The following is a 57,671-nucleotide window of genomic DNA, read 5'->3' on the forward strand; positions in this document are numbered from 1 at the left end:
TGCTGGCCTGTAAGTCATTTGTTTTGTGTGTCGCTCGCGGCGACTTGATTATAATATCACCTGAGGTTATATATGTCAACACCTTTTTTTGATTTTTTTTAACTTTTTTTGATTTTTTTTAAAATTGATGGGTTAAAATACAATATCTAGTGTTTTTGCAGCTGCAAAAACACTAGATATTTTTATGCTTTCTCAATATTAAACTGTCTTCGTAATCGTTTTTATTATAAAATTATGATTATAAATAAGCGAAAGTAAATCATTTTTGCCAATTTCAATAAGAGCTTTAGCTGCCCATTGCATATTACTGCATGCTGTAATGACAGCAAAAAGAAGCCATACTATAACAAGTCCCTCAATAATTCCAAATGCAAGACCAAGAAGTTTGTTTGCCTGATATATTAACGGCAGTCTTCCAACCACCCCCGTAACAGCAAACACAATCTTTAATATTGCAAACACAACCAGATACACCGCTATGTAAATTATTGCATTCAATGCAAGTCCAGCCAGTTTTGCAGCAATCACCGCAGCCATTATATTTTTCATTGTCACTTGTGCATTTCCTGTAACATGAAATACATCCTGCATATAGCTGCCATTTCCGTTACCACTGCCAATAACACTTTCAGGCAGATTAAGTTTCTTCATTATATCATTTACATTTTTTTGTATCTGACCAGCATACTCTTCAAGCTGCGAAATACTTATGATAACTGCCTCTTCATCAGAAAGGCTTTCCCCTGCAGCTTTATTAAAATTTTCATCTTCTATTATAAAATTATAAATAGACTTCTGAAGGTTATCATATACCTGTGTATTTTCTTTTACATTTTTACACAATGATGGTGTCACCCACACACAGACTATAAATGTAACTACCATTGCCGCAAGAGATACGGCTGTTCTTATTATTCCTTTTCTCCATCCTGATACGCCAAACAAAATAAATATGGCAAATACAGCTATTGTTATCCAGCTCATAATTTTCTCCTGTTTTTTATTTTAATCTTATATTCTGGACATATTTAGAATTGACGCAAATATAATTTCCACGGTGTCCAAGCACTATCACATTCTGTATTGGAAGTGTCATTGTTATATCAGCAAGCTTTTTGCCTTTTAAATTTATCAGTGAAATAACTGATGAGTTGCTCATAACAACACTATTTCCATCAAAAGACATTTTGTCATACTGTGTACTGAATGGATATTCACACACTCTATTCAAATCGCTATTGTATACACAAAGCTTATAAATATCACCCGACTCAGAATTTTTTAAAACAAGACCTATATATTTATCACCAAATAAAACTCTGTCAATTTCATTATCTATATTGATTTCTTTTACAAGCTTCGGATATTCTTTTATTGAATATATGCTGACTACATCTTCTCCTACTGCAGCAACTGTATTTTCATCAATAAAATTAACATCTGCAACTATTGTACTGTCATAATGATTAAATCCACCAACCACACGCTCTGTCTCATTTTGTCCAACTTCTGAAAAATTATAAAATACAACATTGGTTTTCATCGTTTCTCCGCTCACATAAAGATACGATGCGACAAGTTTTGCAGCATCAGGCGAAATGCTTATATCAAGAGGATATCCATCTCCTGCCAGGGATGTTTTTACTGTATAGATTTTTGTGCCGTCAGTTTTATAGAGATTGATATAATTTGCATCATTATCCTCAAGAACAGCTGCAACCACGCCCTGTTTTGCCACCTCTATCTGCGATATTGCAAGTGATGTATCTACAGTTCCAATATTCCCGTTCTTATCAAATATATAAATTTTACTTCCGTTAATATCGCCAACTGCAATTATGCTGCCACATATCTTCACCTGAGGTTTCTGCATTGTATATGTCTGATTCCATATTGCTGTACCTTTTTTGTTATAATATGCAATACCATCATTACTATATCTTACATATCCATCTGCATATCCCATATACATTGTTGTATCTGTATCATCCCTGTTTACGGATTTCATAACTGAATAATCTTTATATGTAATTCCATCGATAAATGCACTTATCGCAAAAACGGCCGCAATTATGGCTGCAACAATGATTACCGATATAATAATTATACGTTTTCTGCGGTTTATAACTTTGTGTTTTATTTCATTCTCATCCAGATTTTCTTCCTGCTTTTGTTCTTCCGGAACAAGATGAATCACTTTTTTATTTTTTGAATTATTTCCATCTCCAAATCTGGAATTACCTGATATGATATCAGCCATTCGTTTTACCTCTTTTATAATTTTTAAACGTACTGACATCATTATACATTATCCCTCAAAATATTCAAGGCAGTTTTATTTCCTGGCCTATATAGAGCTTGTCTGCATCTTCTATATTATTAACCGCAATTATTTCATTTAATTTTTCAGTGTTTCCATAATATTTTTTGCATATGCTCATTATTGTATCGCCCTTTTTTACTATATAAGTTGTCTGTGCAGCATCTGCTTCTTTAACCATCTCGGCTGATTCTGCCTGCTTTTCTGTCTGTGACTGCTCTGTCTGTGACCGTGTTGTCCGGCTTTCAGTGCTTTCTGTCTCCGCCTCTGTCGGATATACGTCTCCCGAAATTTTATTTACCGAAACCGAATTATCAGATGTCTGAATACTTTTTTCTTTTTCACTTATATTTGATATTTCGAGTGCTATATTACTAAGCGATGTATCAAATTTTTTCATTTTTTCATAACTGTTTAAAAGATTTATTCCAATCACAAGAACGACCACTGCCATAAAACTGCTTATTCCATACAGAAAAACTGAATTTTTTCTACGTTGTCTCATTTCTTCTTTTTCCTGTATTATACTTCTTATTGATTTCATCACCTTATCTTTTTCAGGACTCTCAATCGGCTTTCGTTCCCTTCTTTCAAGCATGTACTCCTGCATTTCATAATTTCTTTCATAAAAGCAGACATATCCTTTTTGTTTTTTTAATTCTCCATTTTCATACAAATAAAAATTTTCTTCTTTATCACATGTGTTTACAAGATACATTGTTTTCATGCCACCGGAAAAATTATCCATGTGCAGCTTTTTCAAATAAAGAAAACGCTCCTGCGTAATGCCAGGCATTGCGGCAAACCAGCCAACCACCTCAAGATCCGGGAAGAACTTTTCTATCTCTGCATATATTTTTTCCCATATCTTTTCATTAAATACGATTCCCTGTTTTGTTTCGTTTTCCGGAGTCTTTGCTCTTATAACGCCCTTGATAAACAGACATTTTTCTTCATCCGACTTCTGTACCTCACCCAGCAGCACTCCTGCCTGCTCGTCCTCCGGTGTCTGATATGCAACAGAATTAATATATGTAAAAGCGTAATCTTCTATATATATTTTTCTGTTTGAACTAACATCGCCTATCTGTTTGATATTCTTTGGTCTTCTTATATCCGCATTTCCTCTCATGTTCCCCTTATTGCTGTCATCTTCGCCGTTACAAATAATTTCTATCATGGCTATCCCTCTTTTCACAACAAATAATTGCAATATTTTATTCCATTTTCTTATGGAATTTCTGTTTTTATCAGCTTAGCACTTTTTAAATAAAAAACTTATCATATTTTGTCAGATAAATAAAAAAGTTACTCTTTTATTTTATTATGTTAATTCTTCTAAAATACCTCTCATATTTTACAGATTTCTGCATAAAATATTATAGTGCCATTTTATATGCGGGGAGGGATTTTCATGGTTTATTATTTTAGTTCAGAAAAACATGATGCTCACATAGATTTCAGCAAAAAACTTTCTTCTTTTCTCAATTCAACAGATGCATTTTCACACCCAATCGCTGTTATGTGTATTGGCAGTGACCGCTCAACAGGCGACAGCCTTGGACCACTAATTGGTTATAAACTTTCAAAATTTGCTTTTAATAACGTATTTATCTATGGTTCTTTAAATAATCCAATAAATGCTGTTAATCTTGAGTTTGCTATTACGTTCATCAAAAATTTTCACAGCAATCCATATATTATTGCCATCGATGCATCTCTCGGACGCAATGACCATGTTGGATGTATCACGCTTGCTGAAGGTCCGCTGCGTCCCGGTCTTGGTGTAAAAAAAGAGCTGCCCAAAGTAGGAAGTCTCCATATCACCGGCATTGTAAATGCTGCCGGTTCAAAAGAGAATCTCCTTCTTCAGACAACTCGTCTTTCAACTGTTATGACACTGGCGGATGTTATAACCGCCGGATTTGTTGAAACCTTCCGTGACAATAAACTTAACGTTTATCCTTACTCACAGCCATCGCACGCCCAATTGTATCAGCAGCTTGCGACTTCATAATAGCTCTGAGTTCTTCAAGTTTTTCTGTGTTCATAAATTCTTTGCCAAGATAAGTTTCATAGTTAGATGAAATATAAATCCTCTGCTCTTTGACAAGTGCTTCAAGTTTGCTGCATTCGTCCTGTTTTGTAAGCAATTCCGCTTTCATCTCATCTATATGGCCTTTGCTTCTGCTTTCAATTTCAGCAATTATGTCCGGCTTTGCAGTGTTTTCAAACTCCTGCAAAGCACAGGCTTTCTCACCTTCAATCTTTTCCATGCTATCATGTATTTCATTGATCTTAAAATCATAATCCTCAAGACCATACATTTCTTCATTCTTGTCAGAATGTATTCTTTTTTCAATTTTCTTAATCTTTTTTCTGTTTGCAATAATTTTGTCTTTTGTTTCGCGTGCCGCATTAATAGTAGCTCCGTGCCTACCTACAGTCTTATCTGTCACAATTTTCGTTGGTAAAATAATTATCATTGAAACTACAAAGTAATAAACTATAAGCATCCACATCTGAATACTAGGTACAAAACTTATTAATGCCGGAATCCCAAGAAATAATACCAGCAAAATCAATGTGTAAACTGCACTGTCAGCAAATCCTCTTGTCTGAATCATTATTCTGTAAAACCGTCTGCTGCAATACATTGGAACTTTTTCCATCTTAAAAGCATCTTTTATCTGCTTCTCGAATTCTTCATTCTGATTTCTAAGTTCCTTTGTTTCGTTGGCTATTCTCTCTTTTACTCCAGCCATCTTTGCTTTATCACGCTGAGACTGGATATCTTTCAGTTTAGACTTTTCGCTGTCAATAGCTTTATCATATCCCTCACATATGGATGCGGTGCTTTCTTTGATTCTTCCATCAATTTCTTCTTTTAGCTCCCGCTCATCATTTTCTATATTTTTAGTGAGGTCTTTGGCTATTTCATTCAATTTTTCCAGCTGTTCTTTATTTTTTCTGTGTTCTTTCAAATCGCCTATAATCTGATCAAGCACAGCAAGGTCGCCGGTTAATATATTCTGTTCTGCCATATCAAGCCTCCCTCACAGCATATTATCTGCTGTTTCTGTAGAAATTAATAAGACATCCGTCAAGAATAATCTGTCTTTCGTCATCTGTAAGTTCATCCATTTTAAGTTCAAATGGTTTCATATCTTTATTTACAACAAATGCCTGAATTGTTGAAGCTTTTTCTTTTACAGCCTTTGTAATTTCAGGAATAAATATGTAATCACCATTAGCAAATGGAAGTTCTCCCTTATCTACTATAAATGGAAGCATGCCCCAGTTGATAAGGTTTGAACGATATCTCTTTGTAGCATATTCATTGGCAATATTAGCCCATCCACCGAGAACTTTCTGACATGATGCAGCCTGTTCACGAGCTGAACCATCACCCGGCTTAACTGCAAATATTGTACTTCCGACACCTACATTTTCCTTATGCACATCGTAAGTTTCTTTAATCTTATGCATAATATCCCTAAGTTCCGGAAGTGCTTCTCCCATGCACTGACCAGCTTCTCTTGCTTTCTCCGCTTTCTGTACTTCCTTAGCTCTTCCAACATATGCAGGATCTTTTCTTGAAAGTGCAAATTCTGCAAGTCCAAGAGGATTTGATCTGAATGATGATGTTTCACCTGAAGGAATAAGTTCATCAGTTGTTGTTACAGGATCATGTATCTCTGATACAACCTTAATAATAAGATTTTCTGGAAGGGCTACCATCTCCGGCCAGTCCTTAATATTAGGGCCAAACTGGATTTCCTGATCAGGATCTGCTACACCCTTGCTGTCAAATACTCTGTTTGCATAAATATTCTGGTCAAAATGATATGTAGGACCTGTAAATTCAACATCAACATCTGTAGCCGCTGTAAGATATCCTTTATTTGCCGCTGTTGCTGCAATAGAACGAGCATCCATAAGTGCAACAGATGCAATCTGACCTTTCTGAAGCTTTGAACCTTCTCTGTTAGGGAAGTTTCTTGTTGAATGTCTGATTGAAAATGCATTATTAGCAGGTGTATCTCCGGCACCAAAACAAGGACCACAGAATGCAGTCTTAACTATAGCACCTGTCTCCATAAGATCAGCAAGTCTTCCATTTCTTGCAAGTTCCATATAAATTGGCGTACTTGCAGGATATACACTTAATGTAAACTCGTCTGCACCTATTGAATGACCTTTTAAAATATCTGCTGCCGCACAAATATTTTCAAATCCGCCGCCTGCACATCCGGCAATAATTCCCTGATCAACATAAAGCTTGCCATTCTTAATCTTATTTGTAAGCTTGAAATCAACCTGTCCGTCAAGGCTGACAAGTGCTTTCTTCTCACAATCGTGAAGGATGTCTTCAAGATTTGCATTAAGTTCTTCAATTGTATATGTATTACTTGGGTGGAACGGCATTGCTATCATTGGCTTGATTGTACTAAGGTCAACATATACAACACCATCATAATATGCAACTTTGCCAGGTTTAAGTTCTTTATAGCTTTCGCTTCTGCCATGAATATCATAAAACTCTTTAACTTTCTCATCTGTCTGCCAGATTGAAGAAAGACATGTAGTCTCTGTTGTCATAACATCAACACCAATTCTGAAATCAGCACTGAGATTCTTTACACCAGGTCCTACAAACTCCATAACTTTATTCTTTACATATCCGTTACCAAATACTTCTCCAATAATTGCAAGTGCCACATCCTGAGGTCCTACGCCCTTTGCCGGCTCACCTGTCATGTATACGGCAACCACGCCCGGCATATTTATATCATATGTCTTTCCAAGAAGCTGCTTAACAAGCTCCGGTCCACCTTCACCAACTGCCATTGTACCAAGTGCACCATATCTTGTATGACTGTCTGAACCAAGAATCATCTTACCACTCTCAGCCAGCATTTCTCTTGCAAACTGATGGATTACAGCCTGATGAGGTGGTACATATATTCCACCATATTTCTTGGCACATGTAAGACCAAACATATGATCATCTTCATTAATTGTTCCGCCAACCGCACACAAACTGTTATGACAATTTGTAAGTACATAAGGAATTGGAAACTTCTCAAGTCCTGAAGCTCTTGCAGTCTGTATGATTCCTACAAAAGTAATATCGTGTGATGTCATCTTATCAAACTTGACTTTTAACTTGTCCATATTGCCCGATGTATTATGACTTTCAAGAATACTATAAGCAATAGTGTTTTTTGCTGCTTCTTCCTTAGAAGGAGCATCTGTGCCTAATCTTGCTGCCAAAGCTCCCTGTTGTGCTGCAGACTCTTCTATGACATCAACGCCATCTACAAGATATGCTCCGCCTTTACTTAATTCAATCATTACATGCCTCCATTAATTTTATTTTTTATTTCTTTTATTCTCTCATCCGTTATACTGCCCGGCTTCCAGCCAATATTGACCGTATCATTTTCATATCTTGGAATAATATGCATATGAAAATGGAATACTGTCTGGCCAGCTGCCTCACCGTTGTTCTGCACAACATTCAGTCCAACAGGATGTAATGAATCATTAATAGCATTGGCTACCTTAACAGCAACCTGAAATACATGTGCCGCTGTCTTATCATCCAAAGAATAAATATTATCAAAATGTTCTTTTGGCAATATAAGAACATGTCCTTCCGATGCCGGATTTGCATCGAAAATAACATTGACAATATCATCTTCATAAAGCGAATTAGTTGGAATTATACCATTCGCAAGCTTACAAAAAATACAATCGTCTTTTTTCATAATAAGCACCACCCTACTAACATTTTTGTAATATTTTGTCGAAATTCTTTTATTTACACAGAAAACCAACAAGTATATACTTTCAATATAATAACTTAAAAATGCTTTTATATCAATAAATTTTCATAACTTTATACATTTTAAAAGCATAAATTTTCACAAGTACTATCATATTTATTAAAGGACACAACTATGGATAAAAAAGATTATACAATAATAAATAATGCTAAAAATACTATACCTGAATTCGGGGATACTTTTGAGAAATGCAAAAAAGAACACTATAAAACATTAAGCATTGCCAGCCACGAATTATTAAACCATATTTCATTCCTCAATTCATCTTATGATTTAATTTCCAAAACATATCCTGAAACAAAAAATATGCGTTTCTGGAACAGTATGGGTACATCAATATATGAAATCACAAACATGATGAAACGCTTAAATCTCTGCCGGTATTGCACTTTTCCCAACAAAGAAAATGTAACGCTTAACGATTTAATCTATCAGCTTCCTGACGAAGCAGATAATGCATATCCAGACTCTGAACGCAGATTCAGATTTGATATACCCACTGAAAAAATCAATATTAACGCAGATAAAGAACAATTACTAATTGCATTTAATGAAATTGTCTCAAATTGTTATGAGGCAGGCAATGATAATGATATCATTGACATCAGTGCCTCTTTATCCGATGATAAAACACACTGTACCATTACATTTACAAACACAGGCACTCTGCCTGATATAAAAATTCCAAAAGAATTCCGGCAGATATGTAATAAAGAATTCTATTACCCGGATGATATAAATATCCTGTCAATGGCATTCTATACAACAAAACCCGGTCACTTTGGCTTAGGTCTTTTTATTGCCAATACAGTCTGCTTAAATCACGATGGCTGTCTGGATGTAACGCATGATGACACACATACAAGTTTCCACCTGTCATTTGCAATCTGAATATAAATAATACAGTTGTCATCCTCAAATTCGGCGAGGATAAAGGAGTTTACTTTACTGATGAAATATAAATAATACAGTTGTCATCCTCAAATTAATATAGCAGCTAATATAAATTATATTTTATATTTATTCAGCGAATTCAAATAATGAATCTAACATTCTAAGGCTTCTGAAATTACCTTTTGCAGTCATATCACCTGTCATAAATGCTCTGTGGAAGGTAATTTTACCAGCAACTATATCATCAAACACTGCCTTATTAAGTTTCGCAATAACATCCGCATTATTATTTTCGCCAAACTCAACATCAAGAATATCATTATTTACATTGATAAGTATTGTTTTATTCTTGTCACTGACGATAATCATATAAGTGCATGAAAATGCTGTTCCCGGTCTGAAACTATTCTTAAAAACATTAATATAATAATCATCGCCGCCGTGTTCTTCATCACTAAGAAGTTCTTTATATATAGAGGCAAGTGATTCAATATCTTTTTTCTGTGTTTTTACAAATGTATCATCTGAAACATATTTTGAAAGCTGTTCGCTCTCCTGCGGTGTGAATCTTACAACATCTTTCATAACATTGTTTTTTATTGTCTGACTGCTTGATGGCAGTGAAATTCTTTTCTGTGAAATAGTACGATATATATTCTCAGTCTGTTTCTCTATATACTCCACGCACTTACTGTTAAACTCAAACTCAGTTGTATCATCAACATAGCCTGTGATACCATTTCCTGTACGTCCACCAATCATCTCCCACGAATTGACCAGTGAAAGACATACCTCTCTTTCTCCATATGTCTTAGACATTACAACAGGGAACATATATACGTCTCCGATTCTTCCTTTATCTGCATAAAGCCAGCAGGCATCAAGAAGAGTCTGCATATATCCACCCATTCCAATCCATTCAACAGTAGTTGCTAACACAACTGCATCTGCTTCTGTTACTGTCTGAGATAAAGTTGTAATCTGGTTCTTCATCTCATAGAGATTATATCTTTCCACATTAACATTAAGTTCATCTAAAACTTCCTGTATCTTATTAACCACAAATATTGTAGGGTCGTCAACAACCCCTCTTCCGCCATAGTATATATTAACCTTCATATACAATATTCCTTTCACTTTTACGATAGTGTGAATATAGCACAAAACCTATGTTATTTCAACCTTATATGGCAATGCGGCAATATAAATATCATCTCCGTTCTTTATAACACACCGCTGATTAGTTGCGATTCTTCTACCATTTACACTCGTACCATTAGTAGAATTCATATCCTCTATATAAAAATCGTCATTTATTTTTACAATACACATATGTATATGGCTTACAAGCCTGTTATGTATTACTTTATTACACCTGCCCTCCATACTTCCAACCACACACGGCAGCTTATCAACCGATATATTTTCCATATCCTCATCACCTGTATAAATAAGATTTATCTCCGGTTCTTTTTTCTTTATACTTTCCATATAATCCGATAACAGCATTGTATGCTCATATTCCTGTGTATGACTGTTTTCTTTTTCGATAACGTCATTATTAATATTACTATCATTTTCCGGCTGATAATTTATTTGCGTCTCATATTTTTGTATATATTCTTTTTTTACAAAATGCGTCAATAACTTATCCGGAACTTTATCAGAGAATATATACACAACGATTCCGGCAACTGCTGCCACAAATGCAATATTAGTATTTATTTTTAACGGCATAAGTGACGGAAACATAACCCTTACTATAAAATATCCAACAAGAACTACACATATCAGCTTTATTACTTTAATCATTTTTATGATATTGGTATTTTTTACCTCTTCCTCTTCCTCAATAACCTCAGGAACCACATCATCAATAACTACTCTTTGGGGTTCACTTCCACTGACATCTGTGTCTCCGTATTCTTCAAAATCCATAATTGTCCCAGTATTTTTAAAATTTTCTGATGCGGATAAAGAATCTATAAGTGCTGTCATTTCACATATTTTATAATTATTCTGCACAATCTTCTGATAAATCTCGTAGACATCCATCAAATGGTCTTTATCATTATGGTCGAACTTTTCAAGCATATAATCAAAAAGATTCTTAATCTGTTTTTCTGCCTTTCCGCCAATAAACTCTTTATTTGTTCCCGGAAAATATATAAATTCAATATTTGTTCCGGCCGCATCATAAAAAATAGTTTCCGGACTTATAATAACAGAATCTATACCAAGCATATAATCATCTACCGACCTTGCCATATTTTCTATTCCATTAATCACATTCACAAAATCATGCCATCCCAGATTTTTATATGAAAATATTTTATCAAGTGTCTGTCTTGAAGTAACATCATAGAAAAACATAATTTTATTATTAATTCTTCTTGTCTGCATTTTAAGCAATCCTGCTATTGTATTTTTTTGCAGCATTTTTTGCTCATATTCACAGTCCTGTGTTTCATATTCATTTTCAATCACTGCATATGTTCTGTTATTCTCCTGTTCATATTTCATACACTACTCCTTTAGTTTTAACAAAGCATTGGTTTTTCTTATAAAATCACTTTGCGAATTCGGCTTTATATAATCATTAATACCTGATGTTATCTCATTCATGTCTGTTTCTTTTATTAATAATCTGCTTCTGGCGTTATCCGCCGCATTTTTTAATATTTCATTATATTTTTCGTTTTTATCAGAAATATTTTCCTGTTCTAATTTTAATGCCACCTGTAACTTTATTGAATCCACAACAAGTTCATCATGCCATCTCATCCCAAACAAAATTAACGTAACAATAATTCCTGTAAACAACGGAATTAAAACAGAATTTTCAATTACAAATGAAGCTCTCACATACATAATGCAGTCACCATTGCACAAATTCCAAGATACGGCACAAATGGAATTTCGCTTTTTACTGAGATTTCCTTTTTAACTAATCTTATAAAATTAACAATGCCCAACAGCAGTGTTGCCATCGTAAAAGAAAATACTGCAAAAACTGTTCCTTTAATAAGAATTACTATAAACGTAACAATAACGTCACCTATACCAATACACTTAAACGTAATACTTACGCCAAACAACGCTCCGACAAAACATATTCCGGCAATTATTTCCGGCAATGAAAAATTAAAATTAAATGCTGTATATATAACAGCTGTAATTGTTAATATTACAAGAATTATTACATTTAATGATTTGTACATTATATCCTGAACCGACAAAACCATCATATTTATACATAGCAATATATTTTCCATCAATTTTTTCTTCTCCTTAATTATCACCTGCTGCACATAGTCTGCACGCTCTCATACCTGTCACTTTATTACGCGAAATTTCAATTATTGTCCTGTTTATCTCACTGCAGTTTTCATCCCGGTGATATCTGACCCCATAATCAGTTACATATACATATTCATAACTTGATTCATTTTTATCATTATATTTTTTACATTTACTACACGGATAATAAATTGAACCATTTTTATTTCTATAATTATTTATCTGCGAAAAATCCACCATTTTTACATCAATATTTAATGCCGGACAATTTCTTGTCTTGTGATAAACTGTTCCGGTTCTGGTTATAAAAACGCTATCTGTATTATCTTTATCCTTGCCATAATCACCGGCATATTTTTCTCCAAGCCATACTTCATAAGTAAATTCCTGCACAACTTTGATATATCCTATTCCAAATATATCAAATGGATTTTTAACTGAATATTCTGCTGCCGCCTGAATTGTACTGCTGTCATAACTATAGCAAATAATTTTTATTCCGGAATTTCCGCCCTTTATATTATGTTCTTTTGCATATTCACTTCCCAGATTTTTTATTAAAACCGAATGTAATGACAAACTTCCAACAATTGTATCGTTTATGTTTATATCTTTCTCATTTATAATTTCATCATTTTGTTTTTCTTTTTGTACATAGTTAAGATAATTATATTTATTCTGTTCACGTAAAGCATTATATAAAGCTGCATCTACTTCCAATCTTATTTGATAAATCTGCATCATATAGGTTACTGCCATAACTGCGTATATATACAGCGGCATTACAAGTGCTGCCTCTACTGTTGCTGATGCTTTTATATACACCCCGTTTTTCAGATTAGTAATAATAATATTGAAATTATTGGCGTTATTACTCATATTTTCTGCCTTTCATTTGCATCCGCCTGTCCTTAAAATTAAAAAATGTAATGGCTTATATAATAAAAAACGGGGGCATATTCTACATACAGATTCAGCTTATATAACTGTATTTTACCTGACGTATATATTCTTTTGCATTTATTCTCCTGTCCGCTTTCAGTAATACATTTACCTGTATCCGGGCTTCATAAATATAATCTTTCATTCTGAAACCGGTTTTGCCCATATCTATTATTCTAAGTTCCATGGCTGTCATTGTTCTGTAATTTTTAATATTTTCACTTACACTATGTAATAATAATTCGAGATAATCATTATAATCTGCCCGGCCTTTTAAAATACGCTCTGCCCTGCTGTTTTTTTCACTATCAGCTTTGTCATATTTTAAATTTCCGGCAAGCATGTTTTTAAGCGACAATTTCCAGTCATTATCATTTTTAATAACGGCTATCTCATCTCCTTCAAAAAGTCTTCTGACATCTACAATACTTTCCGCATAAGACCATATTCCCATAATTATATATTGCACAGCCTTTACCACTAAAAGATTTCCCGTAAATCCGGCAATTGATGATGCAAGTGCAAAAGCTTCACTTCTCTTTTCACCATTAGTTACAAGATATGCCATGTTGACCGCTTCTCTTACAGCTGAAAGTTTCAATATAATACTGTTAATATTATCTCTGTCAGAGTTTTGTCCACAAATAATATATTCAACAGGATATTTTAATCCACCATATCTGTTTTTCCCCGGAAATGTATCAAATGTGTCCATAATATATAAATCATACATTAATGTCTGTGTGTTAATTTTTCTACTTCCATTCCCGCTTATATATTCCTGTGCCAGACCTTCATAATTAAATGAAGCATCTGAAACTGTAATTCCATCAAGTACAAGTCCGGATATTCCATTTGAAAATTTCTTTCCGAGGCTTTTTATTTCTTTTAGCCGTTGTTTATTTTGCTGACTATTTTCTGATTCAACAGCAGTAAAATTTATTATTTTTATATTCTCTGCATATTCCGAAACCTGTTCAAATTTTTCTTTATATTCCCACGTATTTGAATATAAATCTATTTCCTCAGGTTTTAAAACCAGCTCATTTATTAAATTAATGTCTCTTAAATTTGTTAACAAATCCTGTCTGACAGTATTTAATCTGTTTGCTGTATCTTCATCTGATGTGGATTTTTTTAAATCTTCCTCCATCACTGTACTTACTTCTTCTCCGAGAATATCTTTTTTACTTTTTATCTTTTCCAGACATGCATTTATTTTTTTCTGAAAATCCTGATTTTCATCATTATATGAATCAATCTGCTCAATTATCTTATCCGATATCTGCTGTACATTATCCGTTTCTTTACGTAAAATTGCATAATTATATTTATATACCTCAAGATACTTTTCGTCCTTATATTCCTCAAGCAGCAATAAATCTTCTTTTAAATCGGTTATACATACTGAAATATTTTGGTACTTGTAATTAATCTCAGAAATATATGCAGATATGATATTTTGTTTTCCTATAAATGAATTATCTATATCGCACTCCTGTATGCTTTTATTAATATCTTTTATACACTCTCCACGCTCTGTTTCTGTTTCACCATCAGAAGAAAATGCACTAATGATTTCACCTGCAGATGCATACTTCATATAATTTAAAATCTGTTCTTTTACTGCATTGCCATTATTGTCTGTCATATACTTTAAATCAGTTATGCATGCTTTATTAAAAACTACGCTGTTTTTCTGACATATGTTTTCAATATTCTTTCTCGCATAATATTCTAATTTATTATCATTACATTGTTCGTTGCTTATAACAAATATATTAAATTCTGACAGACATTCATTGTGATAACCCCCAAATACTGATTCTGCTGACATTCTTGATGCCATATCTGTCTCATAATATATAACTGACATTCTTACCGAATTAATCATAGTGCAGATAAATGAAATTACAATTGCAAATGTCAACGATGCATATACTGTTATCTGAGCTTTTATCATATCTGCTTAGCCTGACTGCTCATTTTAGACAGCAGCATATTAACTAGGCTGGTTATCTGCTTCTTAAACAACATAACAAGACCCACAAGGACTATAATTATAAGCACCACCTCTACTACCCCCATTCCACTCTCATCATCCCAGAAATTTTTTATCTTTTTTAATATCTTCATAATACCATTCTCCTATCTCGACAAATTTTTTTAATATCCTGAAAAAGACATAAGTGCCGGAACCATAATAATTGCCATTACAACAATGAGCATAATAATCATTGGTAAAAGTAGTTTTGTACCTGCCTCTTCACCATATTTTTTAGCCATGTTTTTGCGTTCTTCAAATGCATCCTTTGCTTCTAATGTAAGCAGCAGAGCAAGTTCTTTCGTTCCCTTTTTTATATTTTGAACTATAAGCGAACTAAACTTCATATATTCTTTTATTCCACACTTCATACCAAATTCTTCATAAACATAAATCTGCGGTTTGCCTGATTTAAGCATATTAAGTCCTTCTGACATAAACTCATATGCATAACGTTTTTTTGAACCTGACTTTTGCCTCACCCTATAATCAACAACTATTTTTTCCCATGCCATTCTGACTGTCATTCCCGCCCCGACAAGTAATGAAAGTTTTGCTACTATCTCCGGATAATCACATTTCATCTGTTTTATTTTTTCTTTTTCATAACTGTTTTTCTTTTCTTTATCATGGTAATGGGCAAATATTGCCAGCGATATTCCACAAAAAAGGACTGCCGCTGCATAATTACCAGACTCTCTTTTTTTATATATAACCTCCTCTCCATCAACTTCTTTTGGAAGTTCTACATAATCGCTATTGTAATCTGACTGTGCACATTTAATTTCATAAAATATATCTTTTTTCAATTGTTCCTCATGTGTCAGTTCCCTGCCACAAACAATCACTTTTATTTCATATGATGAAGAATACTCCATGTATTGAAGATTAGCTGTAAGAGTAACTTCTTCCTTCTGGTCCTTTTTCAAATCATCATTATAAACTTTCCCGTCATACCCGATTAGATTATAATTACTTGAAAACCACTCAATACTTACCGGATTATCTTCTAATTTTTCTATAAGATTCAAATCTGTTTTTATTTCATCCAACGAAGCATTGTCATTTAATATCTCTTTTTTTAAATGCTCATAAACATTAAAAAAAAGTTCTTCTGTCTCCTGTGCTGTGTATTTTTCCGGCTCAATTGTAATAGTTGTATCTATTCTGTTTTTTCCTGCATATATGCTTACATCCAGATTTTTTTCAGCCCCACTGTACCCGGGTTTTTTAAGGTCCGACTTTTCTATATCACGCTCTCCATCTGATATCTCCAGAAATAATGCCGCAACAATTGAAACCAGAATTATAATTATTATTTTTTTATCAAATTTCAATATTTACTATCCTCTTAGCAATATAATCTGCAACAATAACAACAATAAGACATACACTCATAAAAATACGACCGGCAATATTTCCATATAACATTGCAATAAAATCGTAAGATGTAAATCTTAAATATCCGACCATTGCAAATGGCATGATACTCATAATCCCCTGCTCCTGTTTTTTCCCGCTTATTATTGTTTTTATTTCACTGTCAAGCTCAATTTTTTCCCTGATAAGCGATGTTGTATCCTTAATTATTGTTATCATGTCGCCGCCGCTTCTTTTTGCATATCCAAAAATTTCCGAAAAATATTGTATTTCTTCGACATCTGACTTCCTCGCAAAATCTTTCAATACATTTTCAATATTTTCATTGTTATGTATTCTCGTAGCTATTTCTGAAAATGATTTTACAATCACTGCATTTCTTCCATACAACATTTTTAATTCTTCCAACGCTTCTTTAAACGAATTTTCAATAGAATAACCTGCATTTAATGCAAATGATACTGCTGTCATTGCATCCTTAAACTGTAATGCAAGCTGTTGTCTTTCTTTTCGTTTGTTATTTTTTGAATTTTCTCTTATATACAGATACAACCATGGACTCATTAGTATTGAAAAATAAATATTTCCGTAAAAAAGCCATGATGCAGCAACTATTATCAATATCCCCTTAGCCAGCCATAGTATTATCTTCTTGTCCATATCCGGCAAAATACATTTTCTGCGTATTGACAAGTTTATTACCTGTGGCTTTAAGTTCTCCCAAAACCCGTCCGTTACTCTCTGCATTTTCAGCGAATTCAAACAACTTGTTAAACTTAACTTCTCCTCTAGAAACTCCCACAACTTCCGCAATCTGTAAAACTCTCCTTGTCTTATCCCTGAGTCTGCCCAGATGAATTATTATATCAATAGCTGATGTAAGCTGCTGCCTTATTGCCGCAACAGGCATATCTATCCCCATAAGTATCATCGTCTCAAGACGTGTCATCATATCTTTGGGGCTGTTGCCATGTCCTGTAGAAAGACTTCCATCATGTCCTGTAGACATTGCCTGAACCATATCAAGAGTTTCTTTCCCCCTTACTTCTCCAACTATAATTCTGTCGGGTCTCATTCTCAGACTTGCTCTTATAAGATCCCTTATTGTCACTTCATTTTTACCTTCTATATTGGCATCTCTTGCCTCAAGCCTTACAAGATTTTTTACATGATTTATCTGTAATTCAGCAGCATCTTCAATTGTTATCACTCTCTCATCATTATCAATAAATTCAGAAAGAGCATTCAAAAATGTTGTTTTACCGCTTCCCGTTCCTCCAGATATAAAAATGTTATATTTTGACTTTACAGCCATCTTTAAAAAATCTGCCGCCTCCTGCGTGAGCGAACCTGTTTCAATAAGTTTTTCCATAGTAAGTGCATCTTTATAGAACTTTCTTATAGTAATTATCGGTCCATTCAATGCAACCGGAGGCAGAACAATGCTTACTCTGGAGCCATCCTCAAGCCTTGTATCTGCAATCGGTGATGATATATTAACTATCTTATTAGATAGTGACGCTATTTTTTGTGCAATATCTTCAAGTCTTTCCTCATTCTCAAAACTCTTATCCCACTTTGTTATATGACCGTTCCTCTCAAGGAAGATATCATCTTTTCCATTAATCATTATCTCTGTTATAGTATCATCCTCTAACAGTTCCTGAAGTACATCAAGTCTTCTTATCGCATTAAAAACAGACTCCTCAAGTTCTTCCTTCTGCCTTATGGAAATCATATAAAGTCCGCTTTCCTCCTGAACACATTCGCCTATTACCTGCTTTAATGCAACATCTGTTATATCTCCCGACATGTCTATTCTGTCATATACCCTTTTTTTAATTCTCCCGGCAAAATTCTCCTCATTACACCCGTTTTCTATATCTTTTCACTCCTTTCAAGTATTTTTTTTACAAACCGGTACATACCTCCGGATTTGATTTTTTCCCAAAATTCCCTGTCCACACCACTTTCACATTCAGGCAGGCGCACTTTCTCTATTCTGTCTAACATTTTTGACATTCCTATTCCGTAAAAATATGTCTCGAATTCAAGAATCTTACGTTCCGAAAGATAATCATTTCTTACCGGCATATATATAGTGCTGCAACATTCCATAAGTCTCCACGGCTGTTTTACTGCTGATGACAAATCAAGAATAATAACTTCATACCCCTTATTCTTTCCCACACATTCAACAAATGACACCAGCTGTTCCGACTCAACATACGAAATATCTTCTGCACACATAACAGGTGCTATATAGTCAATCCCGTCCACACTCCGTATTGTTCCCATTATCTTTTCTGCCGCATTATCCCTTTGCTGCCTGTAATAATAAAGTGCATCGGAAAGTGTAATATCATCCGTGCTTACAAGTATCTCATCAAGACCAGAAAACTCCTCAAAATTAATATACAAAACCTTATATTTTTCACTTAGAACTTTGGCAATATTTAAAGCAAACTCAGTCTTTGGCATAACATTAACCGGTGAATAGATTCCGATAACATCAAATGTATCAAGTCTCTTCTTTGGCTGTAAATCACTGTGCTCCATAAGTTCACGATATATCCTGTCCATTGGCTGGTACCTGTAAACCGCTGTTGCATTGCTGCCAAAACGCTTAGCATCTGTCTCATTTTCAGGTTCTTCCGTAAGCACAACAAGACTTCCATCATATAGATCACTTATTCCATCATAAAATCCGGACTCGCTCACCATTGCAACCGTAGGCGAACCATCTCTTAGATATTTTTCAAATGCATCTTTTTGTGTAAACAGTTCAATGTTAAACTGCTGGTTAGCTTTCATGCTCATAGCATGCATAAGCCGTCGTGCATAATTTTCATTATTATCATATATTGCACACGTCCTGTTCACCCTTCATCCTCCAATATAAATATTTGTTAAAACTGCAATTACACACCCTGCCGCCATATATATGCTGTAATGAATTCTGTGCATCTTCATATTCCCAATCTGAATAGCACTGCATCTTCCTATTGCTATCCCGGCAGTTCCCACTACTGCCGCACATATAAGCGAACTTATTATCATAATTAATACCCCTTTTATTCCAAGCAGCATCCCACATACTGCTGAAAGTTTAACATCTCCTGCACCGGCTCCTTTAACTATATATATTGCTGACATTACCCCTAAGCCGGCAATACACGCCGTCAAATATTGCATTGCACCTCCTTTCATAATCTGTTCTGTCAAAAAAACTCCAGCTGCGGCTATAAAACCGCATATAATAATTCTGTTAGAAATTCTGTATCTTCGGCAGTCATCCACAACCGCCGCAGACATGATAATAACAAGCAGAATCATTCTGATAATCTCAAAATAGTCCATACTTCTCCCTTTAAAAAATTATAAATATCTGTGGGAATTCTCCTGCTAAACTAACAGGATGACACGAATGTGTCTTAATAGATGTTCTTATATACAATAAAAACATACATAGAAATGGGGTATAATTACCGGCAGCACTTATATTCTGTTGCCGTATAAGTATAGTATCACTTTACTTTCGCATTGTCAATACCATAAATATATTTTTTATAATTTTCTCTTGTAAAATAAGATAACTCCCTCTTTATCAGGATGTCCTGCATTAAGAGGGAGTAAAAAGGCATTACTTATATTATTATGTCGTTATTATAAAATATCGAAATATTATAAACATTTATAATTTCTTATGTAGAAGCTGTATTGTTGAGCTTAATTCTTCTCTTAAATCTTCCTTTTCCTTTGGAAGCTTCATAAGAACTTCATGTAAATCAGCTGTAACATGATCATTACCAACTTTCTTTAATGTCTCACATACTTCTTTCAATACATCATCCTCATTTGCTGCTACTGCAACGTCCGCAAGTCTGAGCAAAAGGTCTAAGCTGCTTTCGTCATCTGACTGTGCAAGAGCCTGTGCAAGTTCCTTTTTCTGGTTCTCGTCACCATAAACATAATCTGCTAGACGACTCCAGTCTTTTCTGTGAACCAGCTTTTCCATTTTTTCTTCAGGTGATTTCTTTCCAAATAACATATATATTCCTTCTTTCTCTCAATACATGCCTTTTATCTTACTCGCATTATACGCCAATATATTTTAAATGTAAAATATTTTTGTATATTTTTTTAATCTGTGGATATACTTGAATTAAAGGAAGTTTTATACAAAACATGCTTTAATTTCCATATGTATTATTTTATGAAAGGAGGTATCTCTAATGGGCTTTTTTAAAAAGAAAAACACACCTGTAACATATAATGAAAAATATCTCAAAAGCGAAATCGACATGACAAGAGATGCACTCAATGCCGCATATTCCAATTTTGATAACGCTACAGACCCCGACCTTATTGACTGCTATATTTACCAGTTAAATTCAGAGCAGAAACGTTACAAATATCTTTTGCAGCTTGCCCGTGAATACGAAGATAATACTACTGCATAATCATTATAGCAGCTTATTATTCTTCTGTTTCTACAGAACCGCTGACCGATTGTCCACCATTTTCAGATTCTGTTTCTGATACTGTAACCACAGGTTTTTCATATGATAAAAGCTTATATACAAGTGCTGCCACAACAGCTCCCGCAAGCGGTGCAACTATAAATACCCATACCTGTGAAAGTGCCTGAATATCTCCATTTACCGCTCTTGCAAGTGCCGGTCCGAAACTTCTTGCCGGATTAACACCCGTTCCTGTAAAAGGAATCCCAAAAAGATGTACCGCTGCAAGCGAAAGTCCGATTACGATACCAGAAACACTCTTATATTCAGGTTTTGAAGTCACTCCGATAACTGTAATTACAAATACAAATGTAAGTATGAATTCAATTATCAATGCTCCCCATACATTTACCTGTAAAAATGCAGATGCATCGCCATATCCGTTTGTACCAAAACTCAAAAGATTGTATCCGTATGAGCTGTACTGTGAAATAATGTCCTCACTAAATGTTTTTGAAATTCCAAGCATTGCAAATCCTGCCGCAACACCGCCAAGCAACTGTGCTATTACATATCCCATAAAATCCACAATGCTCATTCTCTTTGAAATAAGCATGCCAAGCGAAACCGCAGGATTAATATGGCATCCTGAAATATTACCAATTGAGTAACACAAAACAGCAACTATAAATCCAAATATCAAAGAAATTCCGACTACTCCGAGAAATCCCTGATAACCTGCGGTAAATGACGCAACGCCACATGCAAGAAATGTTAATAAAAATGTACCAATAAATTCAGCAAAATATTTTCTCATTTTTCTTTTCCTTTCCTTATAAATCTGATATTATATAATATACGTGATTACAAGATAGAATAGCATAATCAATGTAATTATACAATAATTTAATATGGGAGGTACTAATGGATACTAAAAAACAAAAGAAACCCCTTTTAATTATTATATGTATTTTGTCTGCTCTGCTTGTCTTAGGACTTGTGCTCGGACTTACGGTTTTCTCTAAATTCCGTATGTACACAATTTTCTCAAACAGAGGTTCAAGATTATATTCACCTGCACAGATACGCGATATTAAATCTGACGCATATGATAAAGGTGCCAATGATTTTGTCGATGACATGAAAGGCCGCCTTGAAAACGGAACCGGCATTAATACAGTTCTACGCGAAATTTATACTGAAGATTTCATTTACACGGTTGATGGCAAATATTATTTTTCACCTATAAATTTTGACCTCAAGATGAACAAGCTTAACAATGCTAATTTTTCAAAGAATTCCAATGGCGAAATTACATATTCTGAAAACGGTGCCGTTGTATCGCATAAAGGTATTGATATTTCACGTTATCAGGGTAATATTGATTTTTCAAAAGTTAAACAAAGCGGCGTAGAATATGCAATAATCCGCTGCGGTTACCGCGGATATTCAGGCGGAACAATCACTGACGACTCTTCATTTGACACATATATGCGTAATGCACTCTCAAATGATATAAAAGTTGGTGCATATTTCTTCTCACAGGCTCTTACTAAAGACGAAGCAGTTGAAGAAGCCGACTATGTAATATCAAAGTTAAAACCTTATAATGTTACATGTCCGGTTGCAATTGATGTCGAGGAAGTAAATGCCGGTTCTTCACGCCAGAATACCCTCACTAATGAAGCATTGACAGATACTGTTATTGCTTTCTGTGACCGAATAAAAGAAGCCGGATACACTCCTATGATATATGCCAATTCAAGATATTTTGCCGGCAAACTTGATATGTCCCGCCTTGAGGATTATGAAAAATGGTATGCATTCTATGCAGATGTACCATATATGCCATATGAATTTTCAATGTGGCAGTATACTAACACAGGTTCTGTTGACGGAATCTCAGGCAATGTAGATTTAAATATAAGCTTTAAATCATGGAACTAAACAACTAAATCATTAACATAGCCAGTATTACGCTGGACACTATTCCTGCCAAAGTTGATATCAACGCACCGGAAAGTGTCCAGCGTGTTTTTGTTATTTTGGCTGCAACTGAATAAACGGATATCGTAAAAAATATCGTCTCTGTCGCAGAGGAGGCAATTGACGCGATAAGACCTATAAGAGAATCGGTACCATATTCCTTAAACAAGTCAAGCGTCAGCCCGGTCGCTGCTGATGAACTGAACATTCTTACTATAAGCAATGGAATTACAGGTGATGGAAGTCCTATTTTTCCTGTAAATTTTCCTATGAAACCGGATATCATATCTAAAAATCCCGATGCACGAAGCACGCCAACCGCCATCATGAGCCCGACAAGTGTAGGTGCTATTGATACAACTGTCTTCATGCCATCTTTTGCACCTGTCACAAATTCGTCATAAACATTTACTTTCTTTATCATTCCGTGAATTACAATAAAAAGCATAACCGCAGGAATTATATATCCTGAAACTGCAACAACCACATTCATACAGAATCTCCTTTTCCGCCAGAAAGTTTCCTGCCTGAAAGATACATTATTCTGCAAAATATAACTGCCACAAGCGTACTTATTGTCGTTGCAAGAATTGCTGGTGCAACTATTGATGTTGGATTAGAGCTCCCATACATGCTTCTGTATGCGATAATATTAACAGGTATAAGCTGAAGTGAAGATACATTTATTACAAGAAATGCACACATTGTATCTGATGCTTTTTTTGAACCACTATTAAGTTCTGCCAGACTTTCCATTGCACGAAGTCCTGCAGGTGTAGCCGCCCAGCCAAGCCCGAGAATGTTGGCTATTACATTTGTTGTCATATGCTTCATTGACTCATGTTCACATGGGACATCCGGAAACATCCAATGCATTACAGGTCTGATTTTTTTCGTACAAGTCATTATAAGTCCTGATTTTTCGGCTATTTCCATAAGTCCCGTCCACAAAGACATAACTCCAAGCATTGTTATACACAAAGTTATTGCATCTTTTGCACATTCAATTGCACCATCCGCAACCGCCTGGACATTTCCGGTAAACGCACCATAAATGCCCCCGATGATAATCATAAATCCCCATAAATAATTAAGCATAGGCTCACCGTAATATTATCATTACAATAAACCTATGCTTAACTTTTTAAAAATATTACTATTTTGTTTTGTGTTCATTAACAAACTTACATATCATTTCTCTTGTCAGACTGACATCGTCTTCCTCTATATCAAGTTCATCGGCATGAAACCATTTTCCGACCGACAACTCATCTTCCTGAAGATGTATGCTGTCATCTCCGTCAAGCTCACAGAAATATCCATAAAGAAGTGAGCCCGACAACGCCCACGGCTGACTCTTATAATAACGGAGATTTTTTACATGAACGCCTACTTCCTCGTATACTTCACGCATAACAGTTTCCTCAACCGTCTCTCCAATCTCGGTAAATCCGGCTATAAGAGCATAATTGCGGTAAGTTCTTCCGGCATATTTGGTAAGAAGTATCCTGTCGCCATCTGTGACAGCCACTATAACTGCCGGGCATATCTTAGGATAAACTGTATTTTTACAATCCATGCAATGCATCATACGTTCATTTTCACCATGAAACATCAATCTGCCGCATCTTCCGCAATACCTGTTATCACGATACCAGCCATACAGGTGGTATGCCGTAATTGCCGCAAATGCAAGTTCTTTTGGCTTCGCATTGCGGAATACATTTACACCTGTAAAATCATAACCTTCAATTATATTTTCATACTCGGCATGTATTCCCGAATCTGCCATTTCTCCAAGAAAAGCACCCTTCTGCACTTTTCTTTTTGGAAGTGCAAGAAAAAACTTCTTCTCATTATCGTTTTGTGACGGCTCTTCACCTATTTTTTTGTCAGTCAGGCAGAATAAATATATAAAATCATATGTCTCATTAACATCTGTTCCCGATGCTTTTTTAACTTTTTCAATAAAATCGCCATATTCCGGATAAGTTATGCTGTCACCGTTTTGTGATGCCAAAACTGTATTTCCTTCAAAAAAGAAAATTGTATCTTTAGCATCCGGTGTAATATTTCTATACTGGTTATCCAGATGTCTTGGGGCAATATTCTGTATCATTGTGTATTCTCCGTAATAATTAACTAGAATGTTACCAGTTCGTTTACCGGCGGCTGTGCAGGTTCAACTTTACTTACATAAAGAACAGGACCTTTTTTCTTGTATGCCATCTGGAATTCATACTTGACTGTTGCAGTAACTGTAACCCACTGCTTATTTTCAAGTGAAGAGATATTATCATAGAAACTTATATATCCTATAAACTGCATATCAGCCTCACAGCATGTCATTACTTTTCTTCCCGGAACAAAATTCTTGTCCTTGAAATATTTATTTTTAAGAACCTGTCCCTTGAAACGGACTGTCTTATTCCTGTATGCTTCAGGTCTCTCGGAAACATCCATATACCAGATACCGTAATCATCATCTTCAATCTCGATAACATCAGTATTAATGTCATATGGAAGCTGTTCTGCAATTGACATCATATCGCCTTTTTCATCCTCAAATACAATCTGTATTGCAGAATTTAACGCTTTCATGCTTCTTCTGTAGCTTCCAAGCTCCATGCTTGTCTTGCATCTGTTAAATATTACCATGTCAGCATATTTTACTGTCTCTGCAAGAATCATCTTCATGTTAGCCCACTGCACACCGAACTGTGCTGCATTAAAAAGCGTAATAGACTGATATATCTGCCAGCCCTTTGGTTTTTCTGTCTCGAAAATCATCGTAGGTTCCCACATGCCGTTATATTCAACAATAACAAGCCATGGATCATACTTTTTATCAAGTTCGTTAAGCTTTTCTGTTGTAAACTCCTCTTTTTCAAGCACTACCATATCAATGCCGTTTTCATCAAGCATTTTCTGGTCATACTCTTCTTCGCCCTCTTCGCAGACAATGAGAAGCTTTTTCTTCGCTTCATCAAACTGACCCATCTCTATTGTTTCAGTGATGAATCTTGTCTTGCCGCTCTCAAGCTGTCCGTTTATTAAAAATATAGGAATCTGGTATTCTTCATCTGCCATTCCGTACATTTACCCCACTTTCATCATAAATTAAATAACTCTTTGAGTGCATCTTCTTTGAGTTCGGCACCTATTACACAAATTCGTCCTGTATAATCAGGATTGCCTTCTCTTATTTCATATTCTTCAGGTACAAGGTCAAAGTACATCCATGTTCCGTCATTTGCAGGAAGCATGCCCTTTGCTCTCAAAATACTGCCATATTCATTTGTATTGGCAAGTTTTTTAAGAATAGCATCAAGTGCTTCTTTATCATATTTGTTAGGTGTCTCTTCTCCCCAGCTTGTAAATACATCATCTGCATGGTGATGTCCTTCATTGTCATGATGATGATGTTCATGCTCGTGGTCATGGTCATGATGGCAGCACTCGTCGTCATGGTCGTGATGATGGTGCTCATGCTCTTCATCGTCATCATGATGATGTCCGCAGCAACACTCGCCGTCATGATGGTGATGCTCATGCTCATGTTCCTCATGTGTCTTTTCTGCCTGTTCTGCAAGCATTTCAAGCTCAAGATTTGTAACATTTTCCATAGCAGCAAGAATCTGCTTTCCATCAAGTGAATCCCATGGAGTTGTGATAATATGGGCATCTGCATTGAGTGAACGAATCATCTCGATAGCTTTCTTTAACTTGTCCTCACTTACATTCTGTGTTCTGCTCAAAATAATTGTTCCGGCATGTTCAATCTGGTTGTTGAAAAATTCACCGAAATTCTTCATATACATCTTTACTTTTGATGCATCCGCAACAGTTGATGCACTGTTTAATCTGATTTCATTTTCAATATGAAGGTCCTTTACAGCCTTGATAACGTCTGAAAGCTTACCGACACCTGATGGCTCAATAATGATTCTGTCAGGATGATATTTGTCTACAACTTCCTTTAATGATGTTCCAAAATCACCTACAAGTGAACAACAGATACAGCCTGAGTTCATCTCTCTGATTTCAACGCCTGAATCCTTTAAGAAACCGCCATCAATACCTATTTCACCGAATTCATTCTCAATAAGAACAACCTGCTCATCCGGCAATGCCTCTTTTAAGAGTTTGCTGATAAGAGTTGTTTTTCCTGCACCAAGAAATCCTGATATAATATCTACTTTTGTCATGTTAAACAATCCTCCATTCTAATAATTTAAGCCGTTTTAACGACATTTATTCTTTAATTTTCGCCTCTGATGTTATTATATCAAACTTGTCAACCTCAAAATGCGGAGCAGCATAACTTTAGTACCGCCCCGCATTTTATATAATTTACACGGACGTCAAACCTGATTTTGCATGTCCGCCTATTCTTCTATGCTTTCCAAAACATCAAAATAATTTTCAAATGTTTTTTTACAACATTCGTAATTATCTATAACTATTCCGTCAACTTTTAATCCTATTAGAGCAAATGACATAGCCATTCTGTGATCATCATAAGTCTGCACAACCGCCGGCTTAACATCAGACGGATAAATCTTTACCGCGTCCTGTTCTTCTTCGACTCTTACACCCAGCCTTGCCAGTTCAGTAACTATCGCATGGATTCTGTCTGATTCCTGAAGTCTTATATGTCCTATATTTTTTATATATACAGGCTCTTTTGCAAATGGTGCTATAGCAGCAAGTGTCATAGACTGGTCTGAAAAATCATTCATATCAATCTCAATGCCATGAAGAGTTCCGTCAGCTGGTGCTGTTACGCGGATTCCACGCCGTTCCTCTTTAACATCACAGCCCATTTGCTCAAGTACATTTAAAAATCTCATATCACCCTGCATAGATGTAGAATGTACATTTCTTACAAGAATACTTCCACCGGTAATTGCCGCTGCTGCATAAAAATAACATGCTGCCGACACATCCGGCTCAATCTGATATGTCTCCGGCTGATACTTAGAACCTGCCTCTATAACGTATGTTTTACCGTCAAATGAAACTGCACATCCAAACTGTGCCATCATTTTTTTAGTAATTCTTATATATGAGCCATCTGTTTTTTTGCTTGTAATATGAATAGTAAGACCATCATCAAGCATTGGTGCAACCATCATCAATGCACTTAAAAACTGTGTGCTCTCACTTATATCAATAGAAACCTCTTTTGTCGGCTTCCTGCCTCCAAAAGCTGCTCCTGTTACATTTACAGGAAGATGGCCTTCTTTTTCTGTAAATTCAAACTGTGCTCCCATTGATTCAAGTGCATCAAATAAAGGCTTCATCGGACGTTTTTTCATCTGCTGCGATGCGTCGATAAAATATTTACCATCCGAAAGTGCAAGCATAGCTGTGAGAAATCTTGCTGCTGTTCCCGCACTTCCTACATTAATTGTGGCTGACTTATTCGGAATGCCTCCACCGTGACCGTGAATTATTGCATATTTTTCAATCTCACTCGCTTCAATTATGTATCCAAGCGATATGAGACTTGACAAAAAATATCTTGAATCATCACTGAACAAAACACCGTTCAGGCAACATTCTCCGTCTGAGAGAGCTGCCATAAGCAACGCTCTGTTTGTAATACTTTTTGAACCCGGTACTTCAACTTCACAATTAATATTATGTGCCGGTTTTTTTACTTTATATTGTGACATTTCTACCAACGCACCATGCCTTTCGCCTTACTTTTGCTCACAATCTCTGTTATTAATATCGTAATATGGTCTGTGATGACCAACATACTTATATGCCGGACGTATGATTTTTCCTGCATTTACAAGTTCCTCAAGACGATGTGAGCACCATCCTGAAACTCTTGAAATAGCAAATATAGGTGTAAACAGCTCTTCAGGTATTCCAAGCATTGAATATACAAAACCGCTGTAAAAATCCACATTTGCACAGACAGGCTTAAACATCTGACGCTTCTGCATGATGAGATTTCCTGCCTCTCTCTCAACAAGTTCATACAAAGCAAATTCTTTCTGCATGCCTTTTTCTTCCGAAAGGCTTTTTGCAAATTTTTTAAGAATTACAGCTCTAGGATCTGAAAGTGTGTATACAGCGTGTCCCATGCCATATATAAGACCAGCATGGTCGAATGCCTGCTTATCAAGTATTTTAAGGAGATATTCACATATCTCATCTTTATTTTCCCAGTCGCTGCAATGTTCCATAATATCTGCAAACATACGCTGTACCTTTAAGTTGGCACCACCATGCTTAGGACCTTTAAGTGACGCAATTGAAGCAGCTATTGCCGAATATGTATCAGTACCTGAAGATGTTACTACGTGTGTTGTAAATGTTGAGTTATTACCACCACCATGCTCTGCATGAAGGACAAGGCAGATATCAAGAACTTTAGCTTCAAGTTCTGTAAACTGTCCGTCGTCTCTTAACATATAAAGAATATTTTCTGCAATTGAATAATCTTTTCTTGGATTCTTAATCATAAGTGTTCCATCAAGCTTATAATGTCTGTATGCCTGATAAGCATATACAGATATAAGCGGCATTTTTGCGATGAGCTGCAATGACTGTCTCAACACGTTAGGAACGCATACATCATCAGGATTTTCATCATAAGAATAAAGGCTTAAGATACTCTTCATAAGAGAATTCATCAGGTTTGTACTTGTCGCCTTCATAATTACATCTCGAAGGAATGCTCCTGAAAGTTCTTCAAGGTCGGTAAGAATATGAATAAAATTCTTTCTCTGCTCCTCTGTTGGAAGCTTACCGAATAACAAAAGGTATGTTGTCTCCTCAAAACCATACTTTCTGTCACCAAATCCGGCAATAATCTCAGCAACATTGAATCCCTGGAAATATAATTCACCGTCAACAGGGACCTTTCGACCATTATCACTGCGTGTACCAACAACATCGGAAATTTCCGTAAGTCCTGTGAGTACACCGTTACCATTACTGTCACGAAGACCACGTTTTACATCATAGTCAACATAGAGTGACGGGTCAATAGAGCCTGAACGGGTACACTGCTTTACAAGCTCCTCAAATGCACTCTTCTCAACGGTTGTCAGTTCCATCATCTGTTGATTGTTCATTTCTTCCTACCTCCAAAACGCTATTTCCTGTAATAAATCTTACAAACTGACGCTATTATGCTATATTTACAGGACTTTGTCAAACATCCGTTTTATTTTAGTGAAATACACACCGGCTGTCTAACTCTTCTCCCATAAAATCAAGATATACTGAATGTGTACGGTTATAAACTTCTTCATCATCCATAAATTCCCCTGCATAAAGAATTCTATATTCATTATCATAAAAGTTACAGCTTACTCCGCTTAAATTCATATCATTTTTCTTGTAAAATCCTATCCTTTTTATCATATAATCCTTAGCCGGTCCATCCTCTGCATACTCAGGATTTTCAACCTCAAGAATAAGCCTGTTGCCGCTGTCTGCAATTTTTTCTTTGATTTTCCCAAGAAATTCAGAACCGATTCCGCTGCTTCTTTTTTCAGGAACTATTGCAAAATAATCAAGAAGAACGGTATCTTTTGTTCTATCATTAATAAAGAAAGCATATCCTGCAAGCTCACCATTTTCATTGTAATATCCGTATACAAAATACATATCTTTCTTATACATATCAATTATCTTCTTTAATGACTTTACTTCGCTATCCGGGAAATCATTGACAAGTCTTTTATTATAAATTTCTGAAAAATCGTCTATACCTAATATTTTAATCATTATTATCACCTATCCTTACCGCCATAACTGCAGTACACAGCTCTCTAAAATCCTTTGCTCCCTCAAAATCTTTTTTACCAATTACAAAACATACGGGAACCGCCTGTTTTTCATTGCTGCCACCTTTTAAAAACAAATAAAAACTCTCTGTATCCTCACACCATTTTTCAACGCTGTCCCATGGTATAATATAGTTATCATCATTTACCTTGACATCAATTTCATCAGATGTTATCACATACTCATACACAATGCCTACATTCTTTGAATACTGTGCAGTAAATAATTTCAAACTGTTTTTATCAATTCCATACATGCCTGCATAGAGCAGAACGGCACATATCGCCGCAAAAACAAATGCAATGCTTTTATAAGAATCATCAATACTATACATTGTCCTTGCAAATATGCTGACGCTCACCATTCCGCACACAAGCCCTGACATATTTAAAACCAGCTTTTTTGTCTTGTACGTCTGATTATCAAAACCATCTGCACGTATTATATTTTTTATCATATCCTTTTTAAATTCTGTTTTATTTTCTATTTGCATTTTATTACTCTTTTCATTAAAATTATAATTATTATAACAGATTGGAGGCTTCTATGGCTATAGCATGTATTACAGGTGCAAGTTCCGGAATCGGCATGGAATTTGCAAAACAACTTTCTTTTATGGGTTACAATCTTATTCTTGTAGCCAGAAACCGCAAGGCTTTAAAGGAGCTTGCCGATTCACTCCCGACTAAGTGCATGATTATCACATGTGACCTTGCAAGTGAAGATTCATGCCGTACACTTGCTGACAAACTCAAAAAATATAATATCCGGATTCTTATTAACAATGCCGGATTCGGAGATGTAGGTGCTTTCTGCGAGACAAGTCTTTCCAAAGAACTTGATATGATTGATGTCAATGTGAAAGCCACTCACATTCTCACCAAAGAACTGCTTCCGGGATTTATAAAACGTGACTGCGGATATATTTTAAATGTTGCCTCAAGTGCCGGACTTCTCCCTGGCGGTCCTTATATGGCAACTTACTATGCAACAAAAGCATATGTTACAAGTTTTACAAGTGCGATTTATGAAGAACTGAAAGATATGAAGAGTAATGTTCACATAAGTGCATTATGTCCCGGACCTGTTGACACCAATTTTAATGAGACAGCAAATGTTATTTTTGCCCTTAAAGGTATCAGTGCCGAATATTGTGCATCTTATGCATTAATTAAAATGTTTAAGAAAACTCTTATTATCGTTCCGACATTTAAAATGAAAGCAGCAATCCTTAGTGCAAAATTATCACCACGGAAAGCCGCTCTTGCAATCACAAAGCATCAACAGCGTAAAAAACTGTAGATTTCTTATATGTATAATTTTAATAACTTATTCACCCCTCAGGCTCTGGGCTGTTTCGCTTATTTTCCTGAGGCGGTGGTTTACACCTGATTTTCCTACGGGCGGATCTAAAAGCTCACCTATATCTTTTAAATTCATATCCGGATTATCAAGACGCAGTCTGGCAACATCGCGAAGCGTCGGTTTCAAATAATCGAGTCCGACTGTATCTCTTATATATTCTATATCTCTTATCTGTTTTACAGCCGCTTCAATCGTTTTATTAAGATTGGCTGTCTCACAGTTTACTTTTCTGTTTACATCATTTCTCATGCCTTTGAGTATCATTACATTATAAAGATTCATCTGCGATACATAAGCACCGCACACATTAAGACAATCCGTTATATGACTGCCCTCCTTTATGTATACAATATAATTTTTCTTTCTTGCTGTAATTTTTGCATCAAGATTAAAAAATGTCATCATTGACTGAAGCTGTAATGCATCGTCGTTGCTGTCACATACAACTTCAAAATGATAAAATTTATTTGGATCGCTTATCGAGCCTGCTGTGAGAAATGCCCCCTTTATAAATGCTCTCTTGCAGCAATCTTTCTGAACAATCAGAGGGTCTGCAAATACTCTCTTTGCGTCATTAAGATTATCATCAGTCAGCCATTTTAAAGTCATAAGTATATGTTTTACATACTTTTCGTCTCTTATTATAAGCTGCAAGCCGTCTTTTATAATTTCATTTTCCGTAATTCCGAAAATCTTTGCGGCTAGTTCTGTAAATACTGCAGCAACCGTTTCATTTTCAGTTACAAAAACTATTGTATATTTTTTATTTGTGTCGGTATGTATATGTCCGCCAAACGCCATCATGGCTGCAAATTCAGCAATCTGACAATGTTTTGCTGTATCTGTTTTCGTCTTTAATTCTTCTTTTACTTCTGATGAAAATGACATAATTCTCCTTACAATTTTCTCTTTGCGTCTTTATCTATATCACGATGTTCAACTTTACAGCCGTACTCTGTCTTTTTAAGCCTGTCCGCTATCGCATTGGCAAGTGTCACTGAACGATGCTTGCCGCCTGTACATCCTATTGCTATAACAAGGCTGTTTTTTCCTTCCTGCACATATTCCGGCAGAAGAAAATCAAATAAATCCATAATTTTATCAAGAAAAATATGTGCTGCATCAAAGCCCATAACGTAATCCTGAATAGGTTTATCATTACCTGTAAGTTTTTTTAATTCCTCTATATAATAAGGATTTGGCAGAAATCTCACATCAAATACAAGGTCAGCATCTGCCGGAATTCCATATTTAAATCCAAATGAAAGAACTGTGACAAACAGATTATTATAATGTCCGTTCTCTACAAATATTTTTTCAAGTTCCTGTTTTAATTCTCTTGTAAGCATATGGCTTGTATCTAGAATATAGTCTGCATGCTCTTTTAAAAAACTCATCTGTTTTCTTTCTTCTTCAATAGCATGGTCAACCCTGTCATCTTTGGCTAGCGGATGTGTACGTCTTGTCTCTTTGTATCGTTTAACCAGAACTTCGTCACTTGAATCAAGATATAATATTTTATAATTGTAATGTCTCTGCGAAAGCTCCTTTAACATATCGTCAAGCTCGTTTAAAGCATCTCCGCTTCTTATATCAACGCCAAGTGCAACATTGCAATATTCTTTTTTCTGTCCTCTTGCAAGTTCAATAAACTTAGGTATAAGTTCAATAGGCATATTATCCACGCAATAATATCCTTCGTCTTCAAATACATTAAGTGCTGTTGATTTACCTGCACCGGACATTCCTGTAACTATTACTATCTTCATTTCTTATTCCTCAAAGCCAAGCTTTTTCACTTCTAATTCAAGTTTTACACCATTGAGTTCATATATTTTTTCTGATACTTCATCTGTAAGCTTTATAACATCTGCAGCTGTGGCATTGCCCTTGTTTACAACAAAACCGGCATGTTTTTCTGACACACATGCTCCGCCGCATGTAAATCCTTTAAGTCCTGCATCAGATATCAGCTTTCCAGCAAAATATCCTTCCGGTCTTTTGAATGTGCTTCCTGCACTTGGATATTCAAGCGGCTGTTTTTCTTTTCTGCTTGCGGCAATCTCTGCCATACGGCTGCGGATTTCTGTCTGGTTTCCCGGATGGAGTGCTATAACCACATCTATGACTATGTCCTTTCCCGGACGCAGGACACTTGTTCTGTAACCAAATTCAAGTTCCTTATTATCAAGCTTTCTTATATTGCCATCTTCATCCATAATTGATGCCGAAACAACAATGTCTTTCATTTCTCCGCCATATGCACCGGCATTCATCATTATACCGCCACCAATACTTCCCGGAATTCCGCTTGCAAATTCCATTCCCGAAAGGCTGTATCCTGCCACAATCGATGCAAGCTTTATAATGCTCATTCCTGACTGGACACGGATGTATATAACATCAGCTTTATCAACTGCACTTTCACAATTGTCATGTAAAATCTCATATCCTGCAAATCTGCTGTAAAGCTGTATTATGACACCTCTGTAACCAGCATCGCTTACAAGCAGATTGCTTCCATTTCCAACCACATAATATGGAACTCCTGCTTTTTTAAGGTATATTACAGTGTCATGAATCTGTGCTGCATTTACAGGCGTAGCAAACAAATCCGCATCTCCGCCAATTCTGAATGTTGTATGGTTTTTCATCGGCTCAGACTTTTTTACATTGTCCTCCCCGAGAATTTTTATTAAATTTGAATATAAAATGTCATTATCACTATTCACTTTGACTCCATTCTCCAACTATTACAATGCAAGCTTTGCAGCTCCATATATTCCTGCATCATTAAGAAGACTTGCTTTTACTATAGCTGTATCAATGCTCGGATGAAATGCCTGCTTTTTATAATATTTTTTTATTTTATCAATAAAATAATCACCGGCTGCAGATACTCCACCGCCTATTACAAAACATTCAGGGTCAGCAATTGCCGCAGCACATGCCAGTCCTTTACCAATGTAGCTGCATACTTTTTCTATTACTTCTTCCATATCTTTATCACCGGCTTTTGCACGGTCAAATACTTCTTTTGCATTTTTTGTACCTGCAAGCCTTGCAATTCCGGTTGCTGAGGCAACCTGTTCAAGACACCCCGTCTTTCCGCAGTTGCATGCAAAATCAAGTCCGTCAACTAATGGCATATGCCCTATTTCTGCCGCAGCACCATTAAATCCGTTAATCGGTTTTCCGTCTATTATAAGACCACCTCCAACGCCCGTTCCTATTGTGACCATCATTATGCTTGAATATTCTTTACCACTGCCCTTCCAATATTCTCCAAGTGCTGCAACATTGGCATCATTGCCGGCTTTTATCTTTTCTTTTGGAAATATCAGAAGCTCTGACAGTTTCTTTGGCACATTTACTACATCCCATCCGAGATTGACACATTTATTAACTGTTCCGTCGTCTCTCACTGCTCCGGGAACGCCTATCCCTATTCCGGCTATATCCGTGAATTTCTTTTTATGCATTGCAAGTGTCATTTTTATATATTCTGCAATATCCGGTAAAATGTTTTCACCGGAATTTTCTTTTCTTGTCGGCAGCTCTTCTTTTTCAATAAGTTCTCCGTCATCTGAAAAAAAACCACATTTAATTGTTGTTCCTCCAACATCTATGCCAAATACCACTTTATTCATCATCGTCGTCTCCCCTCATGAGATTCTCCTGAACTCTTCTGTACAATTCCTTAGCTGCATTGTAACCCATCTTCTTCTGTCTGTGATTTACGGCTGCTGCTTCAACAATAACTGCAAGATTACGTCCAGGACGGATTGGAAGTGAATGGCAGACTACCTTATTTCCAAGATATTCTGTATATTCCTCTTCAAGACCAAGTCTGTCATATTCCCTGTCTTTATTCCAGTCTTCAAGCTTCATTACCATATCTATCTGCTGTGTCTCTTTGATGCTCTCAACACCAAAAAGTGTCTTGACATCGATTATTCCGATACCTCTTAACTCAATAAAATACTTAGTAACGCCGGGTGCCGTTCCTATAAGGGTCTCATCACTTACCTTTCTTATCTCAACAGCGTCATCAGTTACAAGACGATGTCCACGCTTTATAAGCTCAAGTGCTGCCTCGCTTTTACCGATACCACTCTCACCTGTTATAAGTACACCTGTACCATAAACGTCAACAAGTACACCATGTATTACTATGCATGGTGCAAGCTGTACATTAAGCCATCTGATAACTTCTGCCATAAATGCCGATGTGGCAGCTTTTGACTTCAATATCGGTATTTTATATTTTGTTGCAAGTTCGATAACTTTTGCTTCCGGCTCTAAATCCCTGCAAAAAACAAGGCATGGAATATTGCTTGACAGAAGCTGCATATATCTTTCGTATCTATCTGTCTCTGAAAGGCTTGAAAGATAAGAATATTCTACATTTCCAATAATCTGTATTCTATCATTATCGAACTGGTTATAAAATCCAGTAAGCTGTAATGCAGGTCTGTTTACTTCCGGAATATGAAGCCATATCCCTGATGTATCAACATCCGGTGTAAGATTTGTAAGCTGCATTTTTTCTATAACTTTTGAAAGCTTTACTCTTTCTGTTCCGTTCATAAAATCCTCCATGTTTTCCGAAGGAAAATGCGACTGCCCTGCAGGAGCAGAGGATTTGTCCTCCTTGTTTTTGCGGAGCAAAAATCCGAATCCTTTGATGAGGAGAGGATTTAGCCTCCTTGTTTTCCGAAGTTCTTTTATAATTATATCACATTTATATGCTAATGAAAATATTTGTAGATATTTACTGCGACCGTTTCTGTTATTCCATCCGCTCTGCAAAGTTCTTCAACACTGGCATTACGGATTTTATCTATATCCTGGAAATGCTTCATGAGTGCTTTACGCCGTACAGGTCCGACACCCTCTATTGCATCAAGCACTGATGATACCTGTGCCTTGCTCCTGAGACTCCTGTGATATTCTATCGCAAATCTGTGTGCTTCATCCTGAACTCTCGTAATAAGTTTAAATCCTTCACTGTGCGTATCAATCGGTATCTCGACATTATTGTAATAAAGTCCTCTCGTATTGTGGTGGTCGTCTTTAACCATTCCACATACAGGAATTTTAAGTCCAAGCTGGTCAAGTACCTCAAGTGCAATATTTACCTGTCCACGACCGCCATCCATCATAATAAGGTCAGGATATATATCAAATCCGGATGAACCTTCTATCGCACGTTTGAACCGCCTTGTAAGCACTTCTCTCATGCTCTTGTAATCGTCAGGTCCTTTTACAGTCTTTATCTTAAATTTTCTATAGTCATTTTTCTTTGGCTTTCCGTCCTCAAATACAACCATTGAACCTACTGATTCAATACCATTTGTATTGGAAATATCATATGCTTCGGCTCTCCTGATATTTGGAATATTAAGCCATCCGGCAATTTCTTCCATCGCACCTGTCGTTCTTTGCTGTTCCCGCTTGATTTTCTCACCGTCCTGAATCAGTACCATGCGTGCATTCTTGTATGCAAGTTCAACAAGTTTTTCTTTATCACCTTTTTTCGGTGTCACAACAGAAACTTTTCTCTTTTTAATCTTAGAAAGCCAGTCTGCGATTATGTCAGAATCGTCTATCTCTTCCTGTATCATTATAACATTAGGAATATAAGGCGTTCCTCCATAATACTGCTTCATAAACTGGGAAATTATCTCACTCTTTCCGTCTCCTTCTGCAACCGACATGTGGAAATGGTCGCGGCCAAGCAGTTTTCCTTCCCTTATAAAGAATACCTGTACAACTGCATCCGTCCCGTCTGAAGCACATGCTATAACATCCCTGTCAGCACTGTCATCAGCTGTAATTTTCTGTTTCTGGGCAACCTGTTTTACGCTTGCAATCAAATCCCTGTACTTTGCCGCTTCTTCATATTCCATCTTTTCAGACGCTTCCATCATCTGCGATGTAAGCCCGTCTATAATTTTTTTGTAGTTGCCACCAAGGAAATCAATAACTTCATCTATTGATTTCTTATAATCTTCCTGCGAAATATATCCCTGACATGGTGCCGAACACTGCCCTATATGGTAATTAAGACACGGACGCTCTTTTCCAATATCGCGTGGAAGAACCCTGTTGCATGTTCTTATTTTATAAAGCTTACATAGCAGCTCTATTGTATCTTTTACTGCTCCTGCGGACGTGTATGGTCCAAAATACCTTCCTGTTCCGTGTTTCATTTTTCTTGAAAATATAACTCTGGGATACGCTTCATGTACGGACACTTTTATAAAAGGATACGTCTTATCATCCTTTAACATAGTGTTATACTTTGGGCTGTGCTCCTTTATCAGATTGCACTCCAGCACCAATGCCTCAAGTTCTGAATCTGTTATTATATATTCAAAATAATCAACATTCGACACCATTCTTTTTATTTTTGCCGTATGTTTTGTACTTGCACGAAAATACTGCCTTACGCGGTTTTTAAGATTAACCGCTTTTCCTACATATATAATCGTGCCAATTTTATCATGCATTATATAAACTCCCGGCTTATCAGGAAGTTTTTTAAGTTCCTCTTCAAGATTAAACATAAAATCAGCCTCATTTCCTGTTTAAACGCCGCACAATTTATTTACATGCATATTATGTATTTTAAAACGAATCTCCTTAGCGGATTCATCTTTGCAAACAGACTTTCACGAAGCTTTCTTATCTGACTGCATACATATTCGTTATTATCATTGTCTATGCCATCATTTTTTCTATAATTGACCATGAGCACGTAATCTATAATCATTTTTATATTATTAATTCTGAATATGTCATCACTTCCCTCAAGGACTTCCGCATATTCTTCATAATCCATGTTAAATCTATTATATCCACAGCGGGCAAGAAGATTTTCCAATGAATTAAACAATGCAGTTACGTCTGATGACTCCAGCATGTTATCTACACGCTTTTTCTTTTTTGCACAGCGTACTATAAATATTATAACAAATAAAATGGCTGCTGCAATCAATATTATTTTCCACAAAAATCCGAAAACTGCGGTGACTTTTCCACCTGCTATTGTATTATTTCCACTCTCCTCTGTGGAAATGTCTCCTGCGGATGCTGTATCCTGATTATTTTCTGCTGTATCCTGTTCATCAGTTAAAGATGTGTTCTCCTGTTCATCGGATGATGTTTCCTGCTCCTGTGGCTGTTCCTGCGAAACATTTTCTTCATTTTGTGAAGATGGTGTAACATCAACCGTTATCCAGCCATATCCATCAAGATATGCTTCGACCCACGCATGGGCATCTGAACTTTTTACATCTACAACCGATTCAGTGATAACAGCTTTATTTTGCTGTAATGTATTTAACGTATTAACTGTATCTGCCACTGCTATCCTGTCTGCCGGAATTCTGTAACCCTCTACATATCTTGCCGGAATATTAACAGACCTTAATAATATAACGGCACTTGATGCAAAATATGTGCAGTACCCTTCCCTGCTATCCATAAGAAAGTATTCAACCGCATCTCTTCCATCAGGAACACGTCCCGGAGAAAGTGTGTATCTGTAATTTTTACTGAAATAATCTTTCAGCTTCTGGATAGAATTCAGCCGTTCCTGTGTGCTTGCATTTTTAGGCTTGTAGGTATAGAACGTATTTAAATCTGATAATGAAAATCCCTGAATGCTGGAAGCTCCACCGCTCTTGTGTGCAGTATCATTCAGAAGTTCCATATCAGTCATAATATGTGTGCTGAATCCATATGGTAAATCTGTCTTTTCCTGCATAATATCGACAAGTTTTGATATATAAGATGTATCAATATCAATATATGTTAAATTTTGTGGTATATTCTTATCTCCACTTATTCTTGTCATCTGGTATATTTTTGTGCTTCGCCCAAAATCCCCTGTTCCACCATCTATATAATCTTTTAAAACATCACTGGCAAGTGCTTCTTCTATCATATCAAATCTTTTCTGATCCGCACCTTCAATTACACTTAAAGCCCGTGTCCATTTATTTCCGCCATAATAATAATTATAGCTTGTATATGTTGGAATATATAAATCTTTTCCTGTATTAAGTGTTGTTATCCTCGCAACCGTGTCTGATTTTATCTGGACAGAATCCGCCTCACCTATAACACCATCATTTGTAAGCCCCGTTACTTTTACACCACTATCATCATTGTTTTCATTTTTACCACCGTCAGCATTTCCAGCCACAATTCCGTCAAAAATCCCATTAACAGACTCATCCATATCTTTGCCCCATTCAATGAAAATCTGTGGTCTTTTATAATCTTTATTCACAACATCAGTCACAATAAGAGCTGTTCCCACCAATGCACATATCATGAATACCACTGCCGGCTTTTTTATGTCACGTTTCTTTCTCTCTAATGCTGCAACACAAAATACATATGTAATACATATCACACATACAAACGCAGACGGAATTACAGAATATGCTATAAACAGACTCATTGCCGGAAGAATTTCTACAATTGCAACAAGCATGCTTCTTACATATACTACAGTAAAACTTATAATGTATGCCATAATAAGCACACAAAGAAATATTGCCAGTGATTCCTGTCCCTGTGCCGCAATATATGCTTTACTGTCAGATGATGAAACCGCTCCCTGAATATCCGCATATGACCTCCCACTTCTGAAAAATGTCTCCATCTGGTTTGCAATATGAACAAATCCACTGATTATCATGCTATGTGCAGCCACAAAAAGCAACAATACTGCCAATCCATACACGATACTGAATTTTTTTCTTATTTTGGGCAGACTTATACATATAACGACAACACATGTAATAACTGCCTCATATATATACACTCCTGCCGAATCTGCATATAAAGCATTTCCGGTAAACATGGCACCTGTTATTCCGAACATACCTGTCATGGCAATTACCACACACATTAATATTTCCTTTATAATGTCACTTGTATCTGCCTGTAAATCATTCATGTTAATCTGCCCCATCTTTAATATTAAAAATCCTGTCAAGATTATCCTTTTCCACATTTATGATATCATAAATATCGCTTTCGTAATCCTGCATAGTAATAAGAACCGGATACTGTCCCAGATTAATACTGTTTTGCGTAATAACATAATTAAGATGCATCAAAGAATCCGTCTCACACTTTATGCACATAACTTCAAGCAGTGCTTTTTCGAGTCCTGCTTCATCATCAAAATCAAATGATGTTATATCATATTCCAATCCATCCCATACAACAAAACGTGCCGATATTCCATCCTCAAGATATGCAAGTCCGAGCAGATATGCTGCCTCGTAAATCAAATCCAGCTTATCCCTGAATTTATCTGTCTTTACTTTCGTAAGGTCAACAATAATCGTATTTCTCTTTTCTACCTCTTCACCATATTGACGCACTATAAAATCATCAGAATTCATACTCAGCTTCCAGTGAATTTTGTTGACACTGTCTCCGTCAGCAAACTCTCTTAAATCAAGCACTTCTGTATTATCTGTTTCCTCAAATGATAATACAAACTCATCCTCTTCATTCTGATAATCAACAGCCCGGAAACTTCCATCCTTTTTCTGCGGAAAAACAATTGCCTTTCTGATACAGTTATAATCATATGTAGTTGAAAAAAAACGGATATAATCAGTAACCTTCAGTTCCGTAAAATATATGTTTACTATTCCTATATGCTTTGGTTTAAAATCAAGACTGCATTCCCTCATGCTGCCACTGCCAATTTCAACTTCTGCCTGCTTTGTATTCCCGTCATTGGAATATCTTATCTGTGCTTTGAGCACGCCTTCGGGCGGTCCAAATAACGAATTGCCACCTTCAATAATTCTGACATCGATATTGTCACCGACAGACACTACACTATTATTAATCTTTACAAATATCTTCATTCCATGTTTTGAAATACTAAAAATTATATATGAAAATAACGGTATGACAATCACCATTACCAACATAACCATAAATTCAAAATTAACATAAAGGCAGTTAAGAATTACTATTCCAATTACACTAAGAATATATAATATTACTCTTTTTTTCACAATATTCCTCTCGTACCAATCTTAGGAACATCTACACTTCTGCAAATGCTGTCTATTACACTTTCCTCTGTTATATGACCACGTTTCAGACTTCTATTTAAAATAATTCTGTGTGCCATCGTATCATTCAGCACAAACTGTATATCTGATGGAAGTACATAATCATGCCCACGTAAAAAAGCTTCTGCCTTTGCCATATTAATGATTGAAATACTTCCTCTCGGGCTTATTCCCTGCAAAATATCCTCTGAATCACGCGTTTTAGCTACAATTTTTGCAACATATTCATATATGCTGTCATCGACATATACCTCATCTACTATATCTCTCATAGCCATAAAATCCTGTGCATTTATAACATTTTTCGATAAAACCCTGTTTGATAAACCACCGGTTTTACTCTTCATTATGCTGACTTCATCTTCAACTGACGGATATCCCATGGTAACTCTTATCATAAATCTGTCCATCTGCGATTCCGGCAGTTTCTGTGTTCCCACCGAACCAAACGGATTCTGTGTGGCAATAACCATAAACGGCTCAGGAAGTGCATATGTAACCCCATCAACACTTACCTTTCCTTCTTCCATAACCTGAAGAAGAGCGGACTGGGTCTTGGGAGATGTTCTGTTAATCTCATCTGCAAGCAGGATATTACAGTCTGCTGCCCCTGCCTTGTACTCAAACTTATTAGTTGCACGGTTATACATATTAAAGCCCACTATATCTGATGGCATTACATCAGGCGTAAACTGTACCCTGTTACATTTAAGCCCCAGTGTTTCTGCAAATGCAAGTGCCATAGTTGTTTTTCCAACTCCCGGAATATCCTCTATGAGAACATGTCCTCTTGCAAGAATTGCCATCATTATCTTACAGATAACCTCATCCTTGCCCACAACACTCTTTTTTATCTCCATCAATACGTTTTTTGCCATATTTAAGTAATATGTATTATCTGTCATATATATCTCCCCTGTTAATGTATATTAAAATATGCATTATTAAACTTAATACCTTTTTCTCTAAATTCATCCAGATCAATAGAAACCTGAACCGGTGATTCTACTTCATATTCTGAACTTCCACCGGCTTTCTGTGTCTGCCTGCCATTGACAGTTATAACCATTTCATAATCTTTTATATACCAGTTATTATCACTTATAATCTTTTTCATATTATAATATGTATATGTATTAGTCTGGTCATCTAAATATTCTATCTGAGATGCACCGGCATTCATTACACGCTCTGATATATAATTCATCGCCTCGTCATAATTTTCAAAAATATCTTCGTATGTAAGAATTTTGTCATTTTCAACATCAAAATTATAACCATACACCTGTGTAATTCTCTTCCTTGTAAAGTCTTTAGCAATAAATGATTCTGCTGATTCTACATACTTATCAGAAAATGATAATACTGTATCCTGAGCTGCTTCACAAACCGAATATGTCGATGTATAACTTATATTTACCGGATTCTCAATATAATTTTCGCTCATATCAATATCACTATATTTTTCCATTGCTTTAAGATGACATGTATCTGCAATCGTCTGATATAAACTGTCTGCCGAATTAAGGGAAACTTTATTATGATAAATCTTAGGATATACAACGGAAAGCTGTGCAGCTATTGTACTGTTATCAGAACCAAGTATACAGCTTATCTGTTTCTGATACTTCAGGTAATCCTGCTTATTTATAGCAATCTCATCGCTTGTATACTGGCGGTCTGCTTTTAATGCTCCTTCGTTTTTATCTGACTGCATATCTGCATTGGAATCTGCAGCTGCATTATCCGTATATTCACTTTCCCGTGTTCCTCCCGGTGCTAATGCTTTCTGCTTCTTTGATGCTATTCCTGTTGCTGCCCCATGTACTGCTGTCACAACAATAACCGCCGCTGCCGCCGCTGCTGCAGCTTTTACTACTTTGAAAGCTGTTCTGGTATATGAATGTTTCCTGCTTACAGGCTTTATCTCTGTGAACATCTGGCTGTCCTGCTGTTCGTCAAACATTCCTGAACGGTCAATAATTGTGCATATCTGCTGCTGAATTACCTTTTTATCAGGATATTTCACTTTATTCATAACCTTCCAACTCCTTTCTGATTAGTTTTACCGTCTTGTAATACCTTGCTTTTACTGCACTCTGATTCATCCCCATCATCTGGGCAATCTGCGTAAATGAATGTTCTTCATACGCCCTCATCATAAATATGCGTTCCGAGACTTCATCTTGTTTTTTCAGAATCTGCATTACCTTTTCCTTTGTCATACTGTTAATTGCATTATCTTCAATGCAGTCAGATGATGGCTTATCATAATCTTCAAGCACTTCTGTCATAATTGATTCATGATTGTACCTGCTTCGCCGGTAATCTATAACTTTATTTTGTGCTATCCTTATTATCCATGTTTTAAATGATGCTTTTGATGCATCAAATTGTGATAATGCCCTGAGTATTGATATAAATGTCTCCTGTGTAAGATCAAGTGACAATTCTTCATCAGATGTCTTTATGTAAATCTCCCTGTAGACAGTCTTATAATACCTGTCAATTAATATTTCTGCCGCCCTTTTATCATCCTCATCCAAAATCTGTCTTATAAGATATTGGTCTGTCTCAAAGACTTTGGATACCAGCTGTCTGGCAGAAAACTTTTTCTGCGTTAATTCCCCTGTGGTGTCCATAGTTCTCCTCCCTTATATATATTTATACGCACTACACTCTTAAACCGCCGCAAATAAATTGTATTTTATCAGATACATCTCATTTTAATTTACTGTTTTTCACGCAATGTTTTTATTATTATAAAATATATTTCATATTATGTCAAAATAAATATGATGCAATATTCATAGCTGAAATAAGCACTGCATCTCTTCCGATTATATAAAAAACTGCCGGTTGTTTTTACACAACCGGCAGTTTTAATTATATTAATGGATAATTTAAAAATCAACTTCTGTATCATAGTAGCAGCACTTGAGAAGTTTCTCCATCTCTTCCTGACTAGGCTGACGAGGATTAGAACCTGTACAGGCATCAAGAATAGCATTAGCTGCAATATCGTGAAGTTTTTCAAGGAATTCGTCTTCTGGAACAATACCATTTTCTGCCGGAAGACCACCCTCACCATAATGTTTGATGCAATGAGGAATATTAAGTTCATCATTCATCTTTCTTAACATTGCAATAAGATTATCAATCTTTTCTTCTGTTGTATTACCACCAAGTCCAAGGAAATCAGCTATGTATGCATATCTTGCAGCTGCCGTTGCATCCTTTGAATTGTACTTGATTACCTTTGGAAGATACATAGCATTAGCTGCACCATGAATTATATGACCGCCTTCAAATGCTGCACCTGTCTTGTGAGCCATTGAATGAACAATACCAAGAAGTGCATTAGAGAATGCCATACCTGCAAGACATTGTGCATTATGCATTGCATCTCTTGCTTCCATATCTCCGTTATATGATTTTACAAGATTATCTCTTATCATCATAATAGCATGAAGTGCAAGAGGATCTGTAAAATCACAATTAGCTGTTGAAACATATGCCTCAATACCATGAGTCATTGCATCCATACCTGTATGAGCCACGAGTTTGACAGGCATTGTCTCTGCAAGTTCAGGGTCAACAATTGCAACATCAGGAGTAATCTCAAAGTCTGCAATTGGATACTTAATACCCTTATGATAATCTGTAATAATTGAGAATGCTGTTACTTCTGTTGCTGTACCTGATGTAGATGATACTGCACAAAAATGAGCTTTTCTTCTAAGCTGTGGAAGACCAAATACCTTGCACATATCTTCAAATGTTGTATCCGGATATTCGTACTTTATCCACATTGCCTTAGCTGCATCAATAGGAGAACCACCACCGATAGCTACAATCCAGTCAGGTTCAAACTCAGTCATAACCTGAGCACCTTTCATAACAGTCTCTACAGATGGGTCTGATTCAATGCCTTCAAAAAGCTTTACTTCCATTCCAGCTTCTTTAAGATAATCTTCTGCTCTCTGAAGAAATCCGTTACGCTTCATTGAGCCGCCGCCGACACAAATAATTGCCTTTTTGCCCTGGAGTGTCTTCAATGCCTCCAAAGAACCTTTTCCATGATAAATGTCTCTTGGTAAAGTAAATCTAGCCATAATAAAATACCTCCAAAATTATAATAAGAGCATTGATTGTTAAATCTCTGACAATCTATGCTCTTATTATATATCTCTATTTATTCAATTTCAAGGTATTTTTGTCTAAAATTTATTAACAATTGTAAATAATTTATTAACATTTTTTGACAAATTTAATCAGATTACATTACATCTTTTACTGCTGCTGCAACATTTTCTGCAGTAAAGCCAAACTTCTTGAAAAGTTCGTTTGCAGGACCTGAAGCTCCAAAGCCTTTCATTGAAACGACTTTACCATCAAGGCCTACATATCTGTACCAGCCAAAATCAGAAAGTGCTTCAACAGCAACTCTCTTACGGCAGCTTAATGGAAGAACTGAATTCTTGTATTCGTCAGACTGTTCCTCAAATAATTCCATACTTGGCATGCTGACAACTCTTACATCAATACCATCACCGGCAAGAAGTTTCTTAGCTTCTATTGCAAGTGAAACTTCTGAACCGCTTGCTATTATAATTGCATCAGGTTCAGCTTTTGTGCTGTTATCAATGATATAGCCACCCTTTAAAGCTTCCTTTGAAGATCCTTCAATCTGTGGAAGATTCTGTCTTGTGAGCACAAGTCCTGTAGGTGTGCTCTCTGATTTTATGGCATACATCCATGCTGCCGCTGTCTCTGTTCTGTCACATGGACGAAAAACAGTAAAGTTTGGAAGTGAACGGAATGCAGCAAGCTGCTCTATTGGTTCATGCGTAGGACCATCTTCGCCGACACCGATACTGTCATGTGTGAAAATATATGTTACAGGCAGTTTCATAAGTGATGAAAGTCTTGCCATCGGTTTTGTATAATCACTGAATACGAAGAATGTTGCTGCAAATGGTCTTAATCCTCCGTGAAGTGCTATACCGTTAGTGATAGCTGTCATGGCCTGCTCTCTTACGCCAAAGTGGAAATTGCTTCCTGCGTAATTTTCCTTAGAAAAATCGCCTGCATCCTTCATGTTTGTCTTATTAGATGGTGCAAGGTCAGCAGAACCGCCTACGAGGTTAGGCATATGCTGCTTAATAAGGTTAAGAAGTGCTCCTGACGTGCTTCTTGTAGCTTCTGCTTTTTCAGGCTTAACCCAGTATTCTTCTGACTCGAATAAATCTGTAAGATCATATCCGTTGTAATATTTATCCCACTTTTCTTTCATTTCAGGGAACTTCTCACAATATTCATCAAAAAGTTTATTCCACTTATCTTCTGCCGCACCACGCTCCTGTGCTATCTTCTTATAGTTATCATAAACTTCCTGTGGAACTTCAAAATCGCCCTTACATGGCCATCCGATATTTTCCTTTAATGCGGCAACATTTTCTTCTCCGAGAGGCTCGCCGTGAGCACTTGCCTTACCCTGCTTCGCCGGACATCCAAATCCGATAAGAGTATCAATCTTAATAAGTGAAGGTCTCTCTTTATCAGCCTTCGCCTCTTCAATAGCTGCTCCGATTGCCGCGAGGTCATTGCCATCTTTAACTTCTATTGTCTGGAAACCAAAAGCTTCAAAACGCTTCATTACATCTTCTGTAAATGCAATATCTGTGCTTCCCTCAATTGAAATATTATTTGAATCATATAAAACAATAAGCTTGTTAAGTCCAAGAGTTCCTGCAAGAGAGAAACATTCTGATGAAATACCTTCCATCATACAGCCGTCGCCACCCAGTACATATGTGTAGTGGTCAACAACCGGATATCCCTCTTTATTGAATACAGCAGAAAGATGTGCCTCTGCCATTGCCATACCTACTGCCATTGCCATACCCTGTCCAAGAGGACCTGTTGTAGCTTCAATTCCTACAGTATGACCATATTCAGGATGTCCTGGTGTAAGCGAATCAAGCTGTCTGAAATTCTTGATATCATCTATTGAAAGATTACCATATCCAAATAAATGTAAAAGTGAATATAACAGCATTGAACCGTGTCCGCCTGACAGGATAAATCTGTCTCTGTTTTCCCATTTTGGATTAGCTGGATTGTGGTTCATGTGTCTGCTCCATAATTCATATGCGGCAGGTGCTGCTCCAAGAGGAAGTCCCGGATGACCTGACTTAGCTTTCTGAATCGCATCCGCAGATAAAACTCTTATCGCGTTTACTGACATTTCATCAATATTATTCATATTCTCTCTCCTTAAATTAAATAATTTTTATTTTCAATCTTTAAAATCGGCATCTGTAAGGAAGAAAATATCTCCCTTTTCACCACGTTTTTTCTTAATTCCGCCAAAGAACTTTCTTGAAGCACGTTTTTCTGAATGTGCTATCGCTTTGTTGATAATCTCCTTGATATCATCAAGACGGATATTGTCTGTCACACTGTGAAGCTTATCAATCTTTAAGTACAATTCAAGAAGTGCATCATCATCAACTTCATATTGACGTTTACGTGCAAATTTTCTTGCCATTTCTACAAGTTCATTAACAGTATACTGCTTTAATATAATTCTATGGTTAAACTGCTTTGTCAAATCCGGATTGAAGTTTAACAAAACATTCATCTCAGCATCAGAATCCTCAAATATTACTATCATTCTGCCTGTATCCTGCTTAAGGCACTGTGTAATCTCTTCAATACGCTTTGGCTGGATTGAACCGGCACCCTCTACAATAAGAGCAGTTCCTTTAAGCTTTGACATGGCTCTGCTGATTCCTCTGTGATTAATACTGTCACCGGTTGTCTTTGCTATCTTTTTCTGGCGGTCCGGATAAAGATGATTGATTGCTCTTACAATTGTTCTTGCAAGGTCTGTCTTGTCAGAGCTTGAATTGCCTGAAATAAGAATATTTCCGTATGATGAAGTATTAGTCTGCATTTCCTTATCCAGTGTCTCAAAATAAGATGCAAGCTGGCTCTCAAGACCAGGCATTTCTCTGTATTTTCTGAATATCTTTGCAAGATCTCCGCTAAGTTTCTTTTCTTCATCTATTTCCTGCTCAATATCATCAACCTGAGGTTCCGGTTCTTTTACTGCTGAAGGCTTAATTTTACGTGTATTTTCTTCAGGCATAAGCTCGCCGATTGGAATCTCTTCTTCTGTTTCGTCTGTCTGCTCCATATCAAGCTCCTCACTGACAGCACTCTTTAACATTTCATCTGATATTCTTTCAATCTCTGCTGTATCAAGTGATACGACTGTATCCTTCTGGATATTTTCAGTTATCTGTTCTGCAATATCCGTTTCTTTAGTTGCTGTCTGCTCATTGGCAGCTTCTTCCTGCACATCTCCTGCCTGTTCTGCCATACTTCTCATGGCATCTACCGCTTCTTCAAGCTTCACTGTAGCTTTACCGGTTCTTATAGCAAGGTCTGTCTTTGCTGCATGGAGCATCATCTTTTCTCTTGCTTTTAATCTTGCTTCTTCCTCATTAAATTCAGAGCCGTTTGCCTTTGCAATTTCTTTCTGTTCTTCCATAAGACGCTCATATGCAGCACTCTTTTCATCCTTTTCATCAAGCATGCGTTCGAGTTCTTCTTTAGAATATTCTTTAGTATCCCTGTTGCCGTATTTCTGTTCGCGTACTGTTTCCATCCAGTCTGCCAGGCTTAACTGTCCTTCAATCTGCTCATCTTCTTCCGGCTGCACCTCATCCGTAATATTGTCTGTATTCGTCACCGGATCCGGTCTTAATGCCTGTGTATCTTCGTCAAGAATTTCACTTAAATTCTTTGCAAGCTCTGCCTGAATGTTCTGTGTGTCATAAATATTATTGACATTCGGTACGCTTACAGGCTCAATCTCCATAGCATCTTCACGCTCTTTAATATGTCTTTGTGCCTCTATTCTTTCTTCACGCAGACGTTCTTCTTCATCCTCACGACTCATTCTGTCATAGCTGTTTTCAATCTTTTTCTTGGCATTAGCTATGAGTTCTTTCAATGATTCCGGCATCTGTCCGGGCTTGTTATCAGATACTGCCGCCGCTGCTTTTCTTGCCATTTTAAATACATCTGTATTATCCGGCTGTTCTTTGTTATCAGCATCATGTTCTTCTTTCATATCTTCGCCTGAAAGATTTTCTGCTGTATCATTATTTTCTGCTGATTCACCCTTTGGTTCATCAGTTTCTTCTATATTTATCTCTATTTCTTCTGTCTGTTCGTCACCTTCTTCTTTTACCGGCTCATCCCATGGCTCTAATGTTGCAGCCATAAGGCTTCCTGCATCAATGCTTTGCATCTGTGGCTTTGCCGATTCTGCTTTTTTATCATCTGAAGATTCTGCTTCAGTCTCCGGTTTCCCGGCTTCTTTATCATCATCCTCTTTTAATGCCTCTTCAATATCATCCTGACGTATTCTTGCAAGTTCTTTCTGCTGTTCAAACATGATTTCTTTTGTCTTTTCATCATCATGTTTTTTAAGTTTTGCATCATCAAGAATCTTAATCTGCATTGTTGTAAGCGGTGCCCCAAGTCCCTGCTTTAATTCCATTGACTTTTCAACATATATGCCATCCTGAAATAAAAGTGCAAGTTCATCACACGCTTTAATGCACTCGTCTTTTCTTCCTGTCTTTGCATACAGACAAGCAAGCTCATACATGTATTTTTCATCAATCTCATGATTCTTATAGTCTTCAAGAATTTCAACAAGCTCGTTATCTGACGCACCTTCTGCTTTTCTTAAAATATAATAAAGAATATATCTGCTAACATCATGCTGTGACATACGCTCATATTCTTCATATAACCCATCAGCATCATCAAACTGCTTCAGCTTTATCATAATCTCAGTAAGTTTGTATACAAGCTTTCTGCCTCCAAGATTACGGTTATATGCAAGAATAGCCATATCTCTCGCTTCCTCGTAATCTCCGACTGCTTCCTGCACGTTAATTACTGTTGCAAGTGCATTCCAGTCTTTTACCTTGTGCCAGCTCATCTCTTTTGCAATTGCAGCTGCTTCTTTATAAGATTTTTTTGCTGCAAGCTGCTTAATCTGTTCAATTTTAAGATTCATTTCATATTTATCCACAACAAGACGCCACCTTTACTAATCAATTTTTATGTATTAACACCCTGCAATCCGGGTTATTCTCTAATCGTAATTATGACATATACGCAGTATATCTACACTACATATATGTCATAAGTTTATCACAGCTATTGATTATTGTAAACTTTTTATACGAAAAACTCAAAGCTCGTCTGCTCATAATCCATTCTCGTATATTCCAGCTGGGTCGTGTTTGTCCTGCTGTAATAATCAACGACAACAGTCTGCTGTCTTCCGTCAACAAGTTTTTGTCCAAGTATATAATTAACGTCAAATCTTCCTGTAATTGCCGGTGTTGCACCTCTTGCCGGAACGATAAGCTGTACATGGTTTGTCTTTAAAAGCTTAAAAATCGGTTCCCATATATAAATATCTTTTGCGGCACCGAACGGATTATCAATAAATATTGTTTTTCCAAGAACTGCCGTTTCACTAACTGATGCGTTAACGCTTGCAATATAATTTATTACAGCTATAAGAAACTGTATATAAATTCCCTGTGACTGTCCCGTAGAACCAACTGCCTCCTCATATCGCAGATACCTGCTCTGGTCCTTTATACGCTCACGTTTATAAAGCTGTACCCTTATTGCATTCATATCAGTTACTATTACAGAAAAAAGACGTTTCCATGTGAGCCTGTTTCTTATATATTTCAATCTTTCTTCCTGTGACGAAATGCTTTCAGACATTGCAATTGTCTCATCTATATATAATGACATCCTGCTCTTATACAGTTCTTCCTTTACATATGGAATAAACAGCCCAATCATCGATATGATTTCATCATCAAGACGTATTGTTGAAAGACCAGGAAGTCTGTCAAGTTCTGTTTTTATATTGCAGCACGTCTGTATACAACGGTTTTCAAAGTTGTCTTTTATCTGTTCCATATCTTCAATACCCTTTGAAACACGCTCTTTTTCCAATACTATGTATTCATTCGTCCTGCGAAGCCCGCTGCATAACACCTCAACATCTTTGCAATCAGACGGAATATTTATCGAAGCATTCATTTCTGCCGAAAGCTCATCTGCATCAAATTCCACAAGACGGCGGCAGAATTGTTCTTTCCTGCTCTGAAAATCTTCTCTTCTTTTTTCAATAAGCTTTACAAGCTGTGAATAATCCTTTGAGATTTTCTCATATGAATCTGTCTCAGTCTCAAGAATCTTTAAATCATATGCATTTTCATTCTGTCTGAAAACATTGGCAACTGCTTCCTCATCCGGAATATCCATACCGGCATCTGTCACAATTCTCTCAAGGTCTTTTTCACATATATAATATCTTTTTAAAGCTTTTGCCTGACCTGCTATCTCTGCTTTAATGCGTTGTGTTCTCTCATCAAGCTCTTTTATATAATTCTTATGCTGGCTGATGTAGCTTTCAGGATTTTCACACAAAAGCGGTTCATATTCACCGAATCTTTCTTTTATCTGGCTCACAGCATGTGCAATACTACCCTCAAGACGGTTCATAAGTGCATTCTGTGCATCAAATTCATCCCTGTCAGCTCTCGTTTCCTTCTCTATATCAGCAATCTGCTGTTTTATGTGAAGAAGTTCCTGTGCATCTGAAACAATCGTTTTACCTGTTTCAAAATCTGATTTTACTGTTTCAAAATCATCACCACGGTATTCAATGGCTTTTTTGCACTTTTCCATTGAAATACGGTAATGTTCCATAAGTGCTTCTTTATCTGCAACGTCAACCATCTCTTTGTCCAATATGTCTTTCAGTCCGAAAAATCTTGACTCAAGCTGCATGTATGTCATACCTGCAAATTCTTTTTCCGGTTTGTCTGATGTATCTATATCCATATCATAAAAATGGTTGTAATTTTCTTCCCAGTCTTTTTGTGCAGTCTCAATTTTTTGTTCATATACCGCAAGAGTTTTACTTACATTCTCAAGAATTTCTTTCTTATTTTCAACATCCGTCTGTGAATCTCCAAGTTTTCGTGAAAGATTATCTGCATCAAGAAGTGCCTGTCTCTGCTTTGCATATTCTCCGGCAAGCTGCTCCTTATGTTTTTTTGCAAGTTTTAAAATCTCATAACGGCTGCACTCCTCTGTATATGCCTTTTTTGCTGATTCTGCCTGTGCAGCCGCACTATCACACTGCTTTTTAAGAAGCTGTTCTTCTGCTTTCAGCTTTTCATGATTTTCCCTGCTCTGCGACATATTCTCTGTGAGCCTGCGTAAATCATCTGATGCTTTTTCAAACCTTTGCATCTTATTATTTATGACATAACAATAGTCACCAAGTACAACTTTTCGGCGGTCTTCAATTTTTTCTATTTTATGATTAATATTATCAAGCTCTTCCTGTGCCACCGCAATCTCCGACTCGGTTTTTGCATCATCTTTAAGGAAATCCATATCTTTCATTGCAAATACAACTGTATTTTTATCAATCTGGACTTTTGCATCCAGGACATTATCTTCACTCACAATCGGAACGGTATACGAATCAAGATTAAAGCTGGCAAGTGTTGCATCATTTTTTATTTTATCAAAATTATTTTTTACAATAAAACTGTATTCTACAAACGGAATACGCCTCTTTACATCTGTACGCTGTTTCTCATCAAGCTGTGCAAGCCAGTCAGCACCTTCTTTGACATCATCTTTATATCTTGTAAAAAGATATTCTTTTAACTTTGTTCTGTTCTTTGCATCTAATAAATATTGGTGTTTCTTTGCATTTTCAATAAATGCGGCAAGTCTTTGTGCCTCTTTTTCCGCTTCAAAATACTCGCTGTCAAGGCTGTCACTATACTCCTTTATCTTTATATCAAGTCCTGCCGTATTTTCATCATTATATATTTTTGAGAGCGTATTAAGTTTGTCCTTTGTCTGTTCATACTCTGCCTGTATTTTCTTGACATCTTCGATTTCTTTTTTTATAAATTCAAGTCCGACATCAATTCTTGCAATGTCTGTCTGAGTATCGCCAAGCCGGAGTTTCAAATCATTATATGCCTTATCTTTTTGCTGTATCTCCTGTCTGGCATCTTTAATATTCTCTTCTGATGTTAAAAGCTCTGCCTCGACATTTTCTGCAATAATTATTCCACATTTTTCCATGAGAACCGCCATCTGCTTTTCATCATTTTCAATGCGGCTCTTTAAAAATGAAACGAGACTTTGTGCAGCTGCCTCTTCTTTTGTCAGTGAATCAAACGTTTTCTGTGCTTCTTTATAATTATCCTCCGCAGTCTGCAGCTCTTTTTGCGATTGTTTAAGAATTTCTTTTAATTTTTCCCGCTCATCATTTGACAATTCAAATATTTTTACAGCTATATTATGCAGCTCTTCCGTAATGTCGTCATGCTCACGCATTCGGTTATCTATCGTCTGTTTTATTTTGTTAAAATCATTTTCATATTTAAGATAATCTGCATAATCATTGACTGATTCAGATTTTCTAAGCAGCTCTTTTCTTTCGGCAAAACGGCTGTCTGCCGCTTCAATCTTTGCACTGTAAACATCAACAAGCTCACGTATTGCATCAAGTGACTTCTGCTCGCTTGCAACCTGTGCCGACTGAATCAGATACTGTTCATTATTAATTTTTTCCTGTATTTTTTCCAAATCGGAACTATTCTGCTCTGATAATGCTTCCCTGTCAGCAATTATAATTTTGCAGGCACACAAAAGCCTGTATATCTTTTCCTCAAGTTCCTGCTTTTTTATAAAATTCACTTTGAATGATTCTGCATACTGTGCAAATTTTTCTATTTCTTCAACCTGACTGTTATAATTGCCTATCTGTGAATTCTTTTTTGACAATTCAAGCAGCTTATCTTTAATATCAAGAAGTGTCCTTGCCATCTGACCTTCATCATCAGTCACACCCAACTTATTATTAAATGATTTTTCTATAATCTCTTCAATAAGCAGATCTTCCACAACTTTACGACTTGTTCTGTAATTGCTCTCAAAATAAGTTCTTACATGTCCTTCTGTTTTATTGATTCCACGTATAATTTCCCACTGGCTCTCATATATTCCGTAATGTGACAGGAAATTCTGATAATCTCCTTTTCTGTCAAATATTTTTACCGACACATTAAAATCATCTTTTTCAAGATTTCTAAGATATTCTTTCAATCCGTTGTATGTTATTCTCTCACCGTTACTTGTAAGTGGAAGATTTTTTATATCATTGTCGCCGAATTCCCTGTAGAAAATAGCATAATTAAAATATTCTATACCCGACGAATTGCTCTGTGCACCCGCTTTTCTCGCACAAAATCCTGTTGTCATATATGTATAATTATCTTTTCTGTAACATGGCTCCAGTTTCCATTCCACAAGAGAATGTATGACTGTATTTCCTCCCCCCTGCCTGAAAAGCTTTTCAACCGGCTGCTTCTCATCAAGTGTACAGTTCGGAATTACATTCTGCAAAAGCATGAGCATGAGAAGACTCTTACCACCGCCGTTCGCAAGGTCATAAATCATGCTGCTGCAATTTGGACGCATCATAAAATCATCATACATCTGTGTTCCGAAATTGTACTTTACATTGTTTACCCTGATTCTGTTAATCTGTGGCATCGTTCTTCTCTCCTTTCGATAAAATCTGCGTAAATCTTCCTTTATATTCATCAAAGTAATTCTCTATAAGTGCCCGGAATCTGTTTGTAGGATAATAAAGATTTCCACCAGAATTTTCATCTTCTTTTGTATTATCCACAGAATTATCCGGCTTTTCCGAATTATCAACAAGCAGCCCCTGATTTACAAGAAAATTAAAAACCATTTTGACAAATCCTGCTTTTGAATTTCTCGCTGCCCTCATCCCAGCCTGAACACTGTCAGATGAGGCCGGAAGTTCCTCCCAGCTTAACGCAATCTGCTTAAAACTGTTTTCCTCTATCTCATCAAGGACTATGCCGTTTCGCTTATCAATTATACCGTTTATGGAATTATCAACATTTTCTATTACATCTTCAATACGCACGTAACTTGTATAATTTGCTGCTGACGTATCACTGTAAAATGATGTGATAGTATTGTAAATAACAAAATATGCAAGATACAATTCTCTGTTCAACTTAACTCCAAGTTCTTTTCTCAACTCTTCGTTAGTATATCCAAACACCGGATTATTTTGGCCTGCACTTACATACAGGCTGTTTTTATACTCATATATGTCAAGATTCATCTTTTTAAGAGTCATCATAACAATGTCATAAACCTGTGCATTTGTGCTGTACTCCTGATACAGTGCTGCATTATCTCCATTTTCACCAACATTTTCGCCATTGATAAGTTTTGACACGATATCTAATGCTCTGTCTAAATTTCTGCTCTCCATAATTTTTCCCTTCCGGTATAAATTTATATTAAATGTTAATTGCTGTAATCTTCTCTATGGAATGTAACGTCGCTCACTTCACATCCGTCCATAAGTTCAAGCATTTTGCCATTCCCCTCATCTATAGAAAAAACAACCGGGGCTTCATTCTCAAAATATTTTTTCAATATATCATCCATAAAACTTTCACTATCCATATCTGCACCGCCGGTTATATGCTTTTTCTTCTGGCACAGATTTACGAAAAATGAAAAATAATCTGCATTTTTAAGAACATTTTCGGAATACATATTTTTCATTGACAGATTAAATTCTTCCAGTGTGAACGCTTCTTTTTTGTGCAGTGCCGAAATAAGATTTTTCATTATAAATACATAATTATCCGCAATTCTTTTCTCTTCCAGTTCATCTTCAAATATGATTTCTTTCTGCTTTTTTACACTTACCTTTTCTATCTCCTGATATCTTGCAGGTCTCATTGTAAGTGCTTCATCTATGGAATTAAGATTAAATGTTTTCTTCGTATTTGGTTTTAAAATTCCGTTTATAAGAGGAATCAGCACTGATGCATCACCATTTTCCGTCATCTTTTTTAAAAGTGATGTGAAATCAACATGGCTTCTTATCTGAGAAAGTTTTGCATGTCTTACAGCATCATCTGTTAGTTTCTGCATATGGGTGCATGCCCCAAGAAGCTGTGCGTGTCTGTTCATTGC

The 57,671-nt window shown here is 36.3% G+C and carries 51 protein-coding genes (1 of these 51 running past the window's edge); 5 read left to right on the top strand and 46 right to left on the bottom strand.

Going from position 1 to position 57,671, the window contains the following annotated elements:
• Positions 1–198: 198 nt before the first annotated feature.
• From H8S01_RS12090 to H8S01_RS12100, 3 genes are all read right to left on the bottom strand, one after another.
• The gene (locus tag H8S01_RS12090) at positions 199–984 is read right to left on the bottom strand and encodes a CvpA family protein (protein ID WP_186837335.1); all 786 of its coding nucleotides are present in this window, start codon (positions 982–984) and stop codon (positions 199–201) included.
• A 16-nt stretch (positions 985–1,000) separates the two neighbouring features.
• A complete protein-coding gene (locus tag H8S01_RS12095; RefSeq protein WP_186837336.1) occupies positions 1,001–2,260 on the bottom strand; it encodes a DUF5711 family protein in 1,260 nt (419 codons plus the stop codon).
• A gap of 64 nt (positions 2,261–2,324) precedes the next feature.
• Entirely contained in the window at positions 2,325–3,500 is a 1,176-nt protein-coding gene (locus H8S01_RS12100; protein ID WP_186837337.1) for a LysM peptidoglycan-binding domain-containing protein, read from the bottom strand.
• A gap of 234 nt (positions 3,501–3,734) precedes the next feature.
• Between H8S01_RS12100 and yyaC the strand changes: the two genes are divergently transcribed.
• On the top strand, positions 3,735–4,337 hold the full coding sequence (gene yyaC / locus H8S01_RS12105) for a spore protease YyaC (protein WP_186837338.1): 603 nt from the start codon (positions 3,735–3,737) through the stop codon (positions 4,335–4,337).
• Here yyaC and H8S01_RS12110 read toward each other — a convergent pair.
• From H8S01_RS12110 to H8S01_RS12120, 3 genes are read right to left on the bottom strand one after another with little or no spacing between them, the layout of a single operon-like run.
• Positions 4,273–5,364, bottom strand: a complete 1,092-nt coding sequence (locus tag H8S01_RS12110) for a hypothetical protein (RefSeq protein WP_186837339.1) — start codon at positions 5,362–5,364, stop codon at positions 4,273–4,275. The two genes, yyaC and H8S01_RS12110, sit on opposite strands and share 65 nt — an antisense overlap.
• A gap of 22 nt (positions 5,365–5,386) precedes the next feature.
• Positions 5,387–7,678 carry a hydratase gene (locus tag H8S01_RS12115; RefSeq protein WP_021865521.1) on the bottom strand — a complete coding sequence of 764 codons (2,292 nt, stop codon included), beginning with the start codon at positions 7,676–7,678 and terminating at the stop codon, positions 5,387–5,389.
• Positions 7,678–8,094, bottom strand: coding sequence for an HIT family protein (locus tag H8S01_RS12120; RefSeq protein ID WP_021865522.1), 417 nt, complete (start codon positions 8,092–8,094; stop codon positions 7,678–7,680). Before H8S01_RS12120 ends, H8S01_RS12115 begins: the two co-directional genes overlap by 1 nt.
• Positions 8,095–8,286: 192 nt before the next feature.
• On the opposite strand from H8S01_RS12120, the gene H8S01_RS12125 reads away from it, so the two are divergent.
• Entirely contained in the window at positions 8,287–9,063 is a 777-nt protein-coding gene (locus tag H8S01_RS12125; RefSeq protein ID WP_186837340.1) for a sensor histidine kinase, read from the top strand.
• A 129-nt stretch (positions 9,064–9,192) separates the two neighbouring features.
• Here the strand turns inward: H8S01_RS12125 and H8S01_RS12130 are convergent, their stop codons facing one another.
• The 13 genes from H8S01_RS12130 to H8S01_RS12190 all read right to left on the bottom strand — a co-directional run bounded on the left by H8S01_RS12130 (position 9,193) and on the right by H8S01_RS12190 (position 20,783).
• Complete coding sequence (locus tag H8S01_RS12130) at positions 9,193–10,185, bottom strand: alkyl sulfatase C-terminal domain-containing protein (protein ID WP_186837341.1); 993 nt, start codon at positions 10,183–10,185, stop codon at positions 9,193–9,195.
• 48 nt (positions 10,186–10,233) lie between these two features.
• On the bottom strand, positions 10,234–11,589 hold the full coding sequence (locus H8S01_RS12135) for a DUF6382 domain-containing protein (protein ID WP_186837342.1): 1,356 nt from the start codon (positions 11,587–11,589) through the stop codon (positions 10,234–10,236).
• Positions 11,590–11,592: 3 nt separating this feature from the next.
• Complete coding sequence (locus H8S01_RS12140; protein ID WP_186837343.1) at positions 11,593–11,937, bottom strand: hypothetical protein; 345 nt, start codon at positions 11,935–11,937, stop codon at positions 11,593–11,595.
• A complete protein-coding gene (locus tag H8S01_RS12145; protein WP_186837344.1) occupies positions 11,928–12,341 on the bottom strand; it encodes a hypothetical protein in 414 nt (137 codons plus the stop codon). The genes H8S01_RS12140 and H8S01_RS12145 overlap by 10 nt, the downstream gene beginning before the upstream one ends.
• A gap of 16 nt (positions 12,342–12,357) precedes the next feature.
• Positions 12,358–13,245 carry a TadE/TadG family type IV pilus assembly protein gene (locus H8S01_RS12150; protein WP_186837345.1) on the bottom strand — a complete coding sequence of 296 codons (888 nt, stop codon included), beginning with the start codon at positions 13,243–13,245 and terminating at the stop codon, positions 12,358–12,360.
• Between the two features lie 94 nt (positions 13,246–13,339).
• Positions 13,340–15,271 carry a DUF5702 domain-containing protein gene (locus H8S01_RS12155; RefSeq protein ID WP_021865529.1) on the bottom strand — a complete coding sequence of 644 codons (1,932 nt, stop codon included), beginning with the start codon at positions 15,269–15,271 and terminating at the stop codon, positions 13,340–13,342.
• Positions 15,268–15,444 (bottom strand): Flp1 family type IVb pilin, encoded by a 177-nt coding sequence (locus H8S01_RS12160; RefSeq protein WP_021865530.1) that lies wholly within the window; start codon positions 15,442–15,444, stop codon positions 15,268–15,270. Before H8S01_RS12160 ends, H8S01_RS12155 begins: the two co-directional genes overlap by 4 nt.
• 30 nt (positions 15,445–15,474) lie before the next feature.
• A complete protein-coding gene (locus H8S01_RS12165) occupies positions 15,475–16,689 on the bottom strand; it encodes an immunoglobulin-like domain-containing protein (RefSeq protein WP_186837346.1) in 1,215 nt (404 codons plus the stop codon).
• Positions 16,679–17,401 (bottom strand): type II secretion system F family protein, encoded by a 723-nt coding sequence (locus H8S01_RS12170; RefSeq protein ID WP_186837347.1) that lies wholly within the window; start codon positions 17,399–17,401, stop codon positions 16,679–16,681. The genes H8S01_RS12165 and H8S01_RS12170 overlap by 11 nt, the downstream gene beginning before the upstream one ends.
• On the bottom strand, positions 17,361–18,545 hold the full coding sequence (locus H8S01_RS12175) for a CpaF family protein (protein WP_186837348.1): 1,185 nt from the start codon (positions 18,543–18,545) through the stop codon (positions 17,361–17,363). Before H8S01_RS12175 ends, H8S01_RS12170 begins: the two co-directional genes overlap by 41 nt.
• A 65-nt stretch (positions 18,546–18,610) precedes the next feature.
• Entirely contained in the window at positions 18,611–19,615 is a 1,005-nt protein-coding gene (locus H8S01_RS12180) for a hypothetical protein (RefSeq protein ID WP_021865534.1), read from the bottom strand.
• A gap of 3 nt (positions 19,616–19,618) precedes the next feature.
• Positions 19,619–20,092: an A24 family peptidase gene (locus H8S01_RS12185; RefSeq protein ID WP_186837349.1), complete on the bottom strand. Its 474-nt coding sequence runs from the start codon at positions 20,090–20,092 to the stop codon at positions 19,619–19,621.
• Between the two features lie 334 nt (positions 20,093–20,426).
• Entirely contained in the window at positions 20,427–20,783 is a 357-nt protein-coding gene (locus H8S01_RS12190; RefSeq protein WP_021865536.1) for a hypothetical protein, read from the bottom strand.
• A 184-nt stretch (positions 20,784–20,967) separates the two neighbouring features.
• On the opposite strand from H8S01_RS12190, the gene H8S01_RS12195 reads away from it, so the two are divergent.
• On the top strand, positions 20,968–21,195 hold the full coding sequence (locus tag H8S01_RS12195) for a YaaL family protein (protein WP_021865537.1): 228 nt from the start codon (positions 20,968–20,970) through the stop codon (positions 21,193–21,195).
• Positions 21,196–21,211: 16 nt separating this feature from the next.
• Here H8S01_RS12195 and H8S01_RS12200 read toward each other — a convergent pair whose 3' ends face one another.
• Positions 21,212–22,012 carry an MIP/aquaporin family protein gene (locus H8S01_RS12200; protein WP_186837350.1) on the bottom strand — a complete coding sequence of 267 codons (801 nt, stop codon included), beginning with the start codon at positions 22,010–22,012 and terminating at the stop codon, positions 21,212–21,214.
• Between the two features lie 107 nt (positions 22,013–22,119).
• Here H8S01_RS12200 and H8S01_RS12205 point away from each other — a divergent pair, with 107 nt between their 5' ends.
• A complete protein-coding gene (locus tag H8S01_RS12205) occupies positions 22,120–23,142 on the top strand; it encodes a glycoside hydrolase family 25 protein (RefSeq protein WP_186837351.1) in 1,023 nt (340 codons plus the stop codon).
• Between the two features lie 4 nt (positions 23,143–23,146).
• On the opposite strand, the gene H8S01_RS12210 is transcribed toward H8S01_RS12205, so the two are convergent.
• The 9 genes from H8S01_RS12210 to H8S01_RS12250 form a co-directional block, all read right to left on the bottom strand.
• Positions 23,147–23,674: a spore maturation protein gene (locus tag H8S01_RS12210; RefSeq protein WP_186837352.1), complete on the bottom strand. Its 528-nt coding sequence runs from the start codon at positions 23,672–23,674 to the stop codon at positions 23,147–23,149.
• Positions 23,671–24,279: a nucleoside recognition domain-containing protein gene (locus tag H8S01_RS12215; protein ID WP_186837353.1), complete on the bottom strand. Its 609-nt coding sequence runs from the start codon at positions 24,277–24,279 to the stop codon at positions 23,671–23,673. Before H8S01_RS12215 ends, H8S01_RS12210 begins: the two co-directional genes overlap by 4 nt.
• Positions 24,280–24,337: 58 nt before the next feature.
• Entirely contained in the window at positions 24,338–25,300 is a 963-nt protein-coding gene (gene nudC, locus H8S01_RS12220; protein WP_186837354.1) for an NAD(+) diphosphatase, read from the bottom strand.
• Positions 25,301–25,323: 23 nt separating this feature from the next.
• Positions 25,324–26,280 carry a GTP-binding protein gene (locus H8S01_RS12225; protein WP_243204373.1) on the bottom strand — a complete coding sequence of 319 codons (957 nt, stop codon included), beginning with the start codon at positions 26,278–26,280 and terminating at the stop codon, positions 25,324–25,326.
• A gap of 14 nt (positions 26,281–26,294) precedes the next feature.
• Positions 26,295–27,389, bottom strand: a complete 1,095-nt coding sequence (locus H8S01_RS12230) for a CobW family GTP-binding protein (RefSeq protein ID WP_186837355.1) — start codon at positions 27,387–27,389, stop codon at positions 26,295–26,297.
• A gap of 180 nt (positions 27,390–27,569) precedes the next feature.
• Positions 27,570–28,862 carry a 3-phosphoshikimate 1-carboxyvinyltransferase gene (gene aroA, locus H8S01_RS12235; protein WP_186837411.1) on the bottom strand — a complete coding sequence of 431 codons (1,293 nt, stop codon included), beginning with the start codon at positions 28,860–28,862 and terminating at the stop codon, positions 27,570–27,572.
• 27 nt (positions 28,863–28,889) lie between these two features.
• On the bottom strand, positions 28,890–30,278 hold the full coding sequence (locus tag H8S01_RS12240) for a citrate/2-methylcitrate synthase (RefSeq protein WP_021865546.1): 1,389 nt from the start codon (positions 30,276–30,278) through the stop codon (positions 28,890–28,892).
• A 97-nt stretch (positions 30,279–30,375) separates the two neighbouring features.
• Complete coding sequence (locus tag H8S01_RS12245; protein ID WP_186837356.1) at positions 30,376–30,936, bottom strand: GNAT family N-acetyltransferase; 561 nt, start codon at positions 30,934–30,936, stop codon at positions 30,376–30,378.
• A complete protein-coding gene (locus H8S01_RS12250) occupies positions 30,929–31,489 on the bottom strand; it encodes a YcxB family protein (protein ID WP_186837357.1) in 561 nt (186 codons plus the stop codon). Before H8S01_RS12250 ends, H8S01_RS12245 begins: the two co-directional genes overlap by 8 nt.
• Before the next feature lie 53 nt (positions 31,490–31,542).
• Here H8S01_RS12250 and H8S01_RS12255 point away from each other — a divergent pair, with 53 nt between their 5' ends.
• Positions 31,543–32,298, top strand: a complete 756-nt coding sequence (locus H8S01_RS12255; RefSeq protein WP_186837358.1) for an SDR family NAD(P)-dependent oxidoreductase — start codon at positions 31,543–31,545, stop codon at positions 32,296–32,298.
• 27 nt (positions 32,299–32,325) lie between these two features.
• Here the strand turns inward: H8S01_RS12255 and whiA are convergent, their stop codons facing one another.
• The 17 genes from whiA to H8S01_RS12340 form a co-directional block, all read right to left on the bottom strand.
• A complete protein-coding gene (gene whiA, locus H8S01_RS12260) occupies positions 32,326–33,249 on the bottom strand; it encodes a DNA-binding protein WhiA (protein WP_021865550.1) in 924 nt (307 codons plus the stop codon).
• A gap of 8 nt (positions 33,250–33,257) precedes the next feature.
• Complete coding sequence (gene rapZ, locus H8S01_RS12265) at positions 33,258–34,130, bottom strand: RNase adapter RapZ (protein WP_186837359.1); 873 nt, start codon at positions 34,128–34,130, stop codon at positions 33,258–33,260.
• A gap of 3 nt (positions 34,131–34,133) precedes the next feature.
• Entirely contained in the window at positions 34,134–35,093 is a 960-nt protein-coding gene (gene murB, locus H8S01_RS12270) for a UDP-N-acetylmuramate dehydrogenase (protein WP_330605616.1), read from the bottom strand.
• A 21-nt stretch (positions 35,094–35,114) separates the two neighbouring features.
• A complete protein-coding gene (locus tag H8S01_RS12275; RefSeq protein WP_186837360.1) occupies positions 35,115–36,011 on the bottom strand; it encodes an ROK family protein in 897 nt (298 codons plus the stop codon).
• The gene (hprK, locus tag H8S01_RS12280) at positions 36,004–36,951 is read right to left on the bottom strand and encodes an HPr(Ser) kinase/phosphatase (RefSeq protein WP_186837361.1); all 948 of its coding nucleotides are present in this window, start codon (positions 36,949–36,951) and stop codon (positions 36,004–36,006) included. Before hprK ends, H8S01_RS12275 begins: the two co-directional genes overlap by 8 nt.
• 161 nt (positions 36,952–37,112) lie before the next feature.
• Positions 37,113–38,933 (bottom strand): excinuclease ABC subunit UvrC, encoded by a 1,821-nt coding sequence (uvrC, locus tag H8S01_RS12285; RefSeq protein ID WP_186837362.1) that lies wholly within the window; start codon positions 38,931–38,933, stop codon positions 37,113–37,115.
• Positions 38,934–38,974: 41 nt separating this feature from the next.
• Positions 38,975–41,377, bottom strand: coding sequence for a transglutaminase-like domain-containing protein (locus H8S01_RS12290; protein WP_186837363.1), 2,403 nt, complete (start codon positions 41,375–41,377; stop codon positions 38,975–38,977).
• Entirely contained in the window at positions 41,340–42,422 is a 1,083-nt protein-coding gene (locus H8S01_RS12295; protein ID WP_186837364.1) for a DUF58 domain-containing protein, read from the bottom strand. The genes H8S01_RS12290 and H8S01_RS12295 overlap by 38 nt, the downstream gene beginning before the upstream one ends.
• Positions 42,419–43,387, bottom strand: coding sequence for an AAA family ATPase (locus tag H8S01_RS12300; RefSeq protein WP_186837365.1), 969 nt, complete (start codon positions 43,385–43,387; stop codon positions 42,419–42,421). The genes H8S01_RS12295 and H8S01_RS12300 overlap by 4 nt, the downstream gene beginning before the upstream one ends.
• A gap of 14 nt (positions 43,388–43,401) precedes the next feature.
• The gene (locus tag H8S01_RS12305) at positions 43,402–44,520 is read right to left on the bottom strand and encodes a hypothetical protein (RefSeq protein ID WP_186837366.1); all 1,119 of its coding nucleotides are present in this window, start codon (positions 44,518–44,520) and stop codon (positions 43,402–43,404) included.
• The gene (locus H8S01_RS12310; RefSeq protein WP_186837367.1) at positions 44,513–45,124 is read right to left on the bottom strand and encodes an RNA polymerase sigma factor; all 612 of its coding nucleotides are present in this window, start codon (positions 45,122–45,124) and stop codon (positions 44,513–44,515) included. Before H8S01_RS12310 ends, H8S01_RS12305 begins: the two co-directional genes overlap by 8 nt.
• Positions 45,125–45,385: 261 nt before the next feature.
• Positions 45,386–46,597, bottom strand: coding sequence for an iron-containing alcohol dehydrogenase (locus tag H8S01_RS12315; protein ID WP_186837368.1), 1,212 nt, complete (start codon positions 46,595–46,597; stop codon positions 45,386–45,388).
• A 164-nt stretch (positions 46,598–46,761) separates the two neighbouring features.
• Positions 46,762–48,750, bottom strand: a complete 1,989-nt coding sequence (gene tkt / locus H8S01_RS12320) for a transketolase (RefSeq protein WP_021865562.1) — start codon at positions 48,748–48,750, stop codon at positions 46,762–46,764.
• A gap of 33 nt (positions 48,751–48,783) precedes the next feature.
• Positions 48,784–51,603, bottom strand: coding sequence for a hypothetical protein (locus tag H8S01_RS12325; RefSeq protein ID WP_186837369.1), 2,820 nt, complete (start codon positions 51,601–51,603; stop codon positions 48,784–48,786).
• A gap of 149 nt (positions 51,604–51,752) precedes the next feature.
• A complete protein-coding gene (locus tag H8S01_RS12330; protein WP_186837370.1) occupies positions 51,753–56,192 on the bottom strand; it encodes a hypothetical protein in 4,440 nt (1,479 codons plus the stop codon).
• A complete protein-coding gene (locus H8S01_RS12335) occupies positions 56,179–56,955 on the bottom strand; it encodes a DUF6063 family protein (protein WP_186837371.1) in 777 nt (258 codons plus the stop codon). Before H8S01_RS12335 ends, H8S01_RS12330 begins: the two co-directional genes overlap by 14 nt.
• 35 nt (positions 56,956–56,990) lie before the next feature.
• Positions 56,991–57,671 carry the final stretch of a hypothetical protein gene (locus H8S01_RS12340; RefSeq protein ID WP_186837372.1) on the bottom strand. It continues 837 nt past the right edge of the window, so 681 of the gene's 1,518 nt are visible here — the last part of the coding sequence; its start codon lies beyond the right edge, outside the window; it ends in the stop codon at positions 56,991–56,993.

This window comes from Lachnospira hominis (ex Liu et al. 2021), from assembly GCF_014287955.1.
GTDB lineage: Bacteria > Bacillota > Clostridia > Lachnospirales > Lachnospiraceae > Lachnospira > Lachnospira hominis.

Excerpts from the sequence above, each read along its gene's own strand:
- yyaC (WP_186837338.1), top strand. The coding sequence starts at position 3,735 with ATGGTTTATTATTTTAGTTCAGAAAAACATGATGCTCACATAGATTTC.
- H8S01_RS12205 (WP_186837351.1), top strand. The coding sequence starts at position 22,120 with ATGGATACTAAAAAACAAAAGAAACCCCTTTTAATTATTATATGTATT.
- nudC (WP_186837354.1), bottom strand. The coding sequence starts at position 25,300 with ATGATACAGAATATTGCCCCAAGACATCTGGATAACCAGTATAGAAAT.
- H8S01_RS12095 (WP_186837336.1), bottom strand. The coding sequence starts at position 2,260 with ATGGCTGATATCATATCAGGTAATTCCAGATTTGGAGATGGAAATAAT.
- H8S01_RS12155 (WP_021865529.1), bottom strand. The coding sequence starts at position 15,271 with ATGATAAAAGCTCAGATAACAGTATATGCATCGTTGACATTTGCAATT.
- H8S01_RS12140 (WP_186837343.1), bottom strand. The coding sequence starts at position 11,937 with ATGTATGTGAGAGCTTCATTTGTAATTGAAAATTCTGTTTTAATTCCG.
- H8S01_RS12305 (WP_186837366.1), bottom strand. The coding sequence starts at position 44,520 with ATGAATAAAGTGAAATATCCTGATAAAAAGGTAATTCAGCAGCAGATA.
- H8S01_RS12160 (WP_021865530.1), bottom strand. The coding sequence starts at position 15,444 with ATGAAGATATTAAAAAAGATAAAAAATTTCTGGGATGATGAGAGTGGA.
- H8S01_RS12175 (WP_186837348.1), bottom strand. The coding sequence starts at position 18,545 with ATGTCGGGAGATATAACAGATGTTGCATTAAAGCAGGTAATAGGCGAA.
- tkt (WP_021865562.1), bottom strand. The coding sequence starts at position 48,750 with ATGAATAATATTGATGAAATGTCAGTAAACGCGATAAGAGTTTTATCT.
- H8S01_RS12125 (WP_186837340.1), top strand. The coding sequence starts at position 8,287 with ATGGATAAAAAAGATTATACAATAATAAATAATGCTAAAAATACTATA.
- H8S01_RS12120 (WP_021865522.1), bottom strand. The coding sequence starts at position 8,094 with ATGAAAAAAGACGATTGTATTTTTTGTAAGCTTGCGAATGGTATAATT.
- H8S01_RS12110 (WP_186837339.1), bottom strand. The coding sequence starts at position 5,364 with ATGGCAGAACAGAATATATTAACCGGCGACCTTGCTGTGCTTGATCAG.
- H8S01_RS12300 (WP_186837365.1), bottom strand. The coding sequence starts at position 43,387 with ATGACAGATAATACATATTACTTAAATATGGCAAAAAACGTATTGATG.
- H8S01_RS12115 (WP_021865521.1), bottom strand. The coding sequence starts at position 7,678 with ATGATTGAATTAAGTAAAGGCGGAGCATATCTTGTAGATGGCGTTGAT.
- H8S01_RS12335 (WP_186837371.1), bottom strand. The coding sequence starts at position 56,955 with ATGGAGAGCAGAAATTTAGACAGAGCATTAGATATCGTGTCAAAACTT.
- H8S01_RS12135 (WP_186837342.1), bottom strand. The coding sequence starts at position 11,589 with ATGAAATATGAACAGGAGAATAACAGAACATATGCAGTGATTGAAAAT.
- H8S01_RS12330 (WP_186837370.1), bottom strand. The coding sequence starts at position 56,192 with ATGCCACAGATTAACAGAATCAGGGTAAACAATGTAAAGTACAATTTC.
- H8S01_RS12315 (WP_186837368.1), bottom strand. The coding sequence starts at position 46,597 with ATGGCTAGATTTACTTTACCAAGAGACATTTATCATGGAAAAGGTTCT.
- H8S01_RS12150 (WP_186837345.1), bottom strand. The coding sequence starts at position 13,245 with ATGAGTAATAACGCCAATAATTTCAATATTATTATTACTAATCTGAAA.
- H8S01_RS12230 (WP_186837355.1), bottom strand. The coding sequence starts at position 27,389 with ATGACAAAAGTAGATATTATATCAGGATTTCTTGGTGCAGGAAAAACA.
- H8S01_RS12185 (WP_186837349.1), bottom strand. The coding sequence starts at position 20,092 with ATGGACTATTTTGAGATTATCAGAATGATTCTGCTTGTTATTATCATG.
- H8S01_RS12310 (WP_186837367.1), bottom strand. The coding sequence starts at position 45,124 with ATGGACACCACAGGGGAATTAACGCAGAAAAAGTTTTCTGCCAGACAG.
- H8S01_RS12210 (WP_186837352.1), bottom strand. The coding sequence starts at position 23,674 with ATGAATGTGGTTGTTGCAGTTTCAGGATATATAATTCCTGCGGTTATG.
- whiA (WP_021865550.1), bottom strand. The coding sequence starts at position 33,249 with ATGTCATTTTCATCAGAAGTAAAAGAAGAATTAAAGACGAAAACAGAT.
- H8S01_RS12225 (WP_243204373.1), bottom strand. The coding sequence starts at position 26,280 with ATGTACGGAATGGCAGATGAAGAATACCAGATTCCTATATTTTTAATA.
- H8S01_RS12245 (WP_186837356.1), bottom strand. The coding sequence starts at position 30,936 with ATGATTAAAATATTAGGTATAGACGATTTTTCAGAAATTTATAATAAA.
- rapZ (WP_186837359.1), bottom strand. The coding sequence starts at position 34,130 with ATGAAGATAGTAATAGTTACAGGAATGTCCGGTGCAGGTAAATCAACA.
- H8S01_RS12240 (WP_021865546.1), bottom strand. The coding sequence starts at position 30,278 with ATGAACAATCAACAGATGATGGAACTGACAACCGTTGAGAAGAGTGCA.
- H8S01_RS12255 (WP_186837358.1), top strand. The coding sequence starts at position 31,543 with ATGGCTATAGCATGTATTACAGGTGCAAGTTCCGGAATCGGCATGGAA.
- H8S01_RS12145 (WP_186837344.1), bottom strand. The coding sequence starts at position 12,341 with ATGGAAAATATATTGCTATGTATAAATATGATGGTTTTGTCGGTTCAG.
- H8S01_RS12215 (WP_186837353.1), bottom strand. The coding sequence starts at position 24,279 with ATGCTTAATTATTTATGGGGATTTATGATTATCATCGGGGGCATTTAT.
- hprK (WP_186837361.1), bottom strand. The coding sequence starts at position 36,951 with ATGAACGGAACAGAAAGAGTAAAGCTTTCAAAAGTTATAGAAAAAATG.
- H8S01_RS12190 (WP_021865536.1), bottom strand. The coding sequence starts at position 20,783 with ATGTTATTTGGAAAGAAATCACCTGAAGAAAAAATGGAAAAGCTGGTT.
- H8S01_RS12250 (WP_186837357.1), bottom strand. The coding sequence starts at position 31,489 with ATGCAAATAGAAAATAAAACAGAATTTAAAAAGGATATGATAAAAAAT.
- H8S01_RS12200 (WP_186837350.1), bottom strand. The coding sequence starts at position 22,012 with ATGAGAAAATATTTTGCTGAATTTATTGGTACATTTTTATTAACATTT.
- H8S01_RS12275 (WP_186837360.1), bottom strand. The coding sequence starts at position 36,011 with ATGAATAAAGTGGTATTTGGCATAGATGTTGGAGGAACAACAATTAAA.
- H8S01_RS12130 (WP_186837341.1), bottom strand. The coding sequence starts at position 10,185 with ATGAAGGTTAATATATACTATGGCGGAAGAGGGGTTGTTGACGACCCT.
- H8S01_RS12100 (WP_186837337.1), bottom strand. The coding sequence starts at position 3,500 with ATGATAGAAATTATTTGTAACGGCGAAGATGACAGCAATAAGGGGAAC.
- H8S01_RS12090 (WP_186837335.1), bottom strand. The coding sequence starts at position 984 with ATGAGCTGGATAACAATAGCTGTATTTGCCATATTTATTTTGTTTGGC.
- uvrC (WP_186837362.1), bottom strand. The coding sequence starts at position 38,933 with ATGTTTAATCTTGAAGAGGAACTTAAAAAACTTCCTGATAAGCCGGGA.
- H8S01_RS12195 (WP_021865537.1), top strand. The coding sequence starts at position 20,968 with ATGGGCTTTTTTAAAAAGAAAAACACACCTGTAACATATAATGAAAAA.
- aroA (WP_186837411.1), bottom strand. The coding sequence starts at position 28,862 with ATGTCACAATATAAAGTAAAAAAACCGGCACATAATATTAATTGTGAA.